Source organism: Acidobacteriota bacterium (assembly GCA_022340665.1).
Taxonomy (GTDB): Bacteria; Acidobacteriota; Thermoanaerobaculia; order Thermoanaerobaculales; family Sulfomarinibacteraceae; genus Sulfomarinibacter.
On the sequence record JAJDNM010000020.1, the window covers coordinates 1 to 53,004 of the forward strand.

General features: G+C 62.8%; 39 protein-coding genes and 4 tRNA genes. 25 read left to right on the top strand and 18 right to left on the bottom strand.

Features of this window, described 5'->3' with window-relative positions; all coding sequences use genetic code 11:
* Both LJE93_02795 and aroC read right to left on the bottom strand, forming a co-directional pair.
* Nucleotides 1-254 (bottom strand): SDR family NAD(P)-dependent oxidoreductase (locus LJE93_02795; GenBank protein MCG6947830.1); only part of this gene is annotated, 254 nt, incomplete at its 3' end.
* 350 nt (nt 255-604) lie between these two features.
* Nucleotides 605-1,795: a chorismate synthase gene (gene aroC / locus LJE93_02800; protein MCG6947831.1), complete on the bottom strand. Its 1,191-nt coding sequence runs from the start codon at nt 1,793-1,795 to the stop codon at nt 605-607.
* Between the two features lie 261 nt (nt 1,796-2,056).
* On the opposite strand from aroC, the gene LJE93_02805 reads away from it, so the two are divergent.
* From LJE93_02805 to radA, 8 genes are all read left to right on the top strand, one after another.
* On the top strand, nt 2,057-3,715 hold the full coding sequence (locus tag LJE93_02805) for a bifunctional metallophosphatase/5'-nucleotidase (protein MCG6947832.1): 1,659 nt from the start codon (nt 2,057-2,059) through the stop codon (nt 3,713-3,715).
* Between the two features lie 148 nt (nt 3,716-3,863).
* Nucleotides 3,864-4,940 carry a 3-dehydroquinate synthase gene (gene aroB, locus LJE93_02810; GenBank protein ID MCG6947833.1) on the top strand — a complete coding sequence of 359 codons (1,077 nt, stop codon included), beginning with the start codon at nt 3,864-3,866 and terminating at the stop codon, nt 4,938-4,940.
* A 130-nt stretch (nt 4,941-5,070) separates the two neighbouring features.
* Nucleotides 5,071-8,181 (top strand): TonB-dependent receptor, encoded by a 3,111-nt coding sequence (locus LJE93_02815; protein ID MCG6947834.1) that lies wholly within the window; start codon nt 5,071-5,073, stop codon nt 8,179-8,181.
* Between the two features lie 459 nt (nt 8,182-8,640).
* Nucleotides 8,641-10,029: a replicative DNA helicase gene (dnaB, locus tag LJE93_02820; GenBank protein ID MCG6947835.1), complete on the top strand. Its 1,389-nt coding sequence runs from the start codon at nt 8,641-8,643 to the stop codon at nt 10,027-10,029.
* Nucleotides 10,023-10,823: an ABC transporter permease gene (locus tag LJE93_02825; GenBank protein MCG6947836.1), complete on the top strand. Its 801-nt coding sequence runs from the start codon at nt 10,023-10,025 to the stop codon at nt 10,821-10,823. Before dnaB ends, LJE93_02825 begins: the two co-directional genes overlap by 7 nt.
* Nucleotides 10,823-11,617, top strand: a complete 795-nt coding sequence (locus LJE93_02830; protein ID MCG6947837.1) for an ABC transporter ATP-binding protein — start codon at nt 10,823-10,825, stop codon at nt 11,615-11,617. The genes LJE93_02825 and LJE93_02830 overlap by 1 nt, the downstream gene beginning before the upstream one ends.
* Nucleotides 11,614-13,098, top strand: a complete 1,485-nt coding sequence (locus LJE93_02835; protein MCG6947838.1) for an MlaD family protein — start codon at nt 11,614-11,616, stop codon at nt 13,096-13,098. The genes LJE93_02830 and LJE93_02835 overlap by 4 nt, the downstream gene beginning before the upstream one ends.
* Before the next feature lie 8 nt (nt 13,099-13,106).
* Nucleotides 13,107-14,459 carry a DNA repair protein RadA gene (gene radA / locus LJE93_02840; protein ID MCG6947839.1) on the top strand — a complete coding sequence of 451 codons (1,353 nt, stop codon included), beginning with the start codon at nt 13,107-13,109 and terminating at the stop codon, nt 14,457-14,459.
* A gap of 66 nt (nt 14,460-14,525) precedes the next feature.
* On the opposite strand, the gene LJE93_02845 is transcribed toward radA, so the two are convergent.
* The 9 genes from LJE93_02845 to LJE93_02885 form a co-directional block, all read right to left on the bottom strand.
* Nucleotides 14,526-15,767, bottom strand: coding sequence for a YgeY family selenium metabolism-linked hydrolase (locus tag LJE93_02845; GenBank protein ID MCG6947840.1), 1,242 nt, complete (start codon nt 15,765-15,767; stop codon nt 14,526-14,528).
* A 123-nt stretch (nt 15,768-15,890) separates the two neighbouring features.
* Nucleotides 15,891-16,592, bottom strand: a complete 702-nt coding sequence (locus LJE93_02850) for a YggS family pyridoxal phosphate-dependent enzyme (GenBank protein MCG6947841.1) — start codon at nt 16,590-16,592, stop codon at nt 15,891-15,893.
* A complete protein-coding gene (locus LJE93_02855; GenBank protein ID MCG6947842.1) occupies nt 16,589-17,335 on the bottom strand; it encodes a C4-type zinc ribbon domain-containing protein in 747 nt (248 codons plus the stop codon). Before LJE93_02855 ends, LJE93_02850 begins: the two co-directional genes overlap by 4 nt.
* 231 nt (nt 17,336-17,566) lie before the next feature.
* Nucleotides 17,567-17,639: transfer RNA gene (locus LJE93_02860), tRNA-Ile, on the bottom strand.
* 109 nt (nt 17,640-17,748) lie between these two features.
* Complete coding sequence (rpoD, locus tag LJE93_02865; protein ID MCG6947843.1) at nt 17,749-19,476, bottom strand: RNA polymerase sigma factor RpoD; 1,728 nt, start codon at nt 19,474-19,476, stop codon at nt 17,749-17,751.
* A gap of 274 nt (nt 19,477-19,750) precedes the next feature.
* Nucleotides 19,751-21,502 (bottom strand): DNA primase, encoded by a 1,752-nt coding sequence (gene dnaG / locus LJE93_02870; GenBank protein MCG6947844.1) that lies wholly within the window; start codon nt 21,500-21,502, stop codon nt 19,751-19,753.
* Nucleotides 21,503-21,805: 303 nt separating this feature from the next.
* Nucleotides 21,806-24,181, bottom strand: a complete 2,376-nt coding sequence (locus tag LJE93_02875; protein MCG6947845.1) for a Smr/MutS family protein — start codon at nt 24,179-24,181, stop codon at nt 21,806-21,808.
* Between the two features lie 4 nt (nt 24,182-24,185).
* Nucleotides 24,186-24,398 (bottom strand): 30S ribosomal protein S21, encoded by a 213-nt coding sequence (rpsU, locus tag LJE93_02880; protein ID MCG6947846.1) that lies wholly within the window; start codon nt 24,396-24,398, stop codon nt 24,186-24,188.
* A 278-nt stretch (nt 24,399-24,676) separates the two neighbouring features.
* Nucleotides 24,677-25,474 carry a hypothetical protein gene (locus LJE93_02885; protein ID MCG6947847.1) on the bottom strand — a complete coding sequence of 266 codons (798 nt, stop codon included), beginning with the start codon at nt 25,472-25,474 and terminating at the stop codon, nt 24,677-24,679.
* 205 nt (nt 25,475-25,679) lie between these two features.
* On the opposite strand from LJE93_02885, the gene LJE93_02890 reads away from it, so the two are divergent.
* The 10 genes from LJE93_02890 (at nt 25,680) to LJE93_02935 (ending at nt 41,539) form a co-directional block, all read left to right on the top strand.
* Complete coding sequence (locus LJE93_02890; protein MCG6947848.1) at nt 25,680-27,131, top strand: hypothetical protein; 1,452 nt, start codon at nt 25,680-25,682, stop codon at nt 27,129-27,131.
* On the top strand, nt 27,128-29,092 hold the full coding sequence (locus tag LJE93_02895; protein MCG6947849.1) for a lytic transglycosylase domain-containing protein: 1,965 nt from the start codon (nt 27,128-27,130) through the stop codon (nt 29,090-29,092). Before LJE93_02890 ends, LJE93_02895 begins: the two co-directional genes overlap by 4 nt.
* Nucleotides 29,089-29,469: a secondary thiamine-phosphate synthase enzyme YjbQ gene (locus LJE93_02900; GenBank protein MCG6947850.1), complete on the top strand. Its 381-nt coding sequence runs from the start codon at nt 29,089-29,091 to the stop codon at nt 29,467-29,469. The genes LJE93_02895 and LJE93_02900 overlap by 4 nt, the downstream gene beginning before the upstream one ends.
* Before the next feature lie 198 nt (nt 29,470-29,667).
* Nucleotides 29,668-31,728: a cytochrome b/b6 domain-containing protein gene (locus LJE93_02905; GenBank protein MCG6947851.1), complete on the top strand. Its 2,061-nt coding sequence runs from the start codon at nt 29,668-29,670 to the stop codon at nt 31,726-31,728.
* Nucleotides 31,729-31,794: 66 nt separating this feature from the next.
* Complete coding sequence (locus tag LJE93_02910) at nt 31,795-32,043, top strand: hypothetical protein (protein MCG6947852.1); 249 nt, start codon at nt 31,795-31,797, stop codon at nt 32,041-32,043.
* Between the two features lie 29 nt (nt 32,044-32,072).
* The gene (locus LJE93_02915; GenBank protein MCG6947853.1) at nt 32,073-33,179 is read left to right on the top strand and encodes an O-antigen ligase family protein; all 1,107 of its coding nucleotides are present in this window, start codon (nt 32,073-32,075) and stop codon (nt 33,177-33,179) included.
* Nucleotides 33,176-34,600, top strand: a complete 1,425-nt coding sequence (gene xseA, locus LJE93_02920; protein ID MCG6947854.1) for an exodeoxyribonuclease VII large subunit — start codon at nt 33,176-33,178, stop codon at nt 34,598-34,600. Before LJE93_02915 ends, xseA begins: the two co-directional genes overlap by 4 nt.
* Nucleotides 34,593-34,832: an exodeoxyribonuclease VII small subunit gene (locus tag LJE93_02925; GenBank protein MCG6947855.1), complete on the top strand. Its 240-nt coding sequence runs from the start codon at nt 34,593-34,595 to the stop codon at nt 34,830-34,832. Before xseA ends, LJE93_02925 begins: the two co-directional genes overlap by 8 nt.
* Nucleotides 34,829-35,731 (top strand): polyprenyl synthetase family protein, encoded by a 903-nt coding sequence (locus tag LJE93_02930; protein MCG6947856.1) that lies wholly within the window; start codon nt 34,829-34,831, stop codon nt 35,729-35,731. The genes LJE93_02925 and LJE93_02930 overlap by 4 nt, the downstream gene beginning before the upstream one ends.
* Before the next feature lie 270 nt (nt 35,732-36,001).
* Nucleotides 36,002-41,539 (top strand): DUF2298 domain-containing protein, encoded by a 5,538-nt coding sequence (locus LJE93_02935; protein MCG6947857.1) that lies wholly within the window; start codon nt 36,002-36,004, stop codon nt 41,537-41,539.
* Nucleotides 41,540-41,614: 75 nt separating this feature from the next.
* Here the strand turns inward: LJE93_02935 and LJE93_02940 are convergent, their stop codons facing one another.
* A complete protein-coding gene (locus tag LJE93_02940; GenBank protein MCG6947858.1) occupies nt 41,615-42,352 on the bottom strand; it encodes a TlyA family RNA methyltransferase in 738 nt (245 codons plus the stop codon).
* A 137-nt stretch (nt 42,353-42,489) separates the two neighbouring features.
* Here LJE93_02940 and LJE93_02945 point away from each other — a divergent pair, with 137 nt between their 5' ends.
* Nucleotides 42,490-42,879, top strand: coding sequence for an OsmC family protein (locus tag LJE93_02945; GenBank protein ID MCG6947859.1), 390 nt, complete (start codon nt 42,490-42,492; stop codon nt 42,877-42,879).
* Between the two features lie 134 nt (nt 42,880-43,013).
* On the opposite strand, the gene LJE93_02950 is transcribed toward LJE93_02945, so the two are convergent.
* Nucleotides 43,014-44,525, bottom strand: a complete 1,512-nt coding sequence (locus tag LJE93_02950; GenBank protein MCG6947860.1) for a PhoH family protein — start codon at nt 44,523-44,525, stop codon at nt 43,014-43,016.
* Between the two features lie 68 nt (nt 44,526-44,593).
* On the opposite strand from LJE93_02950, the gene LJE93_02955 reads away from it, so the two are divergent.
* Nucleotides 44,594-45,229, top strand: coding sequence for a thiamine diphosphokinase (locus LJE93_02955; protein ID MCG6947861.1), 636 nt, complete (start codon nt 44,594-44,596; stop codon nt 45,227-45,229).
* Between the two features lie 81 nt (nt 45,230-45,310).
* Here LJE93_02955 and LJE93_02960 read toward each other — a convergent pair.
* Together LJE93_02960 and LJE93_02965 are read right to left on the bottom strand one after the other, a co-directional pair.
* A tRNA-Gln gene (locus tag LJE93_02960) sits at nt 45,311-45,384 on the bottom strand.
* 185 nt (nt 45,385-45,569) lie between these two features.
* The gene (locus LJE93_02965; protein ID MCG6947862.1) at nt 45,570-46,853 is read right to left on the bottom strand and encodes a Glu/Leu/Phe/Val dehydrogenase; all 1,284 of its coding nucleotides are present in this window, start codon (nt 46,851-46,853) and stop codon (nt 45,570-45,572) included.
* 196 nt (nt 46,854-47,049) lie between these two features.
* On the opposite strand from LJE93_02965, the gene LJE93_02970 reads away from it, so the two are divergent.
* On the top strand, nt 47,050-48,165 hold the full coding sequence (locus tag LJE93_02970; protein ID MCG6947863.1) for a glycosyltransferase family 4 protein: 1,116 nt from the start codon (nt 47,050-47,052) through the stop codon (nt 48,163-48,165).
* A gap of 134 nt (nt 48,166-48,299) precedes the next feature.
* Here LJE93_02970 and LJE93_02975 read toward each other — a convergent pair.
* Both LJE93_02975 and LJE93_02980 read right to left on the bottom strand, forming a co-directional pair.
* Nucleotides 48,300-48,374 (bottom strand) — tRNA-Asn (locus LJE93_02975).
* Between the two features lie 43 nt (nt 48,375-48,417).
* Entirely contained in the window at nt 48,418-49,224 is an 807-nt protein-coding gene (locus tag LJE93_02980) for a DUF3891 family protein (protein MCG6947864.1), read from the bottom strand.
* A 183-nt stretch (nt 49,225-49,407) separates the two neighbouring features.
* Between LJE93_02980 and LJE93_02985 the strand changes: the two genes are divergently transcribed.
* From LJE93_02985 to LJE93_03000, 4 genes are all read left to right on the top strand, one after another.
* Entirely contained in the window at nt 49,408-50,802 is a 1,395-nt protein-coding gene (locus tag LJE93_02985; protein ID MCG6947865.1) for a phosphoglucomutase/phosphomannomutase family protein, read from the top strand.
* Between the two features lie 14 nt (nt 50,803-50,816).
* Entirely contained in the window at nt 50,817-52,106 is a 1,290-nt protein-coding gene (gene eno, locus LJE93_02990; protein MCG6947866.1) for a phosphopyruvate hydratase, read from the top strand.
* On the top strand, nt 52,103-52,447 hold the full coding sequence (locus tag LJE93_02995) for a septum formation initiator family protein (protein MCG6947867.1): 345 nt from the start codon (nt 52,103-52,105) through the stop codon (nt 52,445-52,447). The genes eno and LJE93_02995 overlap by 4 nt, the downstream gene beginning before the upstream one ends.
* Nucleotides 52,448-52,524 (top strand) — tRNA-Met (locus tag LJE93_03000).
* A 98-nt stretch (nt 52,525-52,622) separates the two neighbouring features.
* Here LJE93_03000 and LJE93_03005 read toward each other — a convergent pair.
* On the bottom strand, nt 52,623-52,841 hold the full coding sequence (locus LJE93_03005; GenBank protein ID MCG6947868.1) for a tautomerase family protein: 219 nt from the start codon (nt 52,839-52,841) through the stop codon (nt 52,623-52,625).
* Between the last annotated feature and the right edge of the window lie 163 nt (nt 52,842-53,004).

Below are 53,004 nucleotides of genomic sequence, written 5' to 3' on the forward strand. Positions count from 1 at the left end.
GAAGGGACGCCCCACTCTTCGAGCACCCGCGCTCCCATCGCCATCACCGCCGCGCCGTCACCCGCGTCGAGCGCCTCGGCCCTGGCGAGGCCTCCGGCGCCGCCGATGAAAGCCGCCAGCTCCTCCAGCCGATCCGCCCGGCGCGCCACCAGAACCACTCGCCAGCCTTCTCCGGCCAGGGCCCTCGCGGTGGCGGCCCCGATACCACTCGAAGCACCGGTGACGACTGCAATGGGCGTGCCCTCCCAGTTCATCCTGTGAGGTTACACCAGCTCCAGACGACGCGAATCCTCCTCGAGGACAGAATACTCACCCACCTCGTCGCGAACCAAGAAGTCACCAAGACAGCAAGAAATGGAAGTGCTCTTCCGACTCAGTCACGACCCCTTTGCGGCTCTGCGCATTTGCGTGGGCGGGTGGCCGGGTGGGCTTTGCGTTCATTCGGGCGCCTGGGCGGATCTCCGTTGATCTGCGTGATCTGCGGTTTCGTTTTCGGCAGGCGGACCTTGGGGGGGGTTGGGCGGAAATTCGAAATCCGAAATTCGAAATTCGAAATGTGAATGAACTCTGTGCCCTCTGTGGTTCTTCCGGCCGGCGGATCTCGCTAGCCGTTCGCAGGCACCCACCACGGGGCGAGGCGAGCGGTGAGGGCTCGCCACGCGGCATCGGTATCGGCGATTGCGTCTCCGCCGAGCTTCTCGAGCAGGGCGTCGGCGAGCACCAGCGCCAGCATCGCTTCGACGATCACGGGGGCCGCTCCGATCGCCGTGACATCCGACCGCTCCCAGGCGGTCTCACCGGCCTCACCGGTTGCCAGATCAACCGACGGCAGCCCACGGCGCAGGGTCGATATCGGCTTGAAAAAGGCCCGCACCACGAGGTCGGCACCGTTGGTCACCCCGCCTTCGAGCCCCCCGGCCCGATTGCTCGTCCGCAGGAGGCGTCCTTTAACACGTTGGTAGGGATCGTGCGCCTCCGAGCCGAGCACCGACGCAACCTCGATGCCATCGCCGATGGTGGCCGCCTTGACCGACGGGATGGCGACCAACGCCTGTACGATCCGCCCGTCCAGCTTCCGGTCCCAGTGGACGTAGGAACCGAGCCCCGGGGGCAGCCCGCGCACCACCGCACCGACCACGCCGCCCATGGTCTCACCCTTCTCCCGCGCCGCTCGCACCGCTTCCACCAGCCGTTGCTCGTCATCGGGCCGCGGTGTCACAAGCGGCGATTCGAGGTCGACCGAATCCAGTCCGTCCCAGCTCGGCGAGCCGGCATGGATCTCCTCCGGGCCGACCCGGAGAACCGCCGATCGCATCCTGATGCCGTAACGCTCGAGGAGCTGGGCGCAGACCGCCCCCGCAGCGACCCGGGCCGCGGTCTCGCGCGCCGACGCGCGCTCCAGAACGTTACGCATGTCGCCGTGCTGGTCGGTGGCAGCGCCCCCCGAGTAGTCGGCGTGGCCCGGTCGCGGGCGGGTCACGACCCGTTTCGCCGCCAACTCGGCTTCCACCTCCCAGGGATCCATCACGCCCGACCAGTTCTCCCAGTCCTGGTTCCGGACACCGAGGACCAGTGGGGACCCGAGGGTGCGGCCGTCGCGCAACCCTCCGGTGACCTCGACCGTGTCTTTCTCGATTCGCTGTCGCCCACCACGGCCGAAGCCGTGCTGACGACGCTTGAGCCAGCCGTCGATCTGATGCCGGTCAACCTCCATTCCCGCAGGAAGCCCCTCGAGAATCGCGGTCAACCCCGGTCCGTGCGACTCACCGCCGGTCAGCAAACGCAGCTTTCGCATGCATCATTTATACGCGGACCGGACGCGCAATCCTAGCCCGTGCCCCGGGGGGTCGGGTGGGAAATCCGAAATTCGAATTTCGAAATCCGAAATGACGTGACCACATGCTGGCCTCGGCAACCCTGTGGGAACGTCATCCCGAGTGAGGGAGCGGAGCGACCGAACCGAGGGATCTATGACCGAGCGGTCGGGCGGATCGAGTATCCAGCATCCAGTATCGAGTATCGGTCATGTGATCGATGCTAAGATCGCCGCCGAGTCATGAATAGAGTCAACATTCTCCTTGCGCTTGCACTCGGGGTGTCGGTGGCGCTGGCAGCGCCTTCGTTCGTAACCGCGGGTGAGGACACCGCGGAGCTGACGATTCTCCACACGTCGGATTTACACGGCTCGGTGATGCCCTTCAACGACTTTGCCGGCCGGCCGTCGGATCGGGGTTCTCTCGCCCAAGTTGCTACGTTGGTAAAGCAGATCCGTCAGAGTGCCGGCAACCCTGTGATGGTCCTCGATTCGGGCGACACGATCCAGGGCACGCCTTTCGAGCAGTTCACGAGTGTCCGATGGGGCGAGCCGAGTCCGACCATTTCAGCCATGAACCGCATCGGCTATCAGGCGATGGCGATCGGCAACCACGAGTTCAACTTCGGTCTCGAGGTCCTCGAAAGGGCGAGGAAACAGGCCGGGTTTCCATTCCTGTCGGCCAACATCCTGCACGAGGGCACCGAGGATCCTGCCTTCCAGCCCTACGCGGTCTTCGAGCAGGGCCCGATTCGGGTCGGCGTCCTCGGACTGACCACCCCGAACGTGCCGGGGTGGGAGAAGGAGGAAAATTACCGTGGACTCGCATTCGAGCCGCCGGATAAGGCGGCGAGCCGATGGGTGCCGGTGCTGCGTGAGAAAGAGAAATGCGACCTTGTCGTGGTTCTCGCCCACACCGGATTCGAGGTGAATCCAGAGTCCGGCGAGCCCACCGGCACCGACCACGAGAACTTCGTCTGGCGGCTGACCGGTGTGCCGGGCATCGACGTCCTGCTCACCGGACATACCCACGAGGACATCCCGCCCCGCCTCGTCCGCGGCGTCTACGTCGCGCAACCCCTGGCCCGGGCGAGAGTGCTGACCCGAGTCGACCTCGGCTTCGAACGGCACAACGGCGCCTGGATCATCGCCCGACGGCGGGGCCAGAACCTTCCGGTCAAGGGCGTGCCGGCCGACGCCGAAGTCGCCAACGCCTTCGCGGCGGCGAACCGGAGGGTTCAGGCGGCCCTCGATGGGCCGGTTGGAGAGGTCACCGCCGACGTGCGCGTCGACCGCTGCCGGCTCGAGGACTGCGCGGCGGTAGACCTCGTGCACCAGGTGCAGATGGATGCCTCGGGAGCAAAACTCTCACTGGCCGCGCTGCTCAACTCGCACGCTCCGGTGCTCCGCAAGGGCCCGGTCAACTGGCGGTGGATCCACGCGTTCTACGTCTACCCGAACACCCTGGTAGCGGTGCGCCTGACCGGTACGCAGGTTCGTGACGTGCTCGAGCACGCTGCGCGGTACTACGACGGTCTGGACTGCACGCCGCACGGCGGATGCACGGTGATTGGCGACGATGCGATCCCGCATTACAACGTCGACAACGTTGCCGGGGTGGACTATAGGATCGATCCCACCGCCCCCGAGGGATCACGCATCAAGGACCTCCGCTACAACGGCATGCCGCTCGATCCCGAGGCGGAGTTCGTCGTCGCCTGCAATTCCTACAGGGCGGCCGGCGGAGGCCTTTTCCCGCACCTCGAGACAGCCGAGGTCGTATGGCGCTCTTCGCAGGAGATGCCGGACCTGATCGGTGACTACCTGAACAGGCACCGGCCATGGACGCCGGCGGTGGACGGCAACTGGCGCATCGGCCGCGACATCGTCGCGGAGGAGTGAAGAGTTGAGAGTTGAGAGTTTTGAGTGTTGAGTTTTGAGTTTTCGGTCATTCTCCCCCCTCAAGAAAAGGTCCAGGAAGGGCGCGGCGAGTAGACGCCGCTCCGGTCGTTAGTGTGTCGCGAACTCCGAGGACAGGTAGGATGGACCCATGCAGCGGCTGGAAGTCGAAAGTGAACGTGGTGCTTACAGCGTCATCGCCGATGCCGGCGCCACATCACGGCTCGGCGAACTCGTCGAACGGGAGGGCGTCGGCCGACCGCGCTCGGTGATCAGCAACACGACGGTCGGCCCGCTCTGGGGCCGGCCGGCCGCGAAATCGCTCGAGGTGCCCCTCATCGAGCTGGCCGACGGTGAGGAGCACAAAAGGTGGCGGTGCGTGGAGGAGCTCCTCGGCCGTTGGCTCGACAGCGGGCTCCACCGGCGGGATGTGGTGGCGGCCGTCGGGGGCGGTGTACTCACCGACACCGTCGGCTTCGCCGCCGCAGTCTACCTCCGCGGGATCGACTGGATCGCCGCACCGACGACCCTGCTGGCGATGGTCGACGCCTCGGTCGGCGGCAAGACCGGGGTCAACCTCGAGCAGGGCAAAAACCTGGTCGGCGCCTTCTGGCCGCCACGACTGGTGGTGATCGACGTCGAGACGCTGTCGACCCTGCCCCCCCGCGAGCTGAGGGCCGGCATGGCCGAGATCGTCAAGACGGCCTGGATCGGAGATCGCGACCTCTTGCGCCTCATGACCGGGGACGTCGAGGCCCTGACGCACAAACAATGGCAGGATCTCGTGATGCGCTGCGTTGCGGTCAAGGCGCGGGTGGTGAGCGAGGACGAGCGCGAGGCCGGCGCTCGAGCCGCCCTCAATCTCGGTCACACCCTCGGCCACGCCCTCGAAGCGGCGACCGCATACCACCACTTCCTGCACGGCGAGGCGGTGGCCTGGGGACTGCTGGCGGCAGCGAAGCTCGGGCGTCGACGGGGACTACTGTCGGAGGCGGGGGAGAGCGCTCTCGGCAAGGCCGTTGCAGACCTCGGTCCACTGCCGTCCCTCGCCGAGATCTCCCCGGAGGCGGTGAGCTCGTACATCGGGCGCGACAAGAAGAAGAATGCCCAGGGAATCGGCTGGGTTCTGCCCACTGACACAGGGGTTGCAATCGATCAAAACATCGCCATGGACGAGGCCCTCGAGGTCTTTCGGGAGCTCAGGAACGGCCCATTTCAGAGAGACTGAGATCGGGTCTATGATGCTCCTGAAAAAGTTTGCCGCGGTGTGACAAAAACCTGCTATAAAACCTCCTGTGACATCGTCAGTCGGTGATATCATGCCGACCATCGAGACGGCGAAAAAACGGGAGGTCAAAATGACGAGGAAGTTGATTTTTCTGACAATCTGCACCCTCCTATGGGCGGGGCTCGCCCAGGCACAGGGTGTGACAACCGGTTCGCTGAGCGGCGTGGTGGTGGACCCGAACGGTGATCCGCTTCCGGGCGTCGCCGTGGTGGCGACGCTGCCGTCGACCGGCAACCGCTACGCCTCGGTGGCCGACGCCATGGGTCGGTTCCGGATCGTCAACGCCAAGGTCGGAGGCCCCTACGAGGTGGTGGCAAGCCTCTCGGGCTTCCAGAACATCACGGTTCCCGATGTCTACATCCGCCTCGGCGAGGTGACCTACCTCGAGATCGCGCTCCAGATCGAGGCCGCGACCGGCGAGATCGAGGTCATCGGCGAGTCGAGCCCGCTGATTGCACCGACCAAGATGGGCGTCGCGAGCTCGGTGTCGCAGGGCTCTCTCGAGGCACTGCCCACTCTCGAACGCAGCGTCTACGACTTCGCGCGCACCAACCCGGTGTTCGCGACCTACAGTGAGAGTGACGGCGAGCCGACTGTGCTTTCGGTGGCCGGTCGCAACCCGCGCTACAACAACATCTCGATCGACGGGGCGGTCAACAACGACGTCTTCGGCCTCGCCGACAGCGGCACCCCCGGCGGCCAGAGCGGCACCCAGCCGATCGAGCTCGATGCGGTGCAGGAGCTGCAGCTCGTGACCTCGAGCTTCGACGTCCGCCAGGGCGGCTTCACCGGCGGCAGCGTCAACATCATCACCAAGTCGGGCACCAACAACTTCCACGGCGGCGTCTACGGCTACACCTCGAGCGACAGCTGGGTCGGTAGCGGGCCCGACGACTTCCCCGAGCTGGGCACCTACGACGACACCGAGTACGGCTTCTCCCTCGGCGGCCCGCTCGCCAGGGACAAGCTCTTCTTCTTCGTCAACTACGGCCACAAAGACTACGACCAGCCGACCGGCTACTCGCTCGACGGCAGTACCGGCGCCTGCTTTGCAAACTGCGGATTCGTCGACGAGGCGCAAGCGGTCCGCCAGTGGACGATGGACACCTACGGCTACGATCCGGGCGGACTCGGCGAGCTGACTCGCCCGCAACCCAGCGACAAGGTCTTCGTGCGCTTCGACTGGAACTTCAACCCGAGCAACAATCTCCTGCTGCGCTACAACTACGTCGACGCGGCCAAGCTGATCAACCGGCCGAGCACCTCGTACTACGAGTGGCCCAGCGAGGCCTACGACTTCAAGAGCGAAACGGACTCCTTCGTCGGCCAGTGGAACGCGGTCTTCAGCGACAATGCCTTCAACGAGCTGCGCGTCACCTACCAGACGGTTCGCGACCGGCGCAAATACGTCGGCGAACCATTCCCGCACGTCTACATCGACGATGTCACTGGCGCCGGTGATCGCTGGGAGTTCGGCAGCGAGAACTACTCGACCTTCAACGAGCTGGACACCGACATCACCGAGATCACCGATGACTTCACCTTCTTCGCCGGCGACCACGAGATCATCCTCGGCACCCACAACGAGATCTACTCCTTCAGGAACCTCTTCATCCAGAACGGTTTCGGTGGCTACAGCTTCGACGACCTCGACGCCTGGTACGCGGGCACCGCCTACCGCTACGACTACACCTACGCCAACGATCCGAACAACCCGGCCGATACCTTCGACACCTACCAGCTCGGCTTCTACGCCGGCGACACCTGGCGGGTGCGCCCGAACTTCACCCTGGTCGGCGGTCTCCGGGTCGACATTCCCTTCTTCCCCGACACGCCGCTCTTCAACCAGGGCGTCTACGACGACTTCGGCGTGCGCACCGACAGCATCCCGGACGGCAACATGCTGTGGTCGCCGCGCATCGGCTTCAACTGGGACATCAGCGACGACGGCACCAAGCAGCTGCGCGGCGGTGTCGGCCTCTTCACCGGCCGCACCCCCTACGTCTGGGTATCCAACAACTACGGCCGCACCGGTACGCGCCAGACCACTATTCAGGTCTATGACGACATCACGTTCAACCCCGATCCAGACGACCAGCCGACCGACATCGGCGGCGCCTCGACCCAGGACATCAACGCCATCGACCCGGACTTCAACTTCCCGCAGACCTGGCGCGCCAACCTCGCCTACGACCAGCGCCTGCCGTGGTGGGACATGATCGCGACCGCCGAGGTGCTCTACGGCTGGAGCGCGAACGAGATCGATTACAAGAACCTCAATATCGAGCAGACCGGAGAGCGCCTGCCGTTCGACAACCGCATCCTCTACGACAGGGTGAGCAGCGACTACGTGGGACTCTTCTACCTCACCAACACCTCGAAGGGCGATGCCACCAACGTTATCCTCAAGCTCGAGAAGCCCTACGGCGCGCAGCCATTTTGGGGCACGGTCTCCTACACGTGGGGCGAGGCCAACGTGGTCAACGAGGGCACCTCGAGCCGCGCGATCTCCAACTGGCAGTACCAGGAGGCGCCCGATCCCAACAACGTCGAACTCTCGACCTCCGACTACCAGATCGAGCACCGCATGATGGTCAACCTCAACTACGAGTTCAACCGCCAGTCCAGGTGGTCGACGGTGGTATCGGTGTTCTGGAACCGCCAGAGCGGCCGACCCTATTCGACCATTTTGGCCGATGCCTACCCGTACACCACGATCAACGGCGACCGCTTCGACGACAACGACCTGATCTACGTGCCGACCGGCCCCGACGACGTGGTCCTCAATTGGGGCACCTGGGAGCAGTTCGAGGATTATCTCGAGACGGCCAACCTCACACAGTACGCCGGCCAGATCGCGCCGCGCAACTGCTCCTTCGCGCCCTGGATCACCCAGACCGACCTTTCGATTCGGCAGAACATCCCGATCCCGGGAAAGTCGTCGCTGCAGGTCTCCTTCGACATGTTCAACTTCTGGAACCTGATCGACGACGAGTCGGGGCACGTGCAGTATGTTCCGTACGGCACCGTCACCGCGGCCCGTTACTCGGGTATGACCGACGACGGCAAGCCCATTTACGACCTCTACAGTGCGGTCACGGACCCAGAGAGTGGTCTTTTCCAGATCGACCAGCTCCGATCACGCTGGCGCATGCGCCTCGGCCTGCGGTGGAGCTTCTGATCTGACGCACATATTCTTCTGACTCCCGGCCCGGGCGAAAGCCCGGGCCTTTTTTGTCCCGCCAGCCCACTCGATTCTGGATACTCGATGCTGGATGCTGGATGCTCGATGCTGGTCATTGGATGCCTGTCATCGGATGTTGGATTTTGGATGTTGGATTTGCTCGCCCCGCCCAGTTGATTCGGCTCCACGGCTCGACGGCAGAACGGCTCGACGGCTGGACGGTTCGACGGCAAGACGGGCCGCCGGCCGCACAATCGAACCGATCGTGGGCGCGGTGAGCCGTCCTTCCGTGATCGGGTGGGCGGGGGAAGCCGTATGGCCGTTTGGCCGTTTGGCCGTATAGCCGTCTACCCGGGCAGCGGTGCATGACGCAAGTCACCCGTTCTCCGTAGAAATTCGTGACCGGGGAATCGAAGAGTCCACGGTCACGAATTTCTGAGGTAGGATTGCAGACCCATGAGCAGCACCAAACCCGGAAACGTGGTCAGTGGCCCCGGCACCGTCGCCGATCGGCTGCCGCACGACCCCGAGGCCGAACGGGCGGTCCTCGGCGCGGTGCTGCTCGACCCCGGGGCAATGCTCCACATCATCGAGAAGCTCGGCGTCGAACACTTTTATCTCGAGAGCCATCGCATCGTCTACCAGGCATGCCTCGAGCTGCACGAAAAGGGTGAAGCGGCCGACCTCCTCACCGTGCGCAACCACCTCACCGAGCAGGGCCGGCTCGAGCAGGTCGGCGGCGTCTCGTACCTCTCGTCGCTGGTCGATGCCCTGCCGGACGTGGCCAACGTCATCCACTACGCCGAGATCGTCCACGACAAGGCGGTCAAGCGGCAGCTGATGGCGGCCGCCCAGCGCATCATCTCGACCTGCTCCCTCGATCACGGCGAGGCCCGCGAAGCCGTCGAGTCAGCCCAGAAAGACGTCTATCGGATCGCAGAGGACACCCTCTCCGGCGGTCTGATGCCGATCCGCGGCCTCACCGACTCGGAGCTGGCCAATATCGAGGCCGCGCGCGAGACGCGCTCGACCCTCACCGGCCTCGACACCGGGTATGTCCGGATCAACGAGCTCACCTCCGGGCTGCAACGCAAGGACCTGGTGATTCTCGCCGCACGGCCGTCGATGGGGAAGACCTCGCTGGGCGTCAACATCTGCGCGCACGCGGCACTGCGCGGAGGAAAGAAAGTTGCCATCTTCTCGCTCGAGATGGCGGCCGAGCAGCTGGTTCGAAGACTCCTCTCCTCCGAGGCGCGCGTCGATCAGAAGCGCATCTCCGGTGGCTATCTCGCGAAGTCGGACTGGCCCAAGCTCGAGCTGGCCGCGCAGTCGCTGCGCGATGTCAATCTGTGGATCGACGATACGCCCGGCATTACCGCCCTCGAGCTCTCGGCCAAGGCGCGGCGCCTCAAGCAGGAGCGGGGGCTCGATTTGGTGATGGTGGATTACCTGCAGCTGATGTCGGGTGGCGCCCGTTTCAACAGCCGCACCGAGGAGGTGTCGGCGATCTCGCGCAACCTCAAGGCGGTCGCCAAGGAGCTCGACGTACCGATGTTGGTGCTGTCCCAGCTCTCACGCCAGCCCGAGCGTCGCGGCGGCGACCACCGGCCGCAGCTCTCGGACCTGCGTGAGTCAGGTTCCATCGAGCAGGACGCGGACGTCGTGATGTTCATCGTCCGGCAGTCGGTCTACGACCGCGAGGTGGAGGACCCTCGCCGTGCCGAGCTCATCATCGCCAAGCAGCGGAATGGCCCGATCGGTGAGGTCGACCTGATATTCCAGCACGAGTTCACGCGCTTCGAGAACGCCGACTTCAGCCGCGAGGACGGTGACGCCCCGTGGTAGATGCGGCCGCCCGCCCGGCGGGCATCGTCGGCTGGCTCGACCACCTCGGCCGCTTCATCCTCGGCGCGCTCGACGAGCTCGGGCGCTTCTTCTACATCATGGCGTCGAGCGTGATGTGGACCTTCCGCCGGCCGTTCGACGGCACCGAGCTGATGCGACAGATGGTACGGGTCGGGTGGGACTCCGTCCCGGTGGTGTTCCTGACCTGTCTCTTCACCGGCATGGTGCTCGCGCTGCAGACCTTTCGCGGTTTCGAGCGGTTCCACGCCGAAGGCTTCGTCGGTTCGGTGGTCGCGCTGTCGCTGACCCGTGAGCTGGCCCCGGTGCTCACCGGGCTGATGGTCGCCGGCAGGGTCGGATCGGCGATGGCCGCAGAGCTCGGCACGATGCGTGTCACCGAGCAGATCGACGCCCTCTACGCGATGGCCACCGAACCCATCCACTATCTGGTGGTTCCCAGGGTCAACGCTTCGATCCTGATGCTACCGGTTCTGACGATCGTCGGCGACGCCGTCGGCATTATCGGCGGCTGGTTGGTTTCGGTCGGTCTCTTCGGAGCCAACAGTTATCTCTACATGGAGCGGACCTTCCAGTTCCTGGAGGTCAACGACGTCACCTCAGGCCTCATCAAGGCCGCGTTCTTCGGTCTCATTCTTTCAGTCACCGGTTGTGCCAAGGGCTTTTACACGTCGGGTGGCGCCGAGGGCGTCGGCAGATCCACGACCTCGGCCGTGGTGACCGCCAGCCTCTACATCCTTCTCTCGGATTTCTTCCTGACCAAGGTCCTCTTCTGATGACGCCTCCTGCAACCTCACCCGCCAGCATCCCGGCCGAGCCGATGATCAGTGTCATCGGCCTCTACAAGTCCTTCGGCGACAAGCAGGTCCTCAGGGGCATCGACCTGGAGGTCATGCGGGGCGAGTCGATGGTGCTGGTCGGAGGCTCGGGCGCCGGAAAATCGGTTTTCATCAAGCATCTTATCGGCCTGCTGCAACCCGACGAGGGTCACGTGGTGGTGGACGGGATCGATCTGACCGTCGCCCCACCGGAGGTCGTGCTCGAACTGCGAAAGCGATTCGGCATGAGCTTTCAGGAGGGGGCGCTGTTCGATTCGATGACGGTCGGCGACAACATCGCCTTCCCGATCCGCCGCCACACGAAGAAGACCGAGGAGGAGGTCGCGGCCCGAATCCGCGAGTGCCTCCACCTGGTTCGGTTGCCGGGGATCGAGAACAAGATGCCCGCGGAGCTTTCCGGCGGCATGCGACGGCGCGTGGGATTCGCGCGCGCCATCGCCCTGGAGCCCGAGATCTTGCTTTTCGACGAGCCGACCACCGGCCTCGACCCCATCAACACTGCAGCCATCGGGCGGGTCATCAATCAGCTTCGCGACGAGCTCGATGTGACAGTTGTGACCATCACCCATGATATGAGCCTCGCCTACCGCATCGCCGATCGCATTGCCATGATGCGGCGCGGGCGCATTCTCGTTGTCGACACCCCGGAAAAGTTCGCCGAATCCAGAGAGAGCTTCGTTCGCGGTTTTCTCGAAGGTGAGCTGCCGGAGGTACTGGAGGAAAAAACATGACACCAGCCGCACGCATCGGCCTCTTCATGCTGGTGGGATTGATCATCCTCGGCATCTTCATCATCAAGATCGAGGACATCCCTGTCGGCGAACGCGGCGACCGGCTCGAGGTCAAGGCCCGCTTTCCTTCGGTTGCGGGCCTCGACCGCAAGGCGGCGGTTCGGATCGCCGGGGTTCGGGTCGGCAAGGTGGAGGCCGTCAACCTCGACGGCTCCGAGGCCATGATCGAGCTCTCGCTCGATCCGCACGTTCGGCTTCACGAGGGCGCCTGGGCGCAGATCACCAGCCTCGGGATGCTCGGTGACAAGTACATCGAGATCTTCCCCGGGGATCCGGCGGCTTCGGTGCTCCAGGGAGAGATCGAGCTTACCGGCACGACCTCGCCCTCGTTCAACGATGTCATGCAGGTGGCAACCGAAATCGGCGCAGACGTGAAGGAGGTCACCGAAGCCCTGCGCGGGTCCATCGGTGGATCCCAGGGCGAGGAGACAATCGAGGAAATTGTCTCCAACATTCGCGACCTCACGGCGTCGCTCAAGGTTCTGATCGCCGAGAACCAGGCCAACGTCAACGCAACCACCGCGAATTTCCGGGACTTCTCGGCGACCCTTCGCGACGAGCTCCCGCAGATCACCGAAAAGCTCAACACGCTCGCCGATCAGCTAAATGGCGTGGTCGGCGAAAACCGGGACGACCTCCAGGCGTCGATGGGAAACATCCGAGAGCTCACTGACCGACTTCAGGTGTCGGCCGAAAACCTGAACCAGATCACCGGTAAGATCGCCGCGGGCGAGGGTTCGATCGGCAAGCTGGTCAACGACGAATCGACGGTCGACAACCTCAACCAGACCCTCGATTCGATCGAGGGGGGCATTGACACCCTCAACGAGACGATGGGGCGCTACCGGCGCTACCAGCTCGAGGTCGCGATGCGTGGCGAAGCGATGCCGTCGACGAGCGAGAGTCGGATGGCCTTCGGGTTCGATCTCTGGACCACGGAGAAAAGGTTCTTCCGTATCGAGGGCGTGGACATGCCGTACGGCAAGACCAAGACCGACTCCCAGTTTGTCACCACGACCTACCCCGACGGCACACAGGACCAGTATCTCGAGGAGAGGGTGAGGATGTCGGACAAGCTCGGCATCAACGCCCAGGTCGGCTACCGCATCTTCCCCGACACCATCGTTCGCGCCGGCCTCATCGAGTCGGCCGGCGGGGTTGGCGTCGACCACAGCATCCGACTCGGCAAGCGCCCACTGAGGTTGGTCTTCGAGGCATACGATTTCAACCGCGCGTTCGATGAGGACGTTCACTTGAAATTCGAGGGACGGTATTTCATCAGCCCGAACATTTTCGTTACCGCAGGCTGGGACGACCCGTTGGTTTCGGACAAATCTTCGGTCCTCTTGGGCGGCGGCATCACCTGGAATGACGAGGACATCAAGTACAGCCTCGGTCTCGCCGGCGGCGCCCTGAACTGACTCGCCTGATGGCGGAGACCGTCTTCTTCTGTACCTCCTGCGGGCACGAGTCGGGGAAATGGCTCGGCCAATGTCCGGGCTGCAACGAGTGGAACTCCTTTGCCGAGCAGCCCTCGGCACCACGGAAGAAGAAGGGTGGCGCATCGCCGCCACGTGGCGTCCCGGCGGTGCCAGTGACGGAAGCGGCAGCAGTCCCGTCGGAGCGTCTCGCCACCGGGCTCGACGGGCTCGACCGGGTGCTCGGTGGAGGGCTTGTTCCAGGCTCGCTGGTGCTGCTCGCCGGGGAACCCGGGATCGGCAAGTCGACCTTGCTTTTGCAGGTAGCGGCCGAGCTGGCGCGCAAACACGGCCCAGTGGTCTATGTCACCGGTGAAGAATCTGCCGAGCAGGTCGCCCTCCGAGCACGGCGGATCGACGGTCTCCACCGCGACCTGCTGTTGCTGCCGGAAACGTCGTGCGACGCGGTTCTGGCTCAGCTCGAAGCTCTCGAACCGCGGTTGGTGGTAGTCGATTCGGTGCAAACCGCCGTCCTCGACAACCTCGAGGCCATAGCCGGCTCAGTCAGCCAGGTGCGACAGGTGGCCTCGCGGTTTCAGCATTTCGCCAAGACCCACGGTGTTCCGGTGATATTGGTCGGCCACGTAACCAAGGAGGGTTCGATCGCCGGGCCGAAGCTTCTCGAGCACCTCGTCGATGTCGTGACGTCACTCGAGGGAGAACCGGGCCACGATCTCCGTGCCCTGCGCGCCGGAAAAAACCGTTACGGCACGATCGCCGAGCTCGCACTGTACTCGATGACCGGGAAGGGTCTCGAGCCGGTCCAAAACGCCTCGGCATGGTTGCTCGAGGATCGCCGAAGTGATGCCGCGGGATCGGCGGTGGCAGTTGCGCTCGAGGGCAGCGTGCCGCTGCTCGTCGAGGTCCAGGCACTGGTCTCCCCCTCGGTTCTCGGTACGCCGCGCCGGGTCGCTCACGGTTTCGATTCATCACGCCTCGCCCTCCTGCTGGCGGTGCTCGAGCGTCACGCCGGAGTTGCCTTTGCGGAACGTGATGTTTTCGTCAATCTCGTCGGCGGTCTGTCGCTCCGGGAGCCTGCCCTCGACCTCGCGGTAGCGGCGGCGCTGGCGTCGTCCGCCGCCGATGTCCCCCTCGCTGCGGAGCTCGCAATCTTCGGCGAAATCGGTCTGCTCGGCGAGGTGCGAGCGGTGAGCCGGGCCGCAGAAAGGGTGCGCGAAGCGGCGGCCCTCGGCTTCGGTCGGGTCGCCCTGCCGACTCGCGATGCCAACGGCAAGCTCAACCTGCCGGCGACCGCAATCTCTACCGTCGTCGATCTGCCCCGTTTGCTTGTCGCGAACGAATAGCAACAGAGACCCAAGAATCCGGATTCCAGATTTACCAACCGCCCGATCGAGACGAATCCCAGTGGCTTATTCGCCGGCCGCGGAAAATTCCGAGTACAGCTGCGGGAATGTCGCGTAGAAGGCGATTGCTGGACCCAGCTGGGCGAGCGGGATCTGGTCGTTGACGGTGTGGGAGTGCAGCTCGTCCGCCGGACCGAAGCCGACAGTCGGGATGCCGTAGATCCCGGCGGTGGCGCACCCGTTGGACGAAAACGCCGACCGGTGAATGCGCGGCGAGCGCCCCAAGACCTTTTCGGCGGTTGCCATTGCCGCGCGAACGGCCGAACCTTCAGACGGAGTTTCCCAGGCCGGAAAAACCTTGTCCGTCGGATAGGTGAAGCCTCGCCAAGAGGGCAATCCGTAATGCAACAAACGCACTTCCGCGCCTTCGGCGGTGGCCTCGGTGACCTCGCGAATCTGGGCCAGCGCGTCCTCGGGGTTCTCACCGATCGTCAGCCGCCGATCGATGTGAATCTCACATCCGTCAGGGATCGCCGTCAGGGATGGGGATTGGGAGGTGATGCCTGTCACCGCCAGTGAACCACGGCCGAGCATCGGATGGTCAATCTCCAAATCCCGGTGGAGTCGGACCAGACCCTCGACTATGGGCATCATGGCGTAAATCGCGTTCTCACCTCGCTCGGGTTGCGAACCGTGGGTCGAGACACCGAAGGTCGCGATTTCGACCTCCATGCGACCCCGCTGGCCATAACAAATGCCGAGGTGCGATGGCATTGCTATGACCACCGCCTCGGGTCGAAGCGGAGTCTCATTGAGCATGTACTGCCAGGCCAGGCCCACACAGTCTTCACCGTTGACGGTCGCGGTCACCCATAACGTCACATCACTCGGCAGCCCGACCTGATCCGCGAGGGCGGCCCCATGCACCAGAGTGGCCAGGCCACCCTTCTGATCAGACGCGCCACGACCGAAGAGCGTGCCACCGGTTACGATCCCTCGAAAGGGATCATGGCGCCAGAGAGTCGGATTGGAGATGCCAACCGTGTCGATGTGGGCGTCATAGGCGATCACGCGCGGTCCCGTACCGAGGCGTCCGAGGACGTTACCCATCTCGTCGAGATGGACTTCCCGATAGCCGAGCAACTCCATCTCGCGCATGACCCGCTCGCAAGCGAGGCGTTCTCCCCGACTCGGCGAGGGAACCGTGACCAGGTCGTGGAGAAACTCGAGGCACCGAGGGGCCGCCTCTTCCGCGAGACGAGTCACTTCACTGTCGATTTGACGTTCTCCGCCGGCGATATCAGTCATCAGCCACACCTCTCTCGGACGGCTGAGAATTTTTTCACAAAGTCCGAATTTCGGCAAGGAGAACATCCGCCAGCCGGTCTTGGTCTCAGAGAGACCGGTCGGCGTCGGTCCACGATCGGAAGGCTATTTCCTGACGGATCGGGGACCGAAAATCGCAGTCCCCACACGAACCATGGTTGCCCCTTCGACGACGGCGATTTCGAAGTCGTGGCTCATCCCCATGGAGAGCTCGGGAAGATCATGACCAGTCGATTTTTCGAGCTGGTCGCGAAGCGTGCTCAGCTGCCGAAACCAGGGACGGGAAGCCTCCGGGTCATCCGTCCACGGCGGAATCGCCATCAACCCGCGCACCAATAATGAATCGCACGACAGGGCATGATCGAGGAGGTTGGCAGCATCCTGCGGAAACGCGCCTGCTTTCTGCGGCTCCTCCGCCAGGTTGATTTCGAGCAAAACCTCCAGCCTGCGATCCGGCCAGCGCTCAGCCAGCAGATACTGGAGGCGGTCGGCAATCTCGAATCGATCGATCGTGTGCACGATGTCGAAGACTTCAAGTGCGGCGCGCGCCTTGTTGCGCTGCAGAGGACCGATGAGATGCCAGCGGGCGTCGGGGGCCGCGGCCCTCTTTGCGACCCCCTCCTGAACTCGGTTCTCACCGAAATCGGTTGCTCCGGCCTTGAACGCTTGACCGATGATTTCAGCTGGAAACGTCTTGCCCACCGCTATCAGGGTGATGTCGGACTGACTCCGTCCGCATTCCGCTGCGGCGGCTGCGATACGCCGCTCGACCGCGGCCAGCCGATCCGCTAAATGAGTGGTGGTCATTTTTCGGCTGCTTGGCTGTCGCTCGTGATCGTCTCCTCGATGTAGAGGATGCGGTGGCAGTGTTCGCAGTCAATGATCTCTTCACAACGACGGACCCGTTGCTGAAGGTGGGGGCGCAGCGCGAAGTGACACAACGAGCACGATCCGTCCACCACCCTGGACACCGAGGTGCCTTGCTTGCTTTCCAGCAGACGGAGAAAACGAGACCTGTTTTTCGGCTGGACATCCGCCTCGACCGACTTGGCCTGGCGCGACAGCTGATGCACCCGTTCGAGGAGTTCGTCTTTGCGCTTCTCCCAGGCCGCTACCACTTCGCTGTGGGCGCTTTCCTCTTCGGGTCGTGCTTCGCGCCGTTCTTTGATGTCCGCGTGCAGCTGTTCGATGGCCTCTTCGAGCTCCTTACGACGGGCCCGCGTTTCATTAATCGCCTTGGTAGCGTAGTCGATCTCCGAGATCACCGCCGTGAACTCGCGCTCGTTGGTCACCATGCTTTTCTGCTTCTGGAAGTGTTCGAGCTCCAGCTCCCACTCGGTTTCCTTCTTGCGAATTTCCTTGATTTCTTCTTCGTGCGACTTGAGTTGGCGCTCCATCTCCTCGAGCTCTTCGAGGCGCAATCGGTTGTCTTCCTGCAGACTGCGAATCTCCGCAGGGGGACTATTGCGCTCGGCGATGGCCGCTGCAATTTCGTCGTAAATCTTCTGGAGTCGAACCAGGTTGACGAGATCGTTGTGTGCGTTGCTCACCGTTGCCCCTCATTGCGATATGCAGCTCGGCCCTTCTAGCCCGGTCTTCCCGCCAAGTTCCTACTGCGGGCGGCTGATGACAGCGATCTGTCGTGCTTTTCGAAAACCGTGCTCCTCAACGTAGTGCTACTACGCCTGCGTCGCCCGATTTTCGAAAAACCCAACATCTCACTGCCCTTCGCCGCCCTCGTCACGAAACTCGGTGGGAAGACCGGGTTAGCGGGCTGGCCATGGGCCCACCAGGATTCGAACCTGGGACCGACCGGTTATGAGCCGGCGGCTCTGACCGCTGAGCTATGGGCCCCGGCGTATGGTAGCGCGACCCCGCCCGTACAGCAAGAAACCACACCTGAGGCTCGAGCTTGATTTCAAGCCCCAGGTCCCAAGCCCTGGGTCGGGCGGGTAGGTGAGAGTCAGCTCGAGCCGTCAGAAAACGGTTTCAGCAGATGTGCCCGGGTCGGGTGGCGAAGCTTTCTCAGCGCCTTGTACTCGATCTGGCGGATGCGCTCGCGGGTGACGTTGAACGTCCGGCCGACCTCTTCGAGTGTGTGCTCGGTACCATCGCCAATGCCGAAGCGCAGCTTCAACACCTGCTCTTCGCGCGGCGTCAGGCTCTTGAGTACGTTTTCGGTGTGGTCCTTGAGCGTGCGCATGATGACCGCCTCGATCGGCGATACCGAGTTGGTGTCCTCGATGAAGTCACCCAGGTGAGAGTCCTCTTCCTCGCCGATCGGGGTCTCGAGCGAAATCGGTTCCTGCGAGATCTTGTGGATCTTCCGGATCTTCGAAACCGGCATCTCCATGCGCGCCGCAATCTCCTCGACCGAAGGCTCACGTCCAAGCTCCTGCACCAACATGCGTGTCGTGCGAGTGAGCTTGTTGATGGTTTCGATCATGTGCACTGGAATCCGGATGGTGCGCGCCTGGTCCGCGATGGCGCGGGTGATCGCCTGCCGGATCCACCAAGTGGCGTATGTCGAAAATTTGTAACCGCGGCGATACTCGAACTTGTCCACCGCCTTCATGAGGCCAATGTTGCCCTCCTGGATAAGATCCAGGAACTGCAGCCCGCGGTTGGTGTACTTCTTGGCGATCGAGACCACCAGACGGAGATTTGCGACGATCAGCTCCTGCTTTGCGCTGTCGGTCTCGGATTCGCCGCGCCGCACTTCGGTCAGCAGAACCTTGAGGCGCTCGTACGGGATCTGGAATCGATCCTCGAGGCGTTCGAGTTCCTCCTCGTAACGCTCGACCCTGGCGGAGTAGAACTGGCGTCGCTCGACATTTCGCTCCTGCTGGAGCTTCTTCTTGTCCCTATTGATTGTCTGGATTGGAATCGCGAACTGGCGTTCGACCTCACCGAAGAAGGTCAACAGGCGGTTGCGCGTAGTGGTCGTAAAATCCGCCCGCCGAACCAGTATTGCGGTGTCGGCGGTATTGGCGTCGATCTTGTCGGACAACTCCTGGTAACGTTTTCCGGCCTTCTTACAGCGCCGCAGCCGCCGTCGAAGCTCGCGCGACTCACCGTCCAGCTTGGAAATCGTTCGGAAGAGTTTCGATCCTTCACGCACACGGTCGCGGGCTTTTTCGTCGAGTTCATCACTGTTGGCCTGCAGCAACTCACGAACACCGCGCCGCTCCCTCCTGGCTTGCTCATTGGTTCGCAAGAAGAGCTCGAGGAGGTCGGGCTCTTTCGAAAGGGCAATGAAAACCTTCGCTTCTCCGGCCTCGATTCGGGTGGCGATGTCCACTTCGCCTTCGCGGTCGAGGAGCTTGACTGTGCCCATCTCGCGCAGGTACATCCGAACAGGATCGTTGGTCTTTTCGAGCTGTTCCGTTGCGACGGGCTTGGTGTCGTTCTTCTTCGCTGCCGTCTTTTTGTCGCCATTTTCGGCCGCTGCCTTGGCTTGCTTGGCGGACGCCTTGTCACCATCCTCAGCGCTCTCGGCGTCCATGATGTCGATGTCGAGCTCCGAAAGACGCATGTAGATGTCGTCCAACTCCTCGGCAACCCCAGTCACCTCTTCGGGCAGGTTCTCGTAAAGCTCCTCATACATGATGAAACCGCGTTCTTTGCCGGTCTGTATGAGCTTGCTGAGCTCCGGGTATTTCTCCTCGACCTGCACACTCGACTCTTTCACCACTGGTGCACTCCTTTCGACACGATCAGACGTATCGCTCGCAGTTTTCCGCTGTCGAGGCGTCGTCGCAAAGCGTCCCCGAACACCGCCCTAGGGTTAGCAGTTCCCTTGGGTTTGGCATTCCCGAATCGGGTCAGTCAACAGATTCGTCCATCAAGATGAGTACATGGTGGGCATTGCGCCAATGAAACGGGCCATTCGCCCGCGCCCCATCGCCATCCAGAGGAATATGGGTCGCACAATCGGTTTTGGCAACCCCTAACCGCAAAATTCGTCAGATTTCTGTCGATTCCAGCCGCAACCGCTGTTTTTCGGCCAAAAGACGTTCCACTTCCTCTTCATCGCCCCGTTTTTCGGCCGCGGCGATCAACGGTTCGAGACGTCGCGAACCTTCGCGCGCCTGATGCAGAAGGAGTGTCTGCATCTGAACCCGGATGGACTCATCCGTGATCTCCGGCATCGGCGAGGTGCACAGCTCGGCAACCAGGATTTTCAACCCGGGGTCGCTGCAGCGCTCCAAAAGCACACTGACGAAGTCGGTCTTGGACGACTCGTCCTTCACGATCGTCCGGCTGTCTTCGAGCAAGCGTCGCACCCGGGAATCCGTGATGTACTCGGGAAGGACGAATTCCAGAATTCTCGATCGCCACCCACTTGAACACTCGAGCAACATCCTCGCCAACTCACGTTCACCGGGAGGCATCGACTCGCGCTTCTGCACGCCAGCAGTCGTCGACTCGCGCCGCCCTCGGCTTCCATGCTCCTCGATCACCTGCGGCCGCAGGTACAGCTGCCGCGCCAGCTCGTCGATCAGATTCTGCCGGATGGCCGGATCCGAGGCGGAGCAGACGAGCATCGCCAGATCCAGGCCGGCGCGCCGCCTCGCCGCGGGATCGGGTGGCAGATCGGCGAGCAGAAACTCGAGCAGTGGCGTCGGTCGTTCGATCAGATCCTTCATCGCCTCCCCACCCCGCTCGCGAACGAGATCGTCCGGGTCCATCCCAGGAGGAAGCACCACGACCGCCACCTCGACCCCGGCCTCGAGCAGGACGCCGGCGCCGGTGGCCGCCGCCCGACGCCCGGCGGTGTCGGCGTCGTAGCACAGGAGGGCGAGCCCTTCTGGACCGAGCCGGCGTTTGAGGAGACGGGCGTGATCCGGAGTCAGTGCTGTGCCCATAGTGGCGACAGAGTTCGTTACTCCAACGCGGTGCAGCGAGAGGCAGTCAAAATAACCCTCGACGATGAGAACCTTGCCCGAGTCCGCCAGGCTGCGGCGTGCGCGATCGAGACAGAAGAGAGTCGATCGTTTTCTGAATATCGCACTTTCAGGGCTGTTGAGGTACTTGGGTTCTCCCTCGCCAAGCTGACGTCCGCCAAATGCAATCAGGGAGCCGTCCCCGGAATGTATGGGAAAGGTCAGTCGACTTCGAAAGCGATCGTACGGTGAGGTGCCGCTGTCCGGACGAACCGCGAGGCCGGATTCGACCAGCTTCCCTTCCGGGTGGCGCTTCTTCATATGGTCGAGCAGCCGACGCCAGTCGTCGGGGGCAAAGCCGAATCCGAACTCTCTCCAGCTCTCTCTCGGAAAACCACGGCGTTCCAGCTCGCTTCGCGCGTCAGATCCTTCCGCGTCCTCGAGCCGATCCACGAAGAACTGTTGCGCCTCCTGGAGCAAGCCACGCAGCTGTTCACCCGCTTCCCGCCGCCGCCGCATCTCCGGGCTCCTGGGCGGCAGCTTGACGCCGAACCGACGCGCCAGGCGCTCGACCGCCTCCGGGAAGTTGAGATGTTCGATTTCCATCACGAAACCGAACAGATCGCCGCCCTTCTGGCAACCGAAACAGTAGTACACGCCCTTGTCGGGATTGACCGAAAAGGACGGAGTCTTCTCCTCGTGGAAGGGGCAGAGGCCCTCCCAGCTGCGGCCTCGCTTCTTCAAGCGAACGTGGTCGCCGACAACATCCAGAATGTCCGCCGCCTCGCGTACGCGGGCGATAGATTCAGGGCCGAGGTCGACGTCTGCCATGGGGGAGCATTTTCGCACAGTGCGAGATTTTGGATGCCGGATGGGAGATGTTGGATGCTGGATGCTGGATGCTGGATGCTAGATGTTGGATGTTGGATGTTGGATGTTGGATACAACAAATCGATGTTTTCTCTGGCCGAATTGTCGCGGGGAGGGCGATTTGCTCGTAGGCCTCGACGGCTTGACGACTTGACGGCTTGACGGCCAGACGGTCGGGTCTGACATTCTCAGCTCGAGCGCGCGAACCGGACGGCCGTGAACGGGTGGGTGGGGGAAGCCAAACAGCCGTCTGCCAACCTTCTCTCAAGCCCCTGATTCGAGCTCGACTTCTGTCGCTCCCGAACCGCCGAGGTGCTGCGGCGGGTGGCGATAACCCCGGACGGCAGGATGAGACCGGCACACATCAGCCACCATGCTGCGCAAGATGCCGGCGCCGTGACCGTGGACCACGCGCACGGCTGGTGCCCCAGCAGTCAATGCCTGATCGAGGAATCGCTCGAGCTCCTCGCGTGCGCTCTCGCTGTCGAGTCCAATGAGGTTGATCTCCCGTACGACGTCATCCGCGGAAACCACTTCCACCCTGGCCTGTTGCCTCTTGGGCGAAGGAGATTTCACCACCTCGAGGTCGGTGATCGGCACCCACAGCTTCTTTCCGGAAACATTCACCTGCGCCTGCGATCCTCGGATTTTGCGGAGCTCACCTTCACCCCCAATGGCAAGCCGAACGCGAGCGCCCTCGTCCAATCCGTCCTCGGGCTGCGCGGACTCTTCATCGTTGGGAAGCTCGAGGCGCAAGGCTTCGTCCCGGAGCTTTTGCAGCCGGCGGCGACCCAGAGCCTCGTGCTCCTCAGTCGCCTTCTTCAGCCTGGCAATCGCCTTGTCGAGCTTCAGCTTGGCACGGCGGCGGAGCTCTTCCCTCTCCGCGGCCAGCTTATCGGGAAGCTCTCGACGCTCCGCTTCGAGCCGTTCGAGCTCGCGTTCGGCCTCGCCCCGGGCCCGCTCCGCCTCATGCTGCCGCTGGAGAACCCGGGCTCGCTCGAACTCGAGCTCCCGCTCCAATTTCTCCAGCCTTCGCAGCCAGCGGTCGAGCTCGAGGTGCTCACCGCCGAGCAGCTCCCTCGCGCGTTCCAGGACATCTTCGGACACTCCCATGCGGCTGGCGATCTCGAGCGCTCTCGACCGGCCGGGCCGGCCAATGCTCAGCGTGTAGGTGGGCAGCTCGGAGTCCTCGTCGAACTCCATCGCGGCGTTGTCCATACCGTCGGCGGAGCTTGCATAGAGAGCGATCGCCGCCAGGTGGGTCGTGACAACAGTCATTACACCGTGCCGGTTGAGCTCGTCGAGAAGGGCGCATCCGAGCGCCGCGCCCTCGAGCGGGTCGGTTCCTGCACCGAGCTCGTCGAACAGGACGAGGGTCTTGTCGTCCGCGTATTCGAGCAGTTGGGCGGTCGCCGCCATTGCCGCCGAGAATGTCGACAAGTCAGCGCCTACGTCCTGCTCGTCTCCGATGTGGCACCAGATGCGATCGAAGGCCGGAACAGTCGTTCCCTCGTCGGCCGGGACCGGGATGCCACTGAAAGACATCAGAACCATCAGTCCGATCGTCTTGAGCACCACCGTCTTGCCGCCGGCATTGGGACCGGAAATGACCAGTGCATTGATGCCCTCTGGCATCTTGAAGTCCAGCGGAACGACCCGGTGTTCCGGGTCTCGCCGTTCGGCGTCGCCAAAGACCTCGACCCTCAGGGCATGGAGGCGTTCATCGAGCAAGGGGTGACGCGCGGCCAGCAGCATCAGGTCCCCCGCACCACCGGGAACCACTACACGTCCCTCCGCCGCGCGCCCGAAGAGGACCTTGGCCTGGACCGCATCGAGCTCCGCGAGCACCCCGATCGCATGCACGAGATCGTCTCCGGCGTCGGTGAACAGGCGATTGATCTCGTGCAGAATGCGCTGAATTTCTCGCCCTTCACCCGCGATCGCAGCGGCCAGTCTGTTATTCAGTTCGACCACGCCGAAGGGCTCGACAAAGGAGGTCGCACCTCGAGACGAGACATCGAGGAGGAGGCCATCGAGCTGGGCTCTGGCCGAAGATCGGACAGGCAGGCAATAGCGGTCACGCCGCATGGTCGGCGGCGCATCCGTCACCACATCCCTGTTCGATCGGCGAATCGCTTCGAGCTCCGCAAGAACGTCCGAGCGGGCGCGTGTGATCTCGCGCCTCAGACGGGCCAGCTCAGGCGATGCGTCGTCGGCGACGGTTCCGTCTCGACCGAGCATCGGGGCCACCATGTCGACCAGCTCCTTGGTATCGGCGAGCCGGTCCAGAATGGGACCGAATTCATCGCTCTCAGAGGATAGGAGGCGACGACGGATGGCCGCTATCCGTCGCGCAAGGGCCAACAGGGCTACGAGGTCGCGGGGCTCCGATGGCGGTGGGGCGTCCTCTTCCAACCACGGCTCCGCCTCGTCCACTCCGGACATCGACAGCACTCCGTCGTCCTCGATCAGATGCGCCACGGCCTGGGTCAGGTGGGCATTTCGGACACGTTCCGTGGAATCGCCAGCCAGAACGGCAAGATCACGGATGACAACGCGGCCCACACGCGTTCGCGCATGGGCCGCGACCAGTTCGAGAACCTTATCGAATTCCAGTTCGACGGCAAGCGATCGGGACACCGGGCTAGAGCAAGCCGGCGCGCCGCTGCTTGGCCATCTTGCGAAGCATTTTTTTGCGGGCTTGAATCATTTCCCGCTTGCGGCGCTCGGACGGCTTCTCGTAAAAACGCCGCCGTTTGACCTCGGAGAGGATGCCAGCCTTTTCGCACTTCCGCTTGAAGCGCCGAAGTGCCTGCTCGAAGGACTCGTTGTCACGAACTGTGACTCCTGTCGGCATGTTGGCTCACCCCCTCTCGGTGCGGATTGCGCCGATGGCTGAGACGCCAGCGACGCGCACATCAAGATCGTGAGGATATCACCGAGGCCGAAAGGCGTCAATCGCACGGGATAACACCATCAATCACAACCATTTGACTGATATGGTTCCCGACAGCAGTCGGCCATTTTTTATTGGTACAGCGAGGGCGCCCCGAGGGACGCCCGTCTGGATCTTCGATTATCGATCCCGTGTCCAATCTCGGCAGCCCGAGAGCGACAACCGGGAAAAGTCCAGTCCTACTCCTCGACTACCTTGACCTTCACCGCGTCGAAATTCTTGTTGTAAACCTTGTTGTTGTTGGTTTTGAAGTAGACCGCTGCAGCACCGCCCTCACGCTTCCGATAGAGCCAGGTTTCGACCTTTCGTTTCTCGTCGACCTGGATGTTCTGGTAATAGGGCACCCCTGCGATTTCCTTGACCTCGTCCATGGTCATGTTCTTCTTCACCTCGTCGAATCGCTCCTGGGTGATGAAGCGCATTTCATCGAGCTCCGCCATCTTGTCGATCAGAGGCTGATAGGGCGGCAGTCCGATGGATTCGTAATAACTGCTCGCCGAATCCAGCTGGTTGATCGCCTTCTTATAGTCGCCGGCCTTGGCGACCGTGTCGTCTGCGATCAGGATGGCCTCGTCCGAGTACAGGTTGAGGCCTTCAGCCGTTGCTGGATGCTCGGGAAAATCGTTGAGGGCAATATTGAGGAAATCCGCCAAGGTCGATTGCACGGCGTCGTAAGCCGCATCTCGAGCTGCCGTCTGCTCTTCGATCGACGCCGGAAGTGTTTCGAGCTCCACCTTCTGCTCATCGGTCCGATCGCGCTCCTGAATAGCCTCGATCTCTGCGAGCCTGGTCTCCAAGGCCGCGAGCTCCGCTCTGGCCTGATTCAAATCTTCATGCTGCTGTTGCAGGGTTGCCAGCTGCTCCTCGAAGCGGGCTTTTTTCAAATCCTCTTCGCTCGGCCCACTCGAGCACCCGAGCAACAGTCCAAAAACAACCAGAGTCGCAATGCCATGCGGCAGGAATCGGCTTTTTCTCATGACTCCTCCCTTCGCCCTGCAAGCTAGCAGAAACCGCCTTTCGTTACAACGTCAGTCGCGGGAATCCGTGAGACCGGTTCGCTCGACCGAATCGAGCCTCCATTTCGTCGCCCACCTCAGATCGCGGATCACACGTGAAATCAATTGCTTGACGAAAGGACGCATGGCTGGCGATAATAGTTTTAGTGCGCGAATTGGAGGCCATATGGACCGGTACGATGCCATCCTCGAGCAGCTCAAACAGGCACAGAATCATGGTCTCGATTCGGTGGAAACCCGCCTCGATGCCATCGTCGCAAGCCTTGAAGAGCTGATTCAGTCGGCAAGGGCAGCTGTTCAAGACGCTCGACTCAAGGACGCCGAGGAGTTGCTGCCATTGGCCGAGGTCGAGGCACTGTTGGAAGAAGCCCGCGCCGAGGCCCAGGTCCCGCCACCGCCACCACCAGCGCCGGGCATCACGCTCGACAACCTGCGAAATCTGGACGCGGCACGCAGCCAGTCGGAACTCCTGAGGGCGCTGCTGCCGATGATGGCCGAGCATGTCGGTCGTGCCGTCGTCCTGGTCATCCGCGACGGGGTTGTTTCGGCGTGGAGCGGCATTGGGTTCGCGGACGGAGAGAAACTACGAAGCTGGCACGGTGGAGTCGCCGTTTCGCCGAGCTTTTCCGAGCTGATGGAAAACTCAAAACCGACGATGATCGATCCCAGGACCGACCCCCTGCTCTCCGAATGGCTGCAGGAGGATGCTGTTCCGGATGAAGGGGCTCTGCTTCCGATCTCCTTGCGCGGCAAACTCATGGGCATCGTCTATGTCGACCACCACGGCAACCAGCCGTGGAACATCGAGGCCGCACAGTCACTCAACGCAGTCGCCTGCTGGCTGATCGACACTCTGCACCATCGCATGACCATCCCGACGCCCACCGTTGCGGTGCTCGCATCGGCCGAGGGCGAGCCATCCGATGCCGAGGTCGCGGTCGGGGAAACACCGGAGCCATCCGCCGACGAAGAACCGGACGATGGCGTGTCCGAGGAAGCGCACGCAGTCGAATCCGAGTTTGAAGGCGGCAGTCAAGACGCTATCGAAATCGAGACTATCGAGGAAGACGACTTCGAGGAACCGGAAGTTTCCGGGGAGCCTGAACCGGCCGAGTTCGACTTCGAGCCCGAAGAGATGCCAACGGAGACCGGCGCCGAGGAGGAGGAGTTCGATTCTTCGGCAACGGTTCAGATCGATCCCACCGAAGAGGACTTGAGCCCGGAGCCTGCCGAGGAAGAGCTGCCCGCGGAGGCGGCTCCGCCTTCGGCCGAGGTCCAGCCGCCTGCCTCGGAGGTCGAAGCCCCTCCGCCTGTACGCCCGGTCGAACCACCGCCCGACATCGAAGCCGAACCCGTGTCGGACGAGGACGCTCGCCAGGAAGAGGCAAGGCGGTTTGCCCGCCTGCTCGTATCGGAGATCAAGCTCTACAACGAGGATGAGGTCGAGCGCGGTCGGGCTGAAAGGGATCTCTGCACACGTCTCAGGGAAGACATCGACCGCAGCCGCGAGATGTTCGAGAAGCGCATTCCGGCCGATGTCCGGGAAGGTCACGACTATTTTCAGGATGAGCTGATCCGGATTCTCGCCGACGGTGACGCAGATGCCCTCGGCGTGTGAATCGAGAGATCGGTAATCGTCTTCACCTTTTCTTGATCCTGATGGTGGCGGTTGCGGCCGCCGCCTGCGTTGCCGACGCCCCGGAGCCGGAAAGCCGGTCCGAACGACACGAAATCCTCGAGACGGCGTTTTCGCAATCCGAGTCGGATCCAGCTCGAGCCGCGGCACTTTTCGCAGACGCCGGTCCAGGTTCTTCTTTGGAGACATCGCGTATGACGGTGTGGGCCGCCTGCCTGGAGCGGGCCAACGCCGGACCCGACGGGTGGCGCCGCTACCTGGAAGATCGACCTCCCGAACAACTTGCGACCCGCGCGCGCCTCGCATTGGTCAGGACACTGATCGAAAGAGGTTTTTTCGAGACAGCGTTGTCTGAACGATCGCGACTGCCAAGCCTGGCACAGCCACAGGCCGATCGGCTTCTGCTCGATGTCGACGATCCTGCGATACACGATCCAGCAGCACGTCGCCTGGCGATCAGCTCCCCGGCATTCCTGTCCTCGGCAGATGGCGAACTCGACCGCAATCTGGTCTCCACCCTGTCACGACAAGAGCTCCTGGCGCGGTCAGACGCATGGATCCGTGCCGAGAGGCCATCGCGAGGAATTGCAGAGCTACGACGAAAGACGTGGTCGGGCGAAGATGAGAAGCGACGGCGGAGGGCCTTGGCTCGTGCCGCGCTTGCGGCAAACTCGCCAAGACAAGCGCTCAACGAGCTCCCTCACGAACGAAACTCCGACGCCGAAGATTTCATCCTCCGCGCACAGGCCCTGCGAGATCGCGGGTGGCATCTTTTCCCAGGTCGTGGCGAGCAGCGGGTTTTCCGAAACTGCGCGGCGGCAGCCCAGGCGGCGCTCGCCCTCGGAACGTCTGAAGAGGGACGACAATCCGCACTCATCCTCCGGCTCGAGTGTTCGACACAAGCGGAGCTGCTCGACGACGCTTATGAGAGCTGGCGAGTACTCGAGGCCGGCCAGTGGAGCGGCTCGCGTCGCAGTTGGCTCGGGCGACGCCTCGGGGTGGCGATGGCACGGGCGGGCGAACGGGATCCCCAGGTCCAGGAAATTGCCCGAAGCCTCCCCTCACAGAGGCGTTGCCTCCGTTACTGGATGGCCGTCGGCGCTCCGGGCGGCGACGACGCGATTCGTGCCGAGCTCGCCGGAGCCGAGATAGCCGATCTCTATGGCCAGTGGTCGCGAGAGGAGATCACAGCCTCGCCGAACACCGGACCTCGCTTCGGTGATGCGTCGACCCCTGCGACCCCACCGGGAGCGGTGGAGCAGCTCATCGCTGTCGGCGCCGACAAAGAGGCCCTGCGCGAGTGGCGGCGCATCCGGCTGTCGCGCCCACCGTTGCCTGAAAGGGCTTTGGCCGCCGCTGAGATGGCCGCAGGTCTCGGTCAGTCTCTCGAACCGATCCGTTGGCTACGCTCGGGCTTTCCGGAGCTCGGTACGATTGAAATGGCCCGCTCTCCGGAAAACGTGATCCGTGCCTATCTGCCCCTGCGCTGGTCGAATGCGGTCGTTGCCGCCGCGGGCGAGTCCGCAGTCGAGCCGTGGTTGATCGCAGGAGTCGCTCGCCAGGAGAGCGGCTTCTCGGCCCACGCGGTCTCCCCACGGGGGGCGATCGGAGTCCTCCAGCTCCTGCCATCGACAGCTCGCTTGCACGCGAGATCCCTGGGTTTCGGTTCCAAACCCGACCTTCAGGATCCAGAGACCAACATTCGTTTGGGCGCACGCGAAATTGGCGCCCTGATTCGCCGTTTCGGCGAGATCGAACCAGCCCTTGCGGCGTACAATGCAGGACTGACCCGAGTGCGTGGCTGGTGGAAACGGTGGCCCGATCGACACCGCTTCACCGAGGAGATCCCGATCCCGGAAACCTACGACTATGTCCGCAGGGTGACGTTTCTCGCCGATGCATACCGCCTGGTTTACGAAGAGGAATGGAGCGACGCACGATGAACACGATCGAAGTTCGCACCACGTCACACCGTCAGATGGTCGACATCACCCGTCGAGTGGCGGCGACTGTCGAAGATATCGAAAGCGGGATATGCCACGTTTACATCCCGCACACGACGGCCGCCGTGGTCATCAATGAGCACGCCGACCCGGATGTCGCGCGAGATCTGATTGCCGCCTACGAAGCGATGGTGCCGGATATTCGTTTCGCTCACGCCGAAGGCAATTCCGATGCCCACCTCATGACGACTCTGCTCGGCAGCTCGGTCACGGTACCAGTGGCAAATGGCCGATTGCGGCTCGGCACCTGGCAGGGGATCTTCTTCGTCGAGCTCGATGGACCACGCACACGGAAGGTCTGGGTCGACATTCGCTGAAGCGTGCATCTGCGCTTCGCGCCGAAGTGCTATCGAGAGTCAATCACGATCTCCAGCCACGATCTGCACTAAGGGGCCTCATTCGAGTTACTTAACCGATTGTACATATTGTCAGACATACAAGTATAAGAAAACAAAAGATTTCTCCCTCTTGACAGTTCAGGAATCTTTCCGACAATGGAGTCGGAGGACCGTGCTATGCCTCGGTGGATTTCCCCGCGTTTCATCTCCCGTCAACTCGCTCTTCCCATTCTCGTCGCGGTTGCGTTCTGGGGCTTGGTCGGTGGCGGAACGGTGGTCGCTCAGGAAGAGGAGTACGAGCCGATCGACAGCACCGCCTGCGCCGACTGCCACGAGGCCACCCGATACGGGTCCGCCTTTGCCGATGACATCTCGCACTCCGCACACGATGGTCTCGAGTGTCTCGACTGCCACGTTGATCGCGACACCGTTCCCCACCGCTCGCTGGAGGAGACGTTCTTCCCGGGCTGTCAGGGATGCCGCACCTGCCACGAGGAAGCGTCGGAGGAATATCAGGCGCACGGCCGCGCCCGGCTCGGCTCGTGCGAAGACATGCCGCAGTGTTCGGACTGCCACGGTTCACACGACATCCTGCCGTCGACCGCCGCGCGGTCCTCCGTTCACCCGACCAATCTTCCCCAGACCTGCGGCACATGCCACGAAAACCTCGACATCACGACAAAGTACGACATTCTGATCGACCACCCGATCCAGATCTACGCGCGTTCCGTCCACGGACAGGCGACCCGCGGCGGCGTCTACGTGGCCGCGAGCTGTAATGACTGCCACTCCTCCGGCGGCACCGCACATAAGATCCTGTCTCCGGGGTCCCCGGATTCGAGCATCAACCACTTCAACATCCCGAAGACCTGTGGCCAGTGCCACAAGGGCATCGAATCCGACTACTGGGAGGGCATCCACGGCCAGCTGGTGGCACGGGGAGAGACCGACGCACCGGTGTGCACCGACTGCCATGGTGAACACGGCATCCTGTCGCCAGACGATCCGCTGTCGCCGGTGTCCGGATCGAAGGTCGCCGAGATGACCTGCTCGCCGTGTCACGAATCGGCGGTGCTCAACGAGAAATACGGCATCAAGACCGAGCGTTTGACGACCTTCATTGATTCCTACCACGGGCTCAAGTCGAAGGCCGGCGACACCCACGTCGCGAATTGCGCGTCGTGCCACGGCGTCCACCGGATTCTGCCGAGCTCGGACCCGACCTCTACAGTCAATCCGGCAAACCTGCAGCACACCTGCGGTGAATGCCACCCGAATATCTCCGAGAAGATGGCGTCGACGCCGATACATGGTCTTGGCGGCCAGGGGCTGCGCACCCCAGCGGCAGACGTCGTCGAGAAGATCTACATCGTTGCCATCACAGTGATCATCGGGCTGATGATCCTCCACTGGGTCATCGACCTCATGCGCCACCTCGCGGACAGGATCAAGGAGCGCCCGGCGGTCCTTCGCATGCATATCGACGAGGTCGTCCAGCACGCGCTGCTCACGATCACGTTCATAACCCTGGTGATTTCTGGTTTCGCTCTCCGATACGACCAGGGCTTCATGGCGCGCTTCTTCTTCGGATGGGAAGGAGGATTCGAGATCCGCGGCGTGGTCCACCGAGCTGCAGCGATCGGATTCATGATCACGATCATCTGGCATGTGCTGTACCTCTTCTCTCCGAGAGGCCGCACGTTCATCAAGGACATGTGGCCGATCAAGCGCGACTTCCAGTTCTTCGCCCGCCGCATGCTCTACAACCTCGGGCTGCGTCCGCGGATGGAGTGCGTCCAACGATTCAACTACGTCGAAAAGGCGGAGTACTGGGCACTGGTGTGGGGCACGGTGGTCATGGTCATTACCGGTGTCATGCTTTGGTTCGACAACTGGTTCATCCAGTTCCTTCCGAAAGGGGTCCTCGACGTCGCCCTGGTGATTCACTTCTGGGAGGCCTGGCTGGCCTCATTGGCGATTCTGATCTGGCACTTCTACTCGGTAATCTTCCATCCCCACGTCTACCCGATGAACCCGAGCTGGATCACCGGCCATGTGCCAGAGGATATGTACGAACATGAGCACCCGGGCCACCTCGAAGAGGCACGACGGGAAACAGAGCGGGTCATCGACCGTCGCATCGAACGCATGCGCAAAAGGGACTCCCAGACCGATCAGGAGGAACAGCCGAAGACAGAGGCGAAACCGAAAGAGGACACCGAAGACGACGAGTCGTGACCCCGGCCGCCAGCATAGACTCACGAATCGGAGACCGGTGTAGACTGGCGGGCGGAGGATCAACCGATGTCCGTCGACCCCAAGCTGCTCGAAATTCTCGTCTGTCCGGTGGACAAGACCCCGCTCGAGGTGATCGAGCTGCCCGAGGCGGTTTGCCGCCAGCTGGTGGAAAAGTACCGGGATCAATTCAAGGGTGAAGAGCCGGTGGTCGAGATCGGTCTCGCTTCGCCCGCCGGACGCGTGTACCCGGTTGTTTCCGGCATTCCCGTGATGCTGGTTGATGACGCTCTGTCGCGCGAGGAGATCGAGGGCTGACCAGGCTCGAAAACACCGCCGCAGCTCTTTTGATTGTCGGTGTCGCAGCCAGCATCAAGATCGCCCTCAGCAACGTCCTGCTCGGCATTTCCGGTCTCTTGTGGTTGGCCGTTCTGGTCCGAGGATTCGCGCGTCGTCCCCGCGCATCTATCCTGGTGCCGCTCGCGGGATACGCGGTCGTCTCCGTCGCCTCCGCCCTGTGGTCCGCCGACCCGCGACACAGCGTTACCGAACTCGCGGACCTGCTGACTCTCGCGCTCGTGCCAATGATAATTTCGATGCTCGACCAGCGCAGATGGGATCGGCTCCTGATGCTCCTTGCAGCAGTTCTTGCCGCCTCTGCTACGACTGGGCTCATGCAATATGTACTTTCTGGAGACCCCATCCACAACCGGATCCGAGGATTCGCCACCCACTACATGACCTTTTCAGGTTGGACCCTGGTCGTGACCCTGGTGCTGCTCGGCCGCGTTTTCTTCGACTGGAATCGGCGCCACCTGCTGTGGGCGCTGCCGGCCGCCGCTCTCGGTGTGGCAACTCTCCTGCTCGGCCTCACCCGCGGCGCCTGGATCGGTTTGGCAACCGGCCTCCTGCTCGCCGTCGCCGCCGGCCGGCCCCGGACTCTGGTCATGCTGCCACTCGTGATTTCCCTGCTCGTGCTTCTCACGCCACAGCCGGTATTGCACCGTGCAGCGACAACCCTCAACCCCGGTGATGCCGCGACCAGAGCGCGGCTCGGCATGTTTCGATCCGGGATGGGAATGGTGCAAGACCACCCCTTCCTCGGCCTCGGCCCCGGGTTGGTGCAACCCGCATTCGCGGATTACCGTCGCCCGAACGGGCCCGAGCGAATCCCGCACCTGCACAACAACGTCATCCAGATCGCCGCCGAACGGGGCCTCGCCGGTTTGGCGGCCTATCTGGCGGTCCTGATTGTCTTCGCGACCCACGTTGTCAGGGCCGTTCGGTTTGGGCCGACCGAGGCGAGGCCAGCGGTCATCGGTTGTGCGATGGCGGTTGCGGGGGTGACGGCGGCGGGTTTGTTCGAGTACAACTGGGGGGATGCAGAGGTCTGGATCGTGACCCTGACAAGCCTGAGCGCGCCGTTTGCCCTCGCGCCCCGGGGATCGAAATGAGCGAACCCATCTACACCGTTTCGGCGCTGGTCGCTGAGGTCAACGCCCTGCTCGAGCAGGGGTTTTCCGGGCTGCGAGTCGAGGGTGAGGTGACCAATACGAGCGCCTCCGGCCGCGGCCACGTCTACTTCACGCTCAAGGACGAAACTGCATCGGTCGACTGCGTGATGTGGGCGTCGCGCGCCCGACGTCTCAAGTTCGAACTCGAGCACGGCCTCGCCGTACTGGTTCTCGGGTCGTTGACGATCTACCCACAGCGCGGCCGATTCCAGATGGTGGTCGACGATATCCAACCTCAGGGCCTCGGCGCCCTGCAACTGGCATTCGAGCAGCTGAAAGCGAAGCTCGAGGCCGAGGGCCTGTTCGCCACCGAGCGCAAGCGCAGTCTGCCGGCGCTCCCGAACAGAATCGGAATCGTCACCTCGGCGACCGGCGCCGCGCTCCAGGACATGCTCAAGGTGCTTCATCGTTTTTCCAACCTCGAAATCATCGTTGCTCCCGCGATGGTGCAAGGCGAAGGGGCAGCCCAGGAAATCGCTGATGCCATTGGGCGCCTTGCCAGCTCCGGACGGGTCGACGTGATCATCGTCGGACGCGGCGGTGGCAGCCTCGAGGATCTGTGGGCCTTCAACGAGGAAGACGTCGCGAGAGCGATTGCCGCCAGTCCGGTCCCAGTGATCTCGGGCGTCGGTCACGAGGTCGACTTCACGATCGCCGACTTCGTGGCCGACATTCGCGCGACCACACCCACCCAGGCAGCCGAGCTGGTGGTATCCCGCCTCGAAGAGCAGCAACGCCGAATCGCGGATGCGCACGCACTTCTGCTACGCGGTTTCGATCGCAAGCTCGGCCTCGCACGCACCCGTCTGGCGGGCCTAATCGGTTCTTCGGGCCTGGCGCGAGTGCCGCAGCGGGTTCGCCTGCTGCGAGAGCGCTTTCAGCGAGCCCATCGGCTCGGCCCCGCACTGAGGCGGGTCCACGCCAACGCCAAAACTCGCCTCGACCATGCCGTACGGGGGCTCGAGCGACTGCCTGCTCGGGTCGCGGCCGGAGGGCACCGCCGGCTCCTGACAAGCCGAAAAGAGCAGCTCGCGCTGCTCATGGCGACGCGCCTGGCCGGAGCTCACGCGCGAATCAGGGCGGGAGAACGTGCCCTCACCCACCTCGGTCCCACGAAGGTCCTCGAGCGCGGCTACTCCATCACCAGCGTTGAAGGGTCATTGACACCCCTACGCGATGCGTCCGCAGTTCGCGGCGGTCAGGCGTTGACCACCCGACTCGCCCGCGGGGTTATCCGATCCCTGGTGCGCAATGGGCCCGCCGGTCCCAAGCAGCCAAAATCCGACCCGGCACAACAGCCGTCTCTCTTCGACAACGACGCGGAATCCCAGCCCGAAAAACCTGGAGCAGAGCATGAGTGACAAGAAGAAAAAGGTTGATCGGTTCGAAGACCAGTTGGCCCAACTGGAGGACATCGTGGACCGTCTCGAGGATGAATCCGTAGGCCTGGAAGAAGCCCTCGGTCTCTTCGAAAGCGGTATGGACCTGGCGCGCCGTTGCCGTGCCCGCCTGGCTGAGGTCGAGCACCGGGTGACCCAGCTCCTGGAGACGGAAAATGAGGACGACGAAGCCGCCGACGAGGACGCCGAGTGACCGTTGAGCGCCTGCTCGCTCGTGAGAGGGCAGTGGTCGAGACCGCTCTCCGGGAGCTCCTTCCCCCTTCGGGGGCCTGGCCGGAGCGCTTGTGGACGGCAATGGAGTATGCGGTCTTCGCCGGCGGGAAGCGCGTCAGGCCAGTGCTGGCCCGTCTCGCGTACCGTGCGGCGGGAGGGGACCCAGACGAGATCACCCGTGCCGCGTGTGGCCTCGAGCTGATCCACACCTACTCGCTGGTCCACGACGACCTCCCGGCGCTCGATGACGACGTGCTGCGCCGAGGCCATCCAACGATCCATGTCGCCTTCGACGAGGCGACAGCGATCCTGGTCGGAGACGCCCTGCTCACGGAAGGGCTCCTCCAGCTCTCGCGCCATCCTGAAGGTGATGAATGGGCAAAAAGACGTGTCGAGGCCGTCGAGATGGTCGCCGATGCCGTTTCGGCGCGCGGGATGATTGGTGGACAGGTTGAGGATCTGGAAGCAACCGGACTCGTCGAGAACAGCAACGAGGATCTGCAGACACGACTCGAGCGCATCCATCGACACAAGACGGGCTGCCTGCTGAGAGCCTCGGTCGAGCTGGGCGCGATTCTGGGAGGCGTCGAAACCTCGCTTCGCACGCTGTTCTCCGGGTACGGGGAGGAACTCGGTCTTGCATTCCAGATCGCGGACGACATCCTCGATTCCACAGCCGACGCAAAGAAGCTCGGTAAGAGCCCCGGAAAGGACGAAGCCGGCGGCAAGCTGACCTACGTCACCCTGTACGGCATCGATTTGGCCCGACACCGCCTCGACGAGCTCGAGCATCAACTCGTCGAGAAGGCGCAGGCGATCGAAGGCGTGGATGGTGAACTCGCCGCTGTGGCGCGATTTGTCTGTCGACGGAAGTCATAAGTGCAGACACAAACCCGGTCCTGGAGTTGTAGGGGCGGGACATATCCCGCCCTTGGTCGCCGAAATCCACGTCAATGACCATGGGCGCCATGTACGGCGCCCCTACACATTCTTCGCCTCAACGCCCCTGGGGGATGGGCGGAAAATCCGAAATTCGAAATCCCAAATCTAAATTCCGAAATCCCGCGGGCGGGCGGATTGTGGTTTTTCTGTCAATGATGGCGGCCATCTCTGGACGATGCAGCTGCACTTCGGGTACTGTTGAATCTGATGTTGCGGAAACGCACCTTACTTCTTTTCCTGCTCGCTTTTGTCCTACGACTCATCCTTCAAGGGTGGGACTTCGGCGTAACCTCCTCATCGTCCCATCCGGACGAAAGGCAAGTGGGGTTCGTCACCGAACGGGCAGAAGGATGGTTCGATGATCCTGAGTTCTATGCCTACGGTTCGCTCCACTTTCAGGTCATCCACCTGACCGCGACCATTCTCGGTGTCGGCGACAACATTCGTGGATACATCGTCAGTGGACGGGCAATCTCGTTGATGGCGTCGATGATCGCCATCTTCCTCGGCTGGTTCATCGCCACCCGATCGTGGGGACGGAGAACCGGCGATCTCTTCGTATTCCTGGCAGCCTGGGTACCTCTCGATCTTCAACAATCACACTTCACGACGGTCGAGGCACACCACGCAGCATGGGTCATGGCGGCGCTCGCAGCATGCATCTGGCTCGCCCATAGCGGGCGACCGATTGCGGCAGCCGCTTCGGGTGCCGCGATCGGTGCCTCGCTGGCGGTCAAGGTCGCATCTCTCGCACTTGGCCTTCCGCTTCTCGCGGCGGCGCTGATTGCCGCCCGCGGCCGAGGTGTGCTGGAGGCGATTCGGCTTCTCGCCATCGCCGGTGCCGCCGGCATGACCTGCTTCTGGCTCTGCCAGCCGTGGGCATTTGCCGGCGGCCGGCCGCCGATCAGCATCGTTGCGACGGCAGTCGTCGCCGCTGCAGCCATCGGGCTGGCCGATCGCACGTCTGGTGGCGCGAGGACGGTCTCTCTGGTCGTCGTGTGCATCGCCTGTGTTGTCGTAATGCTTCAGGGCGCAGCACTTCTCGGCATCGGCGGCGAACGGATCATCGGCAGGAGCGGTTCGGCGGCCCTCGTCGGCACTACTCTCAACCCGTCCTATCTGGAGGGTGTCGGCCACGAGATCGCGATGGTCACCGGTGCCTCCGATCTGGCCTACGTGCGGGTCTATGCGCACACGCTTCCGGTGCTCTATCCGCTGCGTGAGCTCGCTCTCTGGGGCTGGGGCGTCTTCCTGCTGCTCGCCGCGATCGCGGGTTCAGTCGCGGGCTGCTGGCGGCTGGGAGTTCGGTGGCGGCGGTGGTTGGATCGCCGCTGGACCGACTCCTCGATCCTCTTCGTGATCCTCGCTACATGGTTGCTGCCAATGGCCTCGAGGTTGAGCACTCTACAGGTTAAGTTCCTCCGCTACTGGGAGCCCCTGACGGTGCCAGCGGCGTTGATCGCCGCCTGGTGGCTTCTGCGACTTCCGAAGAAGATACGAACTCCCGCAATCGCGGTAGTGGCTGCCGGCACAGCGCTGTGGGGTCTCGCCTATACCTGGTCCTTTGTCGAACCTCATCCCCATCGCACCGCTTCGAGGTGGCTCGGTCCGATGCTTGCTGACGAACAGGTCGTGGCCTTTGAACACTGGGACGAGCACATCAATTTGATGATTGAAGACGGTGCTGTGGAGACGGTCGATCTGCCATCATACGACCTGCCTGACGATGGACAGAAGGTCGAGACCTGGACCAGCGCACTCGCTCGTGCCGACTGGGTGATCCTGACCTCCAACCGCGTCTGCAGAACCGTACTCGCCAACCAGGACCGCTTCGAGAAGACGGCGCGACTCTACAAGCTGTTGTTGTCAGGAAATGCAGGCTTCGAAGTTCTGACCCGGGTGAACCGAGGTCCGAGGATCTTCGGTGTCCGGCTGCCCGTACAGCGGGCAGACGAGAGCTTCCTCAACTACGAGTTTCCGCAGGTCGTTATCCTTCGCCGCATCGCCGATGTCAACCCCGGGGAACTGACCGAACGAGTCAGACGGCCGCTGCCCTACCTCGAGGACATGGCCTACGCGGACATCGAACGCCACTTCCTGGCCGAGGTTCCGGAGCTGCCCCCGGTGCCAACCAAACCGCGTCAACTCTTCGACCTCACGATCTGGATTCTTCTTTTTTCGGGACTCGGTTTGGCGTCCTGGGGACTGCTGCTGCCGATCTCCAAAAGTTGGCCGGATACAGGCGCCGGTCTGGCGCTGGTGACCGGGTGGATCGTGCCTGCGTGGCTAATGTGGATGGGCTCGGAACTTCGAATCTGGGAAATCGGCCCGGCTACCGCCACATGGATCACACTCGCCCTGATGGCGGCGGGCGGCGTCGCCATCTTCAGGCGATGGTCCGTGATCAAGGACATTTTCCGCCGACGGAGATCCTCGGTCCTCATGGTGTTGGCAGTGACGGCAACTGTTGGCGCCCTGTTCCTCGTAGTGCGTGCCTGGAACCCGGCCATCCACTGGGGCGAAAAGCCGATGGACTTTTCGTTCCTCAACGCCTTTCTTCGTGCCCCGAACTGGCCGACTGGAGAGCCCTGGATGGCAGGGATGCCTCTCCACTACTACTACTTCGGCGAGGTGCTCGCCGCCTACCCGATCCTGGTAGCGGGCTGTACTGCAGGGGTGGGTTATAACCTGATCTGCGGGACCATCCCCGCCCTCTTCGCATCAGTTCTCGCCGGCCTCGGGCTCCTGCTCGGCCGCCGGTTTCCGATTCGAAAGCAGTGGCAGATTGCCGCTGCTTCGGTGTTGCCGTTGCTGGTGCTGCTGACCGGCAACCTCGCCTGGCCATGGCTGCTCGATACCTTGAAGACGGGCAACCTGTTCGATCTGTGGTGGGCAACATCCCGTGTGGTACCTGGGTTTGCGATCGATGAATATCCCTTGTGGACGACTCTCTTCGCCGATCTACACGGCCATTTCATCGCCTTCCCTGTTCTCGTCACCACGTTTGCGTGGGGCTGGCTCTGCGTCACGGCCCGGGATCGGAAATGGATCGCTGCGGCCTTCCTATGCGGCATCGGCGCGGCGGTTGTCGTCGCCACCAACCCCTGGGATTTGTTCATCCTCACCGGCGCGTTGGGGGTGGGTACGATTGTGGCAGCCCGCCGCCCCTTCCGCGGTCTCGCACGACTGGGTGCCGCGGCGACTCTCAGCGTACTCGCCGCCGCACCCTTTATCGTCGAGCTGGTGGCCGGCATCAGCGCCGGCGCGGGTGAGCGCGGACTATTCCTCACCGCCGCCGATTTCGCGCCAGCCTGGGCGATCCTGCGACACTTCGGACTGTTCATCATCCCGCTCACCGTCCTCGCGATCGTCCTCCTCGGCCGCCGTTTCTGGATCGTGCTGCCAACCGCCGCCCTCGGGACAATTGTCGGGCTCAGCTTCAGGTCGAGCGCTGCGGCCTTCGCGCTCGCCATCCTTGCCGTCTTCGCGACGATGACGGTCCGTTCGAAGAATCGCCTCGATCGCCTTGCCTGGTCGATGGCCGGTCTTGGCATGCTCGCGGTTGCAGCCTGCGAGCGCTTCACCCTGATCGATCGCATGAACACGATCTTCAAGATCTACAATGGAGTCTGGGTATTGCTGGCGTTCGCACTCGGCGCCGCCCTACTGCGGACACGCGGCCGGAAACTGGCCGTCCTGCTGGCTGTATGGGTTCCGCTGCAACTCGTCGCCCTCGCCAATCTTCCGTTGGGCATCGCTCAGGGCTGGAAGCTGCCGCGAATGACATCGCCGCGCCCGACCCTCGACGGTCAGGCGTTTCTCGCCACACAAGACCCCGAGACCTGGTTCCTCGTCCGGTCTCTCCAGGGCGTCGCCCGGCCCGGTCAGGCCATCGCCGAAGCGGCCGGTCCCTACTACAGCGAAGTCACCCGCATCACCATGCACACTGGCCAGCCGACTGTGGTCGGATGGGACTGGCATCTCAAGCAACGCGGTCAACCGCCTGCCGAAATTGCCGCGCGCTTCGAGGATCTCGACCTGCTGTACCGAGGCGGGAACACGAGCCAGCGCCGCGCAGTCCTCGATCGGTATGCCGTTGCCTGGGCAGTGGCCGCACAGGTCGAGCGCAACCGTTATGGGATCGATGCCGAGGACCCCCTGGGCGATATCGACGGCGTGCTCGAGATGGCCGAACGCGACGGCGCGGTTCTTTACCGGGTACTACCGACCGGCGGTCCAACCAAACGGACCATTCTGCCGGCAGCCGAGATTCCACCCGGCATGAATCTCTTCGGCAGGCTGGTCGACCCGGGCGACCAGATTGTCCGCTCCATGGCCCTCGACGACTCCGGCGCGACGGCTATTCTGGCCAACGGAAATATCGTCGACTTCAACCTCGAGGCCAAACGCAACCGTAACCTGGCCGCCCCTCCGTGCGAATCTTCCGGGATTGCCCGACGCCGCAGCGAGCGATGGGCAATCTGCCGCAACGGCAGCACCTGGCGTCTCGCCGGGAATCGATGGGTCGGCGAGGGGCAGGTCGGTGGAGCGACAGGGCTGGCTGCCGATGGTGATCTGTGGGCCTGGGGGCCTGGAGGGATCTGGCGATACCAGGGCACTTCAAACTGGCGCCAGACCGTCGCGGCCGCGGTCACGGCAGCGGCCGCTCGAGGACAGCAGATCGCTTGGAGCGACGGCGCGAATATCTGGATCGGTGACTACGGTCGGCCGGGCAAGGTTGGAGCAGCCCTCGAAGATGTCCGCGCCCTCGCCTGGCAGGGCGACGTTCTCTGGGCGCTCGCCGCAGACGGACTTCATCGGGCCGGCAGCACCGACCTCCCGTGGCGAACGGTGACCAACGGCTCCGATCCTCTGTTGGCCATGGCCGGTTCGACAAACTCTCTCTGGCTCGTGAACCGGGATGGTTTCGTTCTCCGGCCCGAACGCCACTCGTGCCCGTCTCCCTGGACCACCGGGGGCACCCTGGGTGCTGGCTTCCTGCACGAGCCGCGTGGCCTGGCAGTCTCGCCGCGGGGTTGGTTCGCGGTTGCCGACACATTCAATCACCGCATCCTCTGGTACACGGCCGAAGGCCGCTGTCTCGACGAGATCGGTTCGGAGGGAACCGCTGCTGGAGAATTCCGCGAGCCCTCGGGTATCGCACTCGCGGGCGACGGATCACTGGCCGTTGCCGACACCTGGAACGGCCGCATCCAGGTGCTTCGGCCGAATGGCGTCACCGAGGTATTCGGCAGGAACCTCTTTGGTCCGCGGGGCCTGTTGTGGGCGCCCGACGGATCGCTGCTGGTGTCGGACACCGGCAACAAGCGACTCCTCCAGTTCTCGCCACCCGGATGGAAACAAGAGGACGTTGTCCGCCTTCCGGGACAGCCGGTTGGACTCGCGTGGTCGGCTGGCCTGCTTGCGGTCGCCACCCCGGCGGACGGCGCCCTCTTCCTGGTCGATGTGCCGTCCAGAGAGATCGTGCGAAGGATCGACCTTCGCTGTTGGAACTCGCACGACCAACAGGAAGCCTACCTGGCCACATTGCCCTCGGGCGAGATCGTCGCCAGTTCGCCCCAATACGGCGAGCTGTGGGCCATCGATCCCACCGGGGACGATTCGCAACGGCTGCTGCACGACGGTCTCGACGGGATCACCGCCATCGCCCTCATGCCCGACGGAAACCTGCTCGCTTCACTCACCTGGGCAAACCGGCTGGTGAAGGTCCCGATCGAGGAATGACCCGCCAGGGGTGCAGAGGGGCAGAGGAGAAAAGGGGAAGAGAGACACTGGCGCCCGCTTGTGGGTCCCGGGTCTTCAACTCCTGCGAAACACCGCCAGCTCTTCCAGATTGCCTTTCTGACCGCGGATCGGTGACTCGACAACGCCGACCAGCGCCAGGCCGAAATCTTTCAGCGAGCGAACGGTCTCGTCAATCACCCTCCGTCGCGTCGGTTCGTCGCGCACGATGCCGCCCTTGCCCACCTGCTCACGACCAGCCTCGAACTGCGGCTTGACAAGGCACACGAGCCAGGCTCCCGATGTCAGATGTGGTAGAAGAGCTGGAACCACAAGCCTGAGAGATATGAACGAAACGTCGACAGTCGCCAACGCCGCAACGAACGGCAGGTCCACGGTGTCCAGATGTCTCGCGTTCACGCCCTCCATCACAATCACCCGAGGGTCGTTGCGCAGACGCCAGTCGAGTTGACCACGACCAACGTCTAATGCGATCACGCGGTTTGCCCCCCGTTCGAGGAGCACATCGGTGAAACCGCCGGTGGACGATCCGATATCGAGGCAATCGACACCCTCAGGCGAAATCGAAAAGGCGTCGAGTGCTGCGACCAGCTTGAGACCACCTCGAGACACCCACGGATGGTCGGGCTCGATGATCTCGATCTCCGCGTCTTCAGAAACCTGCGTGCCGGCCTTGCTCTCGACCGCCCCTTCGAGCATCACCCTGCCGGCGAGGATCAGAGCTTGCGCTCTGGACCGGGACGGCGCGAGGCCGCGCTCGGTGAGCACTACATCAAGGCGTTGTTTCTTGCCCACCTGCCGATGGTATCGATTCGGGGAGAACCCGTCGAGAAGGATGATTCCTCTGCCACTCTTCTTTTCTCTTCCTCCCCCTGGAGAATCTAGGGCGCGATATCATTCTGGCCGAAGGAGCACCGATGGACAAATATTCAATGACAGTTTCATTTCCTGGCGGCAAGAAAGTTGACGCCAGCTACAACGGCTTCGTGATCAAGACCGACCAGGATGTCGACTCCGGGGGTGAGGGGTCATCACCCGAGCCCTTCGACCACTTCCTCGCCTCGATCGCAACCTGCACCGGAATCTACGTTCTCGGATTCTGTCAGAAACGGGATATCCCGACCGACGGCATCAGCCTGACCCAGAGCTGGAAATTCGAAGAGAAAACGAGGCGCCTGACGGACGTACGGATCGCGATCGAGGTGCCGACCGATTTTCCGGAGAAGTACCGGGGCGCTCTGGTCCGCGTGGCGAATCAGTGCAAGGTGAAAAAGACGATGGAAGATCCGCCGGAGTTCGTGATCGAGACAGTAACCGTTTGAGTTCGGAACTCGGAGATCGGAATTCGGAATTTCCACCCCTTCCCCCGATGATATGAAGGGTTACCCGGGTGAGTGGGCGGCATTTCTAATTCCTCATTCAGAATTCCGAATTCCGAATTCGCGCCACGGGCGCGTCAGAGTTCGTCCGCCCGGGTGGAGATCGGTCCGCGGTAGTTGTGCTCGAGCCTGACCTGGGCGACCTGCGGACCGAAACCCCGGTAGGCCTCCTTGATCCGCGTCAGGGCATTCGAGCGCCAATCGACGTAAGGATTGTCGATCTGCACCGGATCGAGAGCGCCTGCGAGCGCGACCTTCGATGTCGCGCAGAAGCGGCTCATGAGGGTCTTGGCGAGATGGCGGTCGCCATTCTGAAGCTCATCCACCAGAACGATGGATCGCTCGATATCGAGGCCCCGCAGCATCGAGGTCGAGACCATCGTCAGCCGATCGGTAGAACGCAGCTCCTCCATGAAATCGTGCTCGTTCGACAGGGACAGCGATCGAACAGCCTGAAAGAACGGCTCGAGCCACGGTGACAGCTTGCTCTCATAGTCCCCGGGAAGGTAGCCGAGGTCGTACTGGCTGGAGGCGTGCTCCGGCCGCAGGAGCAGCAGTCCGTGATCGTAACCGTAGTCCGGCGTCAGCGGCTGCGACTGCGGGGCAACGCGCCAGGTGGTCGGCTGACCGACGAGCATATAGAGGCCGGTCGCGACCATCATCCGCGTTTTGCCCGAGCCAGCTGGGCCGTCCAGCACCACGAGCTGCACATCTGGGTCGAGGAGAAACTCCATCGCCAGGGTCTGCTGCGGGTCCCGCGGCGTGAATCCGAGGATCGGGCGAGGTTTGTATGTCATCCGCTTGCGGTCCCAATACTGGGCGAAGCGAAGGTCTTCGACCCGTTCCATCTCCGGATTGGCACGGGTGAGGAGGGTTTCATCACCACATTGCAGAACGACTCCCATGTTCCACAGAAGCTCCGGCGAATCCCTCAGCGTCAAGTCATCGCTCGCCAGCCATCGCTCACCCGGAGCACCACTGTCGAGAAAACGCTGCATCGTCTCTTCGCTGATCTCGCCCTCGACGATCCCCCGATAGATCTCGTCCACGCTCTCCAGGCTGACCTTGCCGTAGCGCAGATTCTCCGCCGCGATTGACAGCGCGTCGCATTTGAGTAGGAGGTTGGAATCCTCGGAAATCACAACCACCTCATAGCCAGGGTGGCCGTTCGATCTCGCGACTTCGGCGATGCGCTGGGCGCTGGCGAGGATGTGGTTGTCTCCCGACTCGGCGCTGTAGGGCTCGGCGGTCATGCCTTCCGTCTCCCACGCGAGGATGCCCCCGGCTGATGTCCGCGGAAATTCATCCGCGTCCGCCTGGTGGCTAAAGAGGCGCTCGACGCTGTGATGGATGAGGTGGTAGCGGCGATATTCGAGCATCTTCCGCATCACCAGGCGCGCCGCGTGGCGCACACCTTCCGACTTGGACCTCGAAGCCTGGAGCCGACCCAGTTCCTCGATCACCTGGTGCAGGAGCACCACAACATTGCCACCGGTGAGGAGTCGATCGAGGGCGTCCGGGTTTTCGATCAAGGCCGAGGTGTCAGGGATGTACACCGTGCCGGATAGGCCATCAGCCGTACTGTGCATCGGCGTTCAGTGTACCACCAATTCTCCTATTGCAGTCTCCTCTGATAAGCGTCTTGTACCATGAGCCCATGACGCTCTTCGAGGGATCCCTGCTGGTCGCAAATGCACCCCTGAAATGGCATCCAAGACTGGCACGCATGGCGTCCACGGCGAGCCCTCTGCTGGCGGCGGATGGCGGCGCCAACCACCTTGCCCGTATCGGACTTCGGCCAGAAAAGGTGATCGGCGACCTCGACTCCATCAGCACAAGCGCCAGGGCCTGGCTCGGAGAGCCGAGCATGCTCCACCTCCCGGACCAGAGTCGGACGGACCTCGACAAGGCAGTCGCGTATGCGTTCGATGAGATGGGAGTCGAGCGACTCACCGTGCTGGCAGCCCTCGGAGGCCGCACGGATCACGATGCCAGCAACCTGGGGTTGCTCGCTCGGCTGGCAATGGGCGAGCGATTGGTTTTCGAGGATGTCGGTCAGCGGGTCCTGGCCTTGATCGGGGAAGCCGCGCTGCTCGCCGCCCCGGGTGAGGCCTGGTCATTCTGGACCTTCGACCCGGCGGTCCGGGTCTCGATTGACGGAGTTCGCTGGCAGGTTCGTGATGCCGACCTCAGCGCTGGGACCACGCCCTCGATATCAAACGAAGCGACCGGGGAAGAGATCCGCATCCAGGCGACCGGCGGCGCCGTCGTCGTAGCGCGCCACTACCGTTAGAACGTTTGAACGTTAAACGTTAAAACGTTTGAACGTTCTAACGAAAAGAGCCCGGCTGATGCCGGGCTCGACGCTTCGAATTGGCTGGGGTGCAGGGACTCGAACCCCGATTCTACGGTCCAGAGCCGCATGTCCTGCCATTGGACGACACCCCAGCACGGCCCCCAAACGGGGACGCGATTATAACAACAGAGCGATTTGGGTCAACCGGTGCGAACCTCCGTTCGCCATAGTTTTGAGTGTTAAGTTATGAGTTTTGAGTTATCCCCCGCCCACCCGGATGCTGTGGGCGGGGTGGGCGGCAACTCAAAACTCAAGACTAAGAACTCAAAACTCCGTGCTACGCCCACCCTCTCAGGTGGCAGGCAGTGGCGACGCGCTGGATGGCGATCATGTACGCTGCATCGCGCATGTACTCACCGGTCTCGTCCGCCAGATCGGCCACCGCGCGAAATGCTCTGGTCATCTTCTGATCGAGGCGCTCGAGCACCTCCTGTTTCGGCCAGAAGAAGTTGGTGTTGCACTGCACCTGCTCGAAGTACGAGCAGGTGACGCCACCTGCATTGGCCAGGAAATCCGGGATGACGAAGATGCCCCGCTCCTTGAAGGCCTCGTCCGCCTCCGGCGTCGTCGGACCGTTGGCACCTTCGGCGACGATCTTCACTGTGTCCGGGATCCGGCCGACGTTGTCGGCGGTGATCTGGTTCTCGAGCGCGGCGGGGACCAGGATCTCTACCTCCTGGTCGAGCCACGCGTCGGCCTCGAGGATTTCGTAACCGTTGGCCTCGGCCTCCTTCTTATCGATGGTGCCGAACCGGCTGGTGATGGAGAGCAGATAGTCGACGTCGATCCCGTCGCTCTTGCGGAAGGTGTAGGCAGCCTGATCATCGTTGTCCCAGCAGGCCACCGCCACGACTGTCCCGCCGAGCTCGATGAAGAGCTTGGCGGCGTATTGGGCGACGTTACCGAAGCCCTGCATCGAAGCCCGCCCACCTTCGATCGAAAGGCCCTGCCTCTTGAGGGCTTCACGCACCGTGTAGATGACGCCATATCCGGTCGCCTCGGTTCGCCCCAGCGAGCCACCGAGCTCGACCGGCTTGCCGGTGATGGTTCCGGGGTAATGGCCGGCGGCGAGTTTCTCGTACTCGTCGAGAATCCACACCATGTGCTGCGGGTTGGTCATGACATCGGGCGCCGGCACATCCTGTACCGGTCCGATGTTCCGTGCGACCTGCCGCACCCAGCCCCGGCACAGAGCCTCCTGCTCGCGGGAAGAAAGGTCGTGAGGATCACAGATGACCCCGCCCTTGCCCCCACCGAGAGGAATATCGACCACCGCGCACTTCCACGTCATCCAGGTAGCCAGGGCCCGCACCGTGTCGACCGTCTCCTGTGGGTGGAAGCGGATGCCGCCCTTGGCCGGGCCGCGGGCATCGTTGTGCTGCACCCTGAAGCCCTTGAAGACGCGCACCGTGCCGTCGTCCATCTTGACTGGAATCGTGAAGTGGTACTCGCGCTGCGGCCACCGCAGCAGTTCGCGGAGCCCATCCTCGAGCTGCAGCTTGTCGGCCACGGCATCGAACTGGCGCTGGGCCATCGCGAACGCATTGAACTCTGTCGCCATTGTCGCCTCCTCGAATGCGCAGACGCGCGCTGGGGTTATACGCCCTGCAACGTAGCACGTCAACCACTCGCTGGAGGCGGGAGATCACGACGGCCAAAGGCCGCCCGTAACACACCGCATTCACAGAGGTCCGTAATTCGTGAATCGGCAAGTCCCTCGGGGCCTCTCGCACCCTTCATCGCCATATACTCGGTGCGTGCCGTCGAAGCTGCGCATTCTCCATCTCATCGACAAAAACCGGCTCACGACCGGATCGGTCGTGCAGATGATGGAGGCTGCTCGAGGACTCGCACGACGAGGGCATCGGGTTTCGATCGGGGGTACACCCGGCGGAGATCTCGAGGATGCCTGCGGTGAGCACGGCGTCGGATTCCTCGGTCTCCGATTTCGCGGGCCGCGGTCGTGCTCCTCGATCAGGAAGCTCCGGCGGTACCTGCGGGCGCAGGAAACGGAGATCCTCCACGTCCACAAGGGGCGCGCGCACGCGGCGGCTCTCGCCGCAGCCACAGGTCTCGGACGCAACCCACGATTGGTCGTCAACCGGGGAGTCGTCTTCCGGCTCGACTCCTTCAACAAATTGAAATACCACCACCCCAGAGTCCGCGCGGTAGTGTGCGTCGCCGATGCGGTGCGCGAGGTCTCGATCGGATCGGCTGCTCTCGACCCGAGCATCGTCCACACCGTCTACGGAGGCACTGACGTCAAAGCCTTCGATCCGAAGCGTGCGTCGCGAGAGCCTGTGAGATCCGACCTCGACTTCGATTCCGAACATGTTGTGATTGGCCAGGTTTCGGTACGGGACTGGAAGGGATGGGCAGAGCTCATCGAAGCGTTCGCGCGCGTACGTACAAATCGTCCCGAGGCCCGGCTCCTCCTGATCGGTTGTGAGGGGCCGCGCGAACGATCAAAGATCGAAACGGCAGCGCGAGTGGCGGGCGTTATCGATTACGTCGTGAAACTGCCGTATCGCACCGACATGGCAGACATCCTTGCCGCATGTGATGTCGTCGTCGACGCCTCGTTTGCCGGCACCGGCATCACCGGCACCATCCGCGAAGCGATGGCCCTGGAACGCGCGGTCGTGGCGACTGACTGCGGTGGCAACAAGGAGCTCGTCATCGACGGCGATGTCGGCCTGGTCGTGCCGCCACGCGACACCGATGCTCTCGCGTCCGCACTCATCCGCTTGGCCGAAGATCCTTCTCTCCGCCGGAGGCTCGGCACCGCGGCCAGGAAACGAGTCGTCGATCACTTCACCACTGAACATCGGATTGACAAGCTCGAGGCGCTGTACCGCGAGATCCTCGATTAGGCTGGCGGTCCGCCTGCTCTTCCCCTCTGCGCCTTTTCCCCCTGCTCCCTGCTTCTTCTCGAGATCGGGAGCGGGATCGGGATCGGGAGCGAGGACAAGAAAAACGGAGCTGACGCCCCGTTGTACCTCTTCTTTGGCTCCGCAGGAGGGACTTGAACCCCCAACCTAGTGGTTAACAGCCACCCGCTCTACCATTGAGCTACTGCGGAGCATCAGTGGCAATCGCATATTGTAGACACGGGTGGTTGAATGTCAACCGACCGCCGACGATCTCAGCAGCGTGAAGACCAGGCGCACCGTCGGCGCACGCGCGACGGTTTCCCGCAACTCCTCCTCAGAGGCAAAAGACGTCGTCTGCAACCTGCGTCCCTCGCACTGAAGCCTGAGACGCTCACCCTCAAGGGGCCAGGGGTGAACGCGAAACGTCGTGTCGTCGACAACCTCAAAGGTGATCACCTCGGTTTCACCATTCGCGTTCTGCGCCCAGACCTCGAATGGCGCCGGCAAGGACCCGCACAGATAGACCGAAATTCGGTCGCACGTGTCGAGTAACCGCGAGTTGATTTCTCGGCCAGGTCCGTCAAGGTACGGCTGATAGCGGGCGTCGGTTGCGAGCTGCTCCCTCCACGACCGCTGGAGTCGTTCCATTTCGGCACCGAAGCTCTGCGCCGTCCGTGCCCCACCCGTATCGTTTCGATCAAGCAGGTCGGCCAGCTTGCGATCGGCCATCGCACCGAAATGCGACGCCGTCAGGAGACCAGAGTATCGGTTGTACTGAGCGCACCGGATGACGCTGCGACGCCAGATCGCGAGATGCCCGGCGACCGGCATTGAATCGAATGCCCGAGGGCGCCCATCGCTGTCAAGCGATGGTTCCGCATCGAACTCCGTCCAGCCGCAGTCGTGCAGCAAGATCGCGGCCAGAGTCTCTGCCCTCGGCGCCGGTCGCGCAAAAGATCGGTTGCCCCAGTGCTCTGCGATCTGCCACGCGAGCCATGCGTGGGACACCTGCGGAATCAGGTAGCTGCCGGCCGGATGGCCATCCCGATGAATGAACACCCCGCGATTCTACAACGCGCTGCAGTTGCTGCGCGTTGTAGAATCGCGAATTCTCAATTTTGAATTAGGAATTCGGAATTTCCACCCACCCTCCCCTTGTCGGTCAATACCAACGATGATGGGATTGACGCCGAATTCCGAGCTCAGAATTCCGAATTTGCAGCTGCGTGATAACCTTCCTCCATGGTGCGCTTCGGGACTTCTGGATGGCGCGGCATCATCGGCCGCGAGTTGACCTTCCGACGGGTTCGGATGGTCGTACAAGCTATGCTCGAGACCCTGCGGGAGGAGGAGACGCCGGTCGAGAGAATCGTCGTCGGCTTCGATACCCGCATGCTGTCCGAAAAGTTCGCCGCCAAGGCGGCGGAGCTCATCGCGGCAAACGGCGTCGTGGCCGAACTCACGCCCCGCGACGTACCCTCACCGGTGGTTGCCTGCATGGTGATCGAGAGAGGGGCTGCCGCCGGTATCACTTTCACCGGCAGCCACAATCCGCCCGAATACAACGGTCTCAAGATCTATACCGCCGATGGGATCCTCGCTTCTCAGGAGTTCACCGATCGCGTTGAAGAACGATTCGACGAGCTCGAGAACAACTATGACGACACCTTCCTCCCGCGCCCTAAGTTGGTCGGTGAGTACGATCCGAAGCCGAAATACCTCGAACGGCTTCAGGGCCTGATCGACTGGGAATCCATGCGCAAGGCGAACATCAGACTGGTGGTGGATCCACTGTTCGGCAGTGCTCGCGAGTACCTCGACCACATCCTTCTCGAAAACGAGGTCGAAACCGACGTTATTCACAACACCCGTGACCCGCACTTCGGAGGATACGCCCCGGATTGCACGTCGGAAAACCTCTCGCGCCTGCGCGAAGTGATGCGGCACACCGGAGCGGACCTCGGCCTCTCCACCGACGGCGATGGAGACCGTTTCGGAATCCTCGACCACGGGGCTCGGTTGGTCGACTCCACCACTGCGCTGGCGGTGACCCTCGACTACCTGGCGCGACGACGGGGCCTCGAGGGCGGCGTGGGTTACACAGTGGCCACATCGGGCCTGATCAACGCGGTCGCCCGCCACCACGGCCTCGAGCTCTATGAGACTGCGGTCGGCTTCAAGAACTTCGGCCCTCTCCTGGTCGACGGCACGCTCGAGTATGCGGGCGAGGAGAGCGCGGGCCTCGCCTGGTCGAAGCACTTGCCCGAGCGTGACGGGGTGCTCGCCTGCCTGCTCGCTGCCGAAATGGTCGCGGTCGAAGGCAAGACTCTGACCGAACTCGCACACGATCTCACGAGAAGGGTCGGCACCTACAGCTTCCGGCGTACCCAGATCCCGCTGACTCAGCGCACACAGGAGATCTACGAAAAACGACTCGGGGAATCCTGGTCCGAGATCAACGGTTTCAAGGTGGCGGATATCGACCGGAGGGACGGCCTCAAACTGATCTTCGAGAGCGGCGGTTGGGTTCTCGTACGGATTGCAGGCACCGAACCCAAGATCCGACTTTATACCGAGGGTCGCTCATCCGAAGAACAGCGACACCTCATGCATCTGGCGCGACAGCTCTTTTCCTGACGGAGGGTCTTCTCATGTTTGACATCGAATTCATCTGTGGCAGGGAGGTCCTCGACTCTCGGGGCAATCCGACAGTGGAAGCAGAGGTCGTTCTGACCAGCGGCGCGGTCGGGCGTGCAATCGCACCGTCCGGAGCTTCCACCGGCTCCCGTGAGGCCCTCGAGTTGCGAGACGGCGATGCCAAACGTTTCGGCGGCAAAGGCGTCCTGCGGGCGGTGGAACACATCAACGGTCCGCTCGCCGAGGCTGTCGAAGATCTCGACGCACGGGACCAGCTCGGCGTTGACCAAACGCTCATCGACATCGACGGCACCGACAACAAATCCGTCATGGGCGCCAACGCGATGCTCGCCGTGTCGCTTGCGGTCGCCCGTGCCGCGGCGGAGGCCAGCGGCCTGCCGCTTTACCAGTACCTCGGCGGCTGCGGCGCGCGAGAGCTGCCGGTGCCGATGATGAATATCGTCAACGGTGGCGCACACGCGGACAACTCGGTCGACTTCCAGGAGTTCATGGTCATGCCGGTCGGATTCTCGACCTTTTCCGAGGGACTCCGCGCCTGCGTCGAGGTCTTCCACACCCTCAAGGGAGTCCTCAAGAAGCGCGGTATGACGACCGCTGTCGGCGACGAGGGAGGCTTCGCACCCAATCTCGAGTCCAACCGCGCGGCCTGCGACCTGATCATGGAGGCGATCGACGGCACCGGCTACGCTCCCGGCGAGCAAATCGCGCTGGCAATGGATCCCGCGGCGTCCGAGTTCTTCTCCGACGGCACCTACAACCTGGTCGGCGAGGGCCGTGAAGGTCTCTCATCGGAGGAGATGATCGACGTCTACGCCTCACTCGTCGACGACTTCCCGATCGTCTCGATTGAGGATGCTCTCGCCGAAAGCGACTGGGACGGCTGGAAGAAGTTGTACGAGCGGCTCGGAGATCGCATTCAACTGGTCGGAGACGACATCTTCGTCACCAACCCCGAGATCATCCGCGAGGGTATCGAGAAGGGCGTCGCCAATTCCGTGCTGATCAAGCTCAATCAGATCGGAACCCTCTCCGAGACCCTTGACGCCATCAACCTGGCCCACAAGGCGGGGTGGACAGCTGTGATCTCGCACCGCTCGGGAGAGACCGAGGACACCACCATCGCCGACCTCGCCGTCGGCCTCAATACCGGCCAGATCAAGACCGGCTCGGCCTGCCGCACGGATCGCATCGCCAAGTACAATCGCCTCCTTCGCATAGAGGAAGAGCTCGAGGATGTCGCACGCTACCGCGGCATCGCCGCCCTGGCACGCGGGAGAGGATGAGGCGCATCACCCTGATCCTGCTCGCCCTCGGGGCGGTGGTCGCATTGGGTGCTTTCGCGTCGATCGTCAGTCACGGTTTCGGTGAGCTGGCAGCCGTCGAGGAGGAGAGGGAGCGTCTCGAGAACCGAACGATCGAGCTCGAAGAGAGCGTCGCCGAACTCGAGGAGACGCTCGACGCGATCCGCACCGACCCCGCCGCGGTCGAGTCCCTGGCCCGCCGTGAGCTGGGCTGGGTACGCCCCGGCGACACCGTGATTCTGCTTGCCACACCGACGCCGCCGCCCGAACCGCCCGCCTTGACAGGTACCGAGCCGACTCCTATACTCACCCTCCCTGATTGACGCGGGGTGGAGCAGTCCGGTAGCTCGTTGGGCTCATAACCCAAAGGTCGGGGGTTCAAATCCCCCCCCCGCAACCAGCAAATATACGACCTCCTCTATGTCGAGGAGGTCGCTTTATTTAAGAGATAATCGCCCGGCAGAGTCCGATTTGAATCTGCGAGCTCGGAGCCCTGATTCAGCCACCCGCTCGCATGGTCTTGAGATCTTTCGTGGTCAGGGCCTTGCCCCCGATGCCCCACTGTCCACTTGGCACGTCGTGGACCCGCACCCAGGTCACGCCGCGCATGATCTCGCCTTCAATGGCGACCATTGTGTCAGTGACCTTGCTGATCATGTTCTGCTTCTCGGCAGCGCTGAAGACGCCCTCGATGACATGGATATCTACTAACGGCATTTCACTGTCCTTTCTCTGGTCCACCGCCGCAGTGGAAGTACGCGGCTGACAGCGGTGGTGACTGTTGGCAATCGATGTCAGGCTGGAACACGTTGAGACGTTGGATGACGAGGCTGCCGATCACTCAGCTTCGCCCTTCGTGGATGGCACCACTCTCTTCGAT

Bases quoted from the DNA above. Each gene is read 5' to 3' on its own strand.
- aroC (MCG6947831.1), bottom strand. From the start codon at position 1,795: ATGCGAAAGCTGCGTTTGCTGACCGGCGGTGAGTCGCACGGACCGGGG.
- LJE93_02805 (MCG6947832.1), top strand. From the start codon at position 2,057: ATGAATAGAGTCAACATTCTCCTTGCGCTTGCACTCGGGGTGTCGGTG.
- aroB (MCG6947833.1), top strand. From the start codon at position 3,864: ATGCAGCGGCTGGAAGTCGAAAGTGAACGTGGTGCTTACAGCGTCATC.
- LJE93_02815 (MCG6947834.1), top strand. From the start codon at position 5,071: ATGACGAGGAAGTTGATTTTTCTGACAATCTGCACCCTCCTATGGGCG.
- dnaB (MCG6947835.1), top strand. From the start codon at position 8,641: ATGAGCAGCACCAAACCCGGAAACGTGGTCAGTGGCCCCGGCACCGTC.
- LJE93_02830 (MCG6947837.1), top strand. From the start codon at position 10,823: ATGACGCCTCCTGCAACCTCACCCGCCAGCATCCCGGCCGAGCCGATG.
- LJE93_02835 (MCG6947838.1), top strand. From the start codon at position 11,614: ATGACACCAGCCGCACGCATCGGCCTCTTCATGCTGGTGGGATTGATC.
- radA (MCG6947839.1), top strand. From the start codon at position 13,107: ATGGCGGAGACCGTCTTCTTCTGTACCTCCTGCGGGCACGAGTCGGGG.
- LJE93_02845 (MCG6947840.1), bottom strand. From the start codon at position 15,767: ATGACTGATATCGCCGGCGGAGAACGTCAAATCGACAGTGAAGTGACT.
- LJE93_02850 (MCG6947841.1), bottom strand. From the start codon at position 16,592: ATGACCACCACTCATTTAGCGGATCGGCTGGCCGCGGTCGAGCGGCGT.
- dnaG (MCG6947844.1), bottom strand. From the start codon at position 21,502: ATGGCAGACGTCGACCTCGGCCCTGAATCTATCGCCCGCGTACGCGAG.
- rpsU (MCG6947846.1), bottom strand. From the start codon at position 24,398: ATGCCGACAGGAGTCACAGTTCGTGACAACGAGTCCTTCGAGCAGGCA.
- LJE93_02885 (MCG6947847.1), bottom strand. From the start codon at position 25,474: ATGAGAAAAAGCCGATTCCTGCCGCATGGCATTGCGACTCTGGTTGTT.
- LJE93_02890 (MCG6947848.1), top strand. From the start codon at position 25,680: ATGGACCGGTACGATGCCATCCTCGAGCAGCTCAAACAGGCACAGAAT.
- LJE93_02900 (MCG6947850.1), top strand. From the start codon at position 29,089: ATGAACACGATCGAAGTTCGCACCACGTCACACCGTCAGATGGTCGAC.
- LJE93_02905 (MCG6947851.1), top strand. From the start codon at position 29,668: ATGCCTCGGTGGATTTCCCCGCGTTTCATCTCCCGTCAACTCGCTCTT.
- LJE93_02910 (MCG6947852.1), top strand. From the start codon at position 31,795: ATGTCCGTCGACCCCAAGCTGCTCGAAATTCTCGTCTGTCCGGTGGAC.
- xseA (MCG6947854.1), top strand. From the start codon at position 33,176: ATGAGCGAACCCATCTACACCGTTTCGGCGCTGGTCGCTGAGGTCAAC.
- LJE93_02925 (MCG6947855.1), top strand. From the start codon at position 34,593: ATGAGTGACAAGAAGAAAAAGGTTGATCGGTTCGAAGACCAGTTGGCC.
- LJE93_02935 (MCG6947857.1), top strand. From the start codon at position 36,002: ATGTTGCGGAAACGCACCTTACTTCTTTTCCTGCTCGCTTTTGTCCTA.
- LJE93_02945 (MCG6947859.1), top strand. From the start codon at position 42,490: ATGACAGTTTCATTTCCTGGCGGCAAGAAAGTTGACGCCAGCTACAAC.
- LJE93_02950 (MCG6947860.1), bottom strand. From the start codon at position 44,525: ATGCACAGTACGGCTGATGGCCTATCCGGCACGGTGTACATCCCTGAC.
- LJE93_02955 (MCG6947861.1), top strand. From the start codon at position 44,594: ATGACGCTCTTCGAGGGATCCCTGCTGGTCGCAAATGCACCCCTGAAA.
- LJE93_02965 (MCG6947862.1), bottom strand. From the start codon at position 46,853: ATGGCGACAGAGTTCAATGCGTTCGCGATGGCCCAGCGCCAGTTCGAT.
- LJE93_02985 (MCG6947865.1), top strand. From the start codon at position 49,408: ATGGTGCGCTTCGGGACTTCTGGATGGCGCGGCATCATCGGCCGCGAG.
- eno (MCG6947866.1), top strand. From the start codon at position 50,817: ATGTTTGACATCGAATTCATCTGTGGCAGGGAGGTCCTCGACTCTCGG.
- LJE93_02995 (MCG6947867.1), top strand. From the start codon at position 52,103: ATGAGGCGCATCACCCTGATCCTGCTCGCCCTCGGGGCGGTGGTCGCA.
- LJE93_03005 (MCG6947868.1), bottom strand. From the start codon at position 52,841: ATGCCGTTAGTAGATATCCATGTCATCGAGGGCGTCTTCAGCGCTGCC.